The sequence below is a fragment of the Hydrogenophaga sp. PAMC20947 genome, assembly GCF_004795855.1.
Taxonomy (GTDB): Bacteria; Pseudomonadota; Gammaproteobacteria; order Burkholderiales; family Burkholderiaceae_C; genus Hydrogenophaga.
In genome coordinates, this window is sequence record NZ_CP039252.1 from 2,130,763 (window position 1) to 2,188,433 (window position 57,671).

The following is a 57,671-nucleotide window of genomic DNA, read 5'->3' on the forward strand; positions in this document are numbered from 1 at the left end:
TGTCTGGAAGCCCTGATGAAATTTGATGCTGTCGTTATTGGCGCAGGCGCTGCTGGCCTGTTTTGCGCCGGTATTGCGGGCCAGCGCGGGCTCAAGGTGCTCGTGCTGGACCACAGCGAGAAGGTGGCCGAAAAGGTGCGCATATCGGGCGGTGGCCGGGCCAACTTCACCAACCGCGACATCGATGTGCGCCAGCCCCACAAGCACTTCGTCAGCGAGAACCCCAACTTCTGCCGCTCGGCGCTCTCGCGCTACACGCCCCAAGATTTCATCGCATTGCTGCAAAAGCACAACATCCCCTTCCACGAAAAGCACAAAGGCCAGCTCTTTTGCGACCGCTCGGCCGAAGACCTGATCCAGATGCTCGTGGCCGAGTGCGATGCAGGCGGCGTTCAGCGGTGGCAACCTTGCGGCGTCAAGGCGGTTCGCGTGACAGGCGACGGCACGTATGAACTCGACACCGACCGCGGCACCGTGACCAGCCGCAGCGTGGTGATCGCCACCGGCGGCTTGTCCATCCCCAAAATCGGTGCCACCGATTTCGGCTACCGCATCGCCAAGCAGTTTGGGCTGCGCCTCGTTGAACAGCGCCCCGGCCTGGTGCCACTGACCTTCGACAGCGAGGCATGGGCGCCCTTCATCCCGCTGGCGGGACTCTCTTTGCCCGTCGTCATCGAAACCGGCACCAAGAAAACCCGCATGGCCTTCACCGAAGACCTGCTGTTCACCCACCGGGGGCTTTCGGGTCCGGCGGTGTTGCAGATCTCCAGCTACTGGACCGAGGGCACACCCATTCGCCTCAACCTGGCGCCCGATGTGAATTTGCCCGAGGCCCTGGCGCAAGCGAAGATGCGCTCGCGCAAGCTCATCGCCAACGAGCTCGCCACCCTGGTGCCCAGCCGCCTGGCCGACGCCTGGACCCAGCAAGACCCCGACTGGCAAAAGTCCATCAGCGATGCCAGCGACAAAGCACTGGCACGGCTCGCAGAACGGTTTTCCCGGTGGGAAGTCTCACCCAACGGCAGCGAGGGCTACCGCAAGGCCGAAGTCACCCTGGGCGGCGTGGACACCCGCGAACTGTCGTCCCAGACCCTGGAATCCAAACAGCCTGGCCTGTACTTCATCGGTGAAGTGGTGGACGTCACCGGCTGGCTGGGCGGCTACAACTTCCAGTGGGCCTGGGCCAGCGCCCACGCCTGCGCGGGTGCGCTACCCACCTGACCGGCCTGATCAGGTCGCGGTTACACCGCGCCAGCGCGCCGTGCCCACCCAGTCGCGCAAAGCGCGCGCGCCGGGCTCTGACAACCGCAGCGCCCGGGAGCCAGGGCAACGCAGCAGCCAGCCCTGCGCCATGCAATGGCCACAAATCAAGGCCCCCAGCTGCCCTGCCAAATGGGGCCGCCGCTCGCTCCAGTCCAGACAGGGCAAACAGACAGGCCGCGCCCCGCGGGCCTTCAAGCCGTCCACACCGGCCACCATCCCCAGGCGCTGCAAGGCGGTCTGAAGCCCCGCCCCTGGCAACACACAGGCGTTGCCCTGCAAGACCACCGCCGAGGCCTCTACCAGGTGGTCTGCGATGGCGATCCCCAGGCGCCCGGCCAGGTGGTCGTAACACAGGCGCGCGGTGCGCAGGGCCTGATCCCGGGGGCCCGTCTGAACCACCACCGTCGCGACGGCTAACGCGGGTGCAGACAGCTGCATCAGGCTTTCAATCAGCGCCGCCACTTCGGCAGAAGCCAGCCGGTGGTAGCGGTGGCGCCCTTGTTTTTCCATTTGCAGAAACCCCGCCTCGAGCAACATGGCCAGATGCCGGCTTGCCGTCGCGGGCGACACATGCGCGCTCACCGCCAGCTCCCTTGCTGTGAGCGCACGCCCATCCATCAAGGCCAGCAGCATGGCGGTGCGAGCGGGCTCACCCATGAGCGCAGCGGTGTGAGCGATCTGGTTGGTGTTCATTGCGCCAGTGTGCCCCAAGCCTCCCATCTCAAGCTTCGTTCCAGAGCAAAGTGTTCGCCACCCGAGCGACAGCAAGATCCAGGCACAACACCTTTCAAGGCCGTCCATGACCATCACCTGCTTCATCCGCTACGAGATCGACCCCTTTCAGCTCGATCATTTCCGCACCTACGCCGAGCAATGGGCCCGCATCATTCCCCGCTGCGGCGGCCATCTGGTCGGGTATTTTTTGCCCCACGAAGGCAGCAATTTCGAGGCGTGGGGACTGATTGCGTTCGACAATCTGGGCGCTTACGAAGCCTACCGGCAACGTTTGCGCGCCGACCCTGAAGGGCGCGCCAACTTTGATTTCGCTCAAGCCAATCGCTTCATCGTGCGAGAGGAGCGCCGTTTCACCGAGGTGGTGGCATCGACGTTTGAGCGCCCCGCGCTTCCCGTCTCAGCTCTACCAGCCGCCGGCTAGGAGACCGCCTGGCGGCAGTGCCACCATGCCCGCCTGTCCCCTGGAGTCGACCAACGGATCCCCTTGGACCATCAAAATCCGGTGAAAAAGAACCGTGATGCGCGCAAAATCGTGGGTCACCAACTTGCCATGGCCCACGGCAGGGCTATAATCCAAGGCTTTGCTGGCAAACCCCCGTCGGCCAATACTAGTTAATAGACGGGGAAACTTTGCAGAAACGACGGCTGGGCACGATCTCCCGGTCATCCTCTTTCCGCACAATCTGGAATTTCTTCTTTAATGACGACCATCCGTGTAAAAGACAACGAGCCCTTTGACGTCGCTCTTCGCCGCTTCAAGCGCACCATCGAAAAACTCGGCCTGCTGACCGACTTGCGTGCCCGCGAGTTCTACGAGAAGCCCACCGCCGAGCGCAAGCGCAAGAAGGCTGCCGCCGTCAAACGCAACTACAAGCGCATCCGCGCCATGCAGTTGCCCAAGAAGCTGTACTGATCCCGGTGCCCTTCTAAAAACCCGCCAGGGACGCCAGGCGGGTTTTTTTACGCCTGAAGCTTTTGGGGCAGCTGGGCCCGCAATGCATCGGCAGCTTCCGACAGCGCTTCCAGCAAGGCCGCACGCAGCGGGTGTTCCGAGCGCCAGGCGGGCAACACCACCGCCACGTGAAAAGGTATGCCCACTGAAAACGGCCGTACATCGAGGCCCTGCCCCTGCATTTCCAGCGCCGTCAGGGGATTCACGATGGCCACGCCCAGACCCTGGCGCACCAGCGCACACACCGAAACAGCACTCGGAGATTCAATGTGAAGGTGCCTGCGCACGCCAGCGCCCTCAAACACGGCATCGATCTGCTGCCGGTAGGGGTCGGTGGACGCCAGGCTCACAAAGGGCTGATCGGCAAAATCCTCTGGCCGCAGGACCGCACGGGCGCCCAACGCATGGCCCGCAGGCAACACACAGACCTCGTCCACCTCCAGCAAGGTGTGCAGCGCAGTGGCCGCAGGCGCCTCATGGCGCTCGATCAAGCCCAGGTCAAACCGCTGCTCGGTCAGTGCACCCTCCAACCCGGGCGACTCCAGCGGCGTGATGCTAACGCCCGCTTCAGGCTGTTTGTCCACAAAGCGGCGAATGGCGTCGGGCAACAGGGCGTGCGCCAAGGCAGGCAAACAGGCCACGTGCAAACGCCCTTGCGAGAAATCGCGCAACGAAACCGCCGTGGCCGCGATGCGGTCCAGGCCCACATACGAGAGCTCAACCTCTTCCAGCAAGGCCATTGCACGCACTGTGGGCCTCAGGCGCCCCTTCACGCGCTCGAACAGCACAATGCCCAGCACCTGCTCGAGCCGGGCCAGCTCGCGGCTCACTGTGGGTTGGGACGTGTGCAAAACCTCGGCCGCACGGGTCACATGACCGGCGTTCATGACGGCTCGAAACACCTCAATTTGGCGGTGGGTCAGTTTCATATCAAAAATGAATCAGCTATAGAAATAAAAGAACTTTTCAATATACCCTTGAATTGAGATGATGCCGCCTATGAATCCCTTTTCTCCCGCCCTCCTCCGCACACTCGCCGACCAGCACGGTACCCCCCTGTGGGTCTACGACGCCGACACCATCCGCCAGCGCATCGCCGACCTGAAGCGTTTCGATACCGTGCGTTTCGCTCAAAAAGCCAACTCCAACCTGCAGTTGCTGCGCCTGATGCGGGAACAAGGGGTGGTGGTGGATGCGGTCTCGCGCGGCGAAATTCAGCGGGCACTGGCCGCCGGGTTCACCGCTGCGCCCAATGCCCAAGGCGCCTCGGGTATCGTTTTCACCGCCGATCTGTTCGACCACGCCACCCTGGAAACTGTGGTCGAACACCAGATTCCGGTCAACGCAGGCTCCATCGACATGCTGGGTCAGCTGGGCCAGCGCTCGCCCGGCCACCGTGTCTGGCTGCGCATCAACCCCGGCTTTGGTCACGGCCACAGCAACAAGACCAACACCGGAGGTGAACACAGCAAACATGGCATCTGGCACACCGAGCTGCCCGCCGCTCTGGCGGCTGTGAAACAGCACGGCCTGCACCTGGTCGGCCTGCACATGCACATCGGCTCCGGTGTCGACTACGGCCATTTGCAAGCAGTCTGCGCGGCCATGGTGACGCTGGTGAAAAACAGCGGCACCGATCTGGAAGGCATCTCGGCCGGCGGTGGCCTGTCCATCCCGTACCAGGCCGACGAGCCCCGCATCGATACCGACCACTACTTCAGCCTCTGGGACACCGCACGCCAGGAAATCGCTGCCCACCTGGGGCACCAGGTGCATCTGGAGCTGGAGCCCGGTCGTTATCTGGTGGCCGAATCGGGCGTGTTGCTGGCCGAGGTGCGTGCCACCAAATACCAGGGGAGCCAACACTTCACCTTGGTCGATGCCGGCTTTTCAGACCTGATGCGCCCGTCCATGTATGGCGCCTTCCACAGCATGAGCGTGATCCCGGCAGGCGGCGTAGAACGCCCTCAGCGGGCCACCGTGGTGGCCGGCCCCCTGTGCGAATCGGGCGATGTGTTCACCCAAGGTGAAGGCGGTGTGGTGCTCACCCGCGAACTGCCGGAAGCCCAGGTGGGCGACCTGCTGGTGTTGCACGACGCAGGGGCCTATGGCGCCTCGATGTCGAGCAACTACAACAGCCGCCCGCTGATTGCTGAAGTGCTGGTTGACGGTGCTTCGCACCGCCTGATCCGCCGTCGACAGACCGTGGAAGAACTGCTGTCCCTGGAAAACGTCTAAGACCTGTCAACCGCCATGCGCCCAGAAATCATGGCCCTGCTGGCCGCCACTTGCTGGGCGACCGCAAGCACCTTCTCCGTTGGGCCCACGCAGCGCCTGGGCGCCATCGGATTCAGCCGCTTGCGCATGGCGTTTGCCTCTGTGTTGCTCTGGGTCCTGGCGCTGGCCAGCGGGGGCTGGCACACCCTGCAAGCCGCCTCCATGGGCCTGCTGGCCCTTTCTGGCGTGATCGGCATTTTTGTGGGTGATACCGCGCTGTTCGCCTGCATGAACCGCCTGGGGCCCCGGCGTTCGGGCGTCCTGTTCGCGTGCCATGCCCTGTTTTCCGCCCTGCTGGCCTGGGTCTGGCTGGGCGAAGTCTTGTGGGGCTGGGCCCTGCTGGGCAGCGCCATGCTGATGGGTGGCGTGATGATCGCCATTTTGTGGGGCAAACGCAGCAACGAGGCCCACCTGTGGGAACAGACAAGAGGGCCGCTGGCGGTAGCGGTGGGACTGGGGTTGCTCGCAGCCTTGTGCCAGTCGCTGGCCACCCTGATGCTCAAGCCACTGATGACCACCGATATCGACCCGATCGCGGCGTCGGCTGTGCGCACAACGCTGGCCTTTGTTGCCCATGGCGCACTGTGGGCGTCGGGCTGGAAACCCGCCCGCTCGGGTGGCCCCATCACACTGCGCGACGCGGGCCTTGTGTTCCTGGGTGCGGCGCTCGCCATGGCCCTGGGCATGACCTTGATTTTGCGTGCGCTGCACGACGGTCAGGCCGGCATTGTGGCGATCTTCTCGTCGGTATCACCCATCGTGATTTTGCCGCTGCTGTGGCTGATCTACCGCCGCCGGCCGGCGGTCGGCGCGTGGATCGGGGCTTCACTGGCCATCGCCGGCACAGCCCTGATCCTGGGCCATACCTGACCAAGGACCCCGGGGGTTAGCCCGCCAGCGCTGCCTTCACCGCGGCCGACACCTGACCCATCTCGGCCTTGCCCGCCAGGCGCGTTTTCACCGCGCCCATGACTTTACCCATGTCGCCCGGGCCCGATGCACCCAGCTCGGCCACGATGGCCTGGACAGCGACCGCGACCTCTTCGGCCGACATGCGCGCGGGCAAATAAGCCTGCAACACCAGCATCTCCGCCTGCTCTTTGTCGGCCAGGTCCATGCGATCGGCCTTGGTGAAGGCTTCGATGCTGTCCTTGCGCTGTTTGATCAGCTTGTCCACGATGGCGACCACCATGGCGTCGTCCAGCTCCACCCGGTCATCCACTTCCTTTTGCTTCATCGCGGCCGTCAGCAAGCGGATGGTGCCCAGGCGCTCGCTGTCTTTGGCGCGCATGGCGGCCTTCATGTCATCGGTGATCTGTTCTTTGAGGCTCATGGCGATTGCTCTGGTGGTGTTGTTCAGGAAAGGAGAGGGATTGTGACGCAGAGCCGGTCAGCTGCCCGCCACCTTCATGCGGTTGATCAAGATCGAACCCACGGTCTTGGCGCCGTAGTTGTAGGCATCTGCGCCCACCGCTTCAATGCCTTTGAACATGTCCTTGAGGTTGCCCGCGATGGTGATTTCCTGCACCGGGAACGCGATCTCGCCGTTTTCAACCCAGTATCCCGAAGCTCCGCGCGAATAATCGCCCGTCACGTAATTCACGCCCTGCCCCATGAGCTCGGTCACAAACAGACCACGGCCGAGCTTTTTGAGCATGGCCTTCAGGTCGTCGCCAGGCTCTGTCAGGCGGCTGGTGAGCGTGAGGTTGTGCGAGCCACCGGCATTGCCCGTGGTGCGCATGCCCAGCTTGCGGGCCGAGTAGGTGGACAGAAAATACCCCAGGACCTTGCCCGCGCTGAGCACCTTGCGGCGCTGGGTGCGCACACCCTCATCATCGAACGACGAGCTGCCCTTGCCGCCCACGATGAAGGGGTCGTCCAGAACATCCAGGTGTTTGGCCATGACGCGCTTGCCCAGGCTGTCGCCCAGAAAAGTGGTTTTGCGGTAGAGCGCACCACCGCTGGTGGCCTGCACATAGGCGCCCAGCAAGCCAGCCGCCAGAGGCGATTCAAACAGCACGGAGCACTCCGTCGTTGCGATTTTTCGCCCATTCAACCGGGCCAGCGTGCGTTCGGCCGCATAGCGGCCCACAGCCTGGGGGCTTGCCAGATCGGCCGGTGAACGTGTGGAGCTGTACCAGTAATCGCGCTGCATGTTGGCGCCCTTGCCCGCAATCGGCGCAACCGACAGACTGTGGCGCGAGCTGGCGTACCCGCCGCTGAAAATACCAGCGCGGTTGCGCTCGCCACCCCGCATGTGTTCGGCGAAGAAATGCGATTGCTGGGCCGAAACGCCCGCGCCTTCGCTGTTGTTGATTTTTTTACTGGTGGCAAAAGCCGCCGCTTCGCACGCCAATGCAATGTGCATGGCCTCTTCCGAGCTGATGTTCCAGGGGTGAAACAGGTCCAGATCGGTCCACTCGTCGGCCACATCCTGCTCGTCGGGCAGACCGGCCACCGGGTCTTCGGCGGTGAAGCGGGCAATGTCGTAGGCCGCCTGCACCGTCTGGCGCACCGCTGCGGCAGAAAAATCCGACGTGGAGGCATTGCCCCGCTTGTGGCCCAGGTACACCGTGACGCCCAGCGACTTGTCGCGGTTGCGTTCCACGTTTTCCAGCTCGCCTTTGCGCACCGAGACGCTCAGGCCTGCGCCCTCTGAGACCTCGGCCCCAGCATCCACCGCGCCCAGCTTGCGTGCATGGCTCAGCGCCAGATCGGTCAGCTCTTCAAATTGGCCTCGCGCATACTGAAAACCGGGCAAAGCCTGGGAAGTTGAGGGCTGATCGGGCGTCTTGGCAGAGCCGGAGCGGCGGGTCGAAGGGGTGTTTGAGGCTTTTTTCATGTCGGCAGCTATGATACTTGTCGCCCGAACACATCGCTTCAGCACCGGCAGTAGCCCTTGTGGCCTCAGGCCCAGTCCCTACCCAGCTCCTCCAGGTATCCATGTCCCGCAAATTCACCAAAGGCTATTTCGTCCGTGGCCAATTCGTTGCCGACGGCAGTGAACTCGATCTGGAGCTCAAGCGCGAGCTCAAAGGATCGGTGGACATGAGCAAGACCGACATGAAGCGTGAAAGCGACCGCCTGCAAGCGCTGGGCGAGCAGTTGCTCACGCTCAACAGCACGCTGTTCAAGAAGCTGGTCGACGCCGAGCACCTGTCTGAGAAGCTGGTCATCACGCTGGAAGACGCCAAGCGCATCACCAATTTCGAAGGCCGTCGCCGGCAAATGCAGTTTGTGGGCAAGCTCATGCGCAAGCTCGATGAAGAGAGCGTTACCGCCATTGAAGCCGCGATGGAAGAACAACGCAAACCTTCGGCCGAAGCCACGCTGGCGCTGCACCAGGCCGAACAATGGCGCGACCGGCTCATCGCCGACGACGATGCGCTCACAGGCTGGATGTCGCTGGCCCCTCAAACCGATGTGCAGCACCTGCGCACGCTCATCCGCCAGGCGCGCAAAGATGCGCAGGGCGTCAAGGAGCGCCCAGGTGAGGCGCTGCGCCATGGCAAAGCCTTTCGCGAGGTTTTCCTGCTGGTGCGTGCCACATTGACCCCCAACGCCCAGCCAGACCCAGACGAAGCAGAAGAACCTTCTGACGAATAAACCCATGACCGCAGCAACCGCCTTGACCCATGAGCCGGTGCGCATCGGCATTGTCTCCATCAGCGACCGCGCCAGTGCGGGCACCTACGAAGACAAAGGCCTTCCTGCGCTGCAAGACTGGCTCACCCGGGCGCTCAAAAACCCCATCACGTTCGATGCCCGCCTCATCCCCGACGAACAGGCGCGCATCAGCGAAACCCTGATCGAGCTCGTCGAGGCGGGCTGCTCGCTGGTGCTCACCACCGGCGGCACCGGCCCCGCCCTGCGCGACGTGACCCCCGAGGCCACGCTGGCCGTGGCCCACAAGGAAATGCCCGGGTTTGGTGAGCAAATGCGCCAGATCAGCCTGGCCTTTGTGCCCACCGCCATCCTTTCGCGCCAGGTGGCCGTGATCCGCGCCCAGAGCCTGATCATCAACCTGCCGGGCCAGCCCAAAGCCATCGCCGAAACGCTGGAAGGCCTGAAAAATGCTGACGGCACACCAAAAGTCAACGGCATCTTTGCCGCCGTGCCCTACTGCATCGACCTGATCGGTGGCCCTTATCTTGAAACCCGCGACGACGTGTGCAAAGGCTTCCGACCCAAGTCGGCCGTGCGCCCCGTCCGTTGAATCTTTTCCCAGAAAGCGTTTTATGAAAATCACCAAAGACACCGTCGTGACCCTCACTTTCCGCGCCACCGATGCCCAAGGCAAGGTGCTGGAAGACGGCAAAGAGCCGCGTGCCTACCTGCACGGCGGCTACGGCAACACCCTGGTCGGCATCGAAAAGGCGCTGGAAGGGCAGGAGAAGGGTTTCGAGACCACCTTGAACCTGGCCCCTGCGGATGCCTTTGGCGAGCGCGACGAGGATCTGGTCACCAGCATGCCAAAAAGCGAATTCCCGCCCGGCGTCAAGGTCGGTGGCCAATTGCAGGGTCACGATGAAAAGGGCAACCAGCAAGTCTTCACCGTCACCAAGATCAAAGGCCCGACTGTTTTGCTCGACGGCAACCACCCCATGGCCGGACAGACGCTGAAATTTACGCTGAAGGTGCTGGATGTTCAGGCTGCCAGCGCCGAAGAGGTGTCCCACGGTCACGCGCACGGGGCACACGGCGCGCATCATTGACCCTCTGCCCGGCTGCCGGCAACCCCCCTGGGGGCTGCACTGAAGGCCTGACAAAGCCCGTTCCAGGGCGCCCTGGAAGTAGGTGCGCGCGCCTGAGACGGCCCTGTGGGTCCGAGCGTTGGATGACCACAACGCAGCGAAGTCAAGGAGGCCGTCTGGGCACAGTCCAGGCCGGGGGGCATGAACGGAGGTGGTCGCCCAACGCTCGGGCGCCCTCCCTTGTGTCTGGCATCAGAAGCGAGCCAGTCTCAGGAGTGAGTGTCTTACCCAGGGCACCGCGGGACCGGCTTTGCCGGACCGCCAGTGCCGCCCCCTGGGGAGTGACGGCGAAGCCGGCGCAGGGGGGCCTATTTCCCTACGAGCTGGTTCAGTTTTTCGGCTTCGAAACACTCTTTGAGCGCCGCGTCGATCGGCAGACAATCGCCGTCCTTCACGCAGTTGCTGAGCTTTTCGATGGCCTGCCAGAGCAAGGCGATCTGGTGATCTTGCCCTGACGCGCTGTCGATCAGGCCACGCATGGCCTGCGACAGTGGGTCGTCGTCCTGCGTGATGCCGTAGGCCTCAAATTTGGGTTTGATTTCCTCGGCAACGTCCGGGCTCTCATCTTTTTTGCTCTGGATGATGCGCGCCGGAATGCCCACTGCGGTGGCGCCCGCCGGCACAGGCTTGATCACCACCGCGTTGCTGCCGATCTTGGCGCCGTCGCCCACCTCGAAGCCACCCAGCACCTTGGCGCCGGCACTCACCACCACGTCTTTGCCGAGCGTGGGGTGGCGTTTGGTGCCCTTGTAGAGCGAGGTTCCGCCCAGGGTGACGCCTTGGTAAATCGTGCAGCCGTCGCCGATCTCTGCGGTTTCACCGACAACAACGCCCATGGCATGGTCAAAGAACACGCGCTCGCCCACCTTGGCACCGGGATGGATTTCGATGCCTGTGAGCCAGCGGGCGATGTGCGAGATAAAACGGCCGAGCCACTTGAAGCCGTGGGTCCAGCACCAATGGGCCGGGCGGTGCAGCCAGACAGCATGCAACCCGGGATAGCAGGTGACCACCTCCCAGATACTGCGCGCGGCGGGATCGCGCTCAAGAACGCACTGGATATCGGATCGAATTCGGGCAAACATGAGCGTGAGTCTATCGTTTGGCGGCCGCCGCTTGCAGCATGGCTTTGGCAACACCGCGCAGGATGTGGATTTCTTCCTCGCTGGGTGCAGCCCGGTTAAAAAGCTGGTTCAAACGGGGCATCAGCTTCTTGGGCGCCGCAGGGTCGAGGAAATCCACAGCCACCAAGGCTTGCTCCAGGTGCGTCAACATGCCCGCCAAGGCCTGTGCATCGGCGGGCGGCTTGGCCTGGGTTGAAGGCGGCAGGGCAAACCCGCCCAGCGCCTCGCGCCAGTCGTAGGCGATCAACTGCACGGCTGCCGCCAGATTGAGCGAGCCAAACTGGGGATCGGTCGGGATCGAGAGGCAGGCGTGGCAGCGGTACACGTCTTCGTTGCGCATGCCAAAGCGCTCGGAGCCAAACAGGAAAGCCACACCACCCGGAAGCGGGGCTTCAGCGGTCGCAGAAGGCACCAGGGCGGAAAAATGTTCGCGGGGCGCAAGCGTTGGAGGACCAAAGTCGCGCGGCGTCATGGCTGTTGCGCACAAATGATCGACGCCGTCCAGCGCTTCTTCCAGCGTGTCCACAATGCGGGCCTTGGCCAACACATCGTTGGCGCCGCTGGCGCGCTGAATGGTCTCTTCACGGCGCAAAACGTTGGCCCAGCGAGGCGCTACCAGCACCAGGTCGTCAAACCCCATGGTTTTCATGGCGCGTGCTGTGCCGCCCACATTGCCGGCGTGGCTGGTCTGGATCAGTATGAATCGGGTCAACATAGAGCTACCCCCGCGCCGCTTCGTGTCAACCTTTGGGGGCACACCAGCCGCCCGTCCTGAGCTTGTCGAAGGGCGGTTCTTCGGTGTGTACTAAAAAGTCGACACCGCGTGCGGGCCAAGTCGTTAAAATATGGCCTATTGTCGCTGCCCCCATCGCTGGGGCTTTGCCGTTTGCTCTTCCACTGTCACGCGCTCTGCCCTGAGCGCGCAAAGGTTCACAATTCATGTCGTCCACCCTCCACCCCATGCTCAACGTGGCCATCAAGGCCGCCCGTACCGCCGGTACCATCATCAACCGCGCCGCACTGGACGTGGAGTCGGTTCGTGTATCGGTCAAGCAGACCAACGACTTCGTGACCGAAGTTGATCAGGCCGCTGAAGCGGCCATCATCGACACGTTGCTCACCGCCTACCCCGATCACGCGATCTGGGCCGAAGAATCAGGACGACGCGAAGGCAAACACGGTGGCGCTGATCACGTCTGGATCATCGATCCCCTGGACGGCACCACCAACTTCATTCACGGCTTCCCGGTTTACTGTGTGAGCATCGCGCTCATGGTGAACAACCGCCTGGAACAAGCCGTCGTTTACGACCCCAGCCGCAACGATCTTTTCTGCGCCACCCGTGGCCGTGGTGCGTACCTGAACGACCGCCGCATCCGCGTGGCTAAGCGCGACGCATTGCGCTCCACCCTGCTCTCCACGGGCTTCCCCTTCCGTCCGGGCGACGCCTTCCAGACCTACCTGAAAATGCTGGGCGAGATCATGCCCAAGTGCGCAGGCGTGCGCCGTCCAGGCTCGGCAGCCCTCGATTTGGCCTATGTTGCCGCCGGCTACTCCGATGGTTTCTTTGAAATGGGGCTTTCCCCCTGGGATGTCGCCGCCGGGGCCTTGCTGGTCACCGAGGCCGGTGGCCTGGTGGGCAATTTCACCGGTGAATCCAACTTCCTTGAGCAGAAGGAATGCCTGGCAGCCAATCCAAAAATCTACGGTCAGCTGGTGGGTGTGATCGGCAAATACAGCAAATTCGCCAGCGCAGGCGACAAAGCAGCCGTGCGACAAGGCTTGAACACCTTGTCGGCTACGCAGGCGGCCAATGAAACGGAGACCGCCGAGGCGGCTGCCAAAGACGGCAAAGCCCAAGAGGGCGACGATTTCCTGCCCACCGAGCACGCAGCGCCGTTTTAATCCAGGTTTGCAGACACCTCGACCTCGGGGTACTGCCCTACCGCCCCTGACGGGTCACGCCAGGGGCAACGTCCACCAAAACGTAGCGCCCTGGCCCGGAGCCGCTTCAGCCCAGATACGGCCCCCATGCCGCTCCACGATGCGGGCCACGATGGCCAGCCCGACGCCGGTTCCCGGCACATCGGAGCCAGCGTGCAATCGCTGAAACAAGCCAAACAGTTTGCCTGCCCGAGCCATGTCAAAGCCCATGCCGTTGTCACTCAAGTAGAAGGCTTGCTGCCGTGCATCAAAGCCCACGGTCAGCTGGGGCTGTGGCTGGTGCCTTGAGTACTTGAGCGCGTTGTCCATCAGGTTGACGAGCACCTGGCGCAGCAGCGTCGAGTCCCCCATGACCAGGGGCAACAGGCCAACGTCGATCTGAGCCTGAGGATAGCCCGGCGCAAGCGCCTCCTTCACCGACAAAGCCAGCTTGCCCACATCCACAGGCACGGCATCCAGGTCGACCCGGACCACACGCAACATTTCCAGCATGTCGGTGATCATCTGCCCCATGTTGCGCGATGAACGGCCGATGCGCTCGAACATGTCGCGCCCACTCGCACTCAGCCGCTCGCCCTCTTCTTCGGAAATCAGCGCAGCAAACCCGTTCACAGAACGCAGGGGTGCCCGCAGATCGTGGGCGATGGAATAGGAGATGGCCTCCATGTCGTTCATCGAGCGCTCCAGCTGTGCCGTGCGCTCGGCCACCCGCCGTTCCAGACTGGTGTTGAGCGAGTGCACCTCCTCCTGCGCAGTCACCCGATCGTGGATGTCCAGCAAGGTGCCCGACATGTACAGTGCTTTGCCGTCGGCGTCTCTGCGGTGCACGCGCCCCCGGTCGTTCACCCACAGCCACTGCCCATTTTTGTGGCGCATGCGCAAGTCACACTCATAAAAAAGCAGCTCGCCCTTGAGATGGCGCTCCACCCTGTTCCAGGCCCGGGGCAAATCGTCCGGATGAACCAGGTCTCGCCAAGTTTCAACTGTGGTGGGTTGCAACTCACTCAAGGTGTAGCCCAACATGCTCGCCCAGCGCTCGCTGAATTGAGTCACCTGGGTTTCTACATTGAATTCCCAGATACCCGGTCGGGTTGCTTCCAGCACCCACTGCAAACGCTGCCGCTCCTCGCGCAAAGCCTCCTGGGTATCAAAGTAAGAAGTCACATCGGTGTAGGTGCGCACAAAGCCACCGTCGGGCAGCTGGCGCGTGAGCACTTCCAGCACCGTTCCCTGCAGCGTCTTGCGGATATACCGGGAAGGGGGGGTCGGCTCTTCGCGCATCGCGTGGGGCTGAAGCTCTGGCGGGAGCAGGGACAGCTCAGGGCCAAAGTCCCCGCGATCCATCTGGAACTGGGATATATCGGCGTGCAGCGGTTGGCTCGCGTACAGAGACTCTGGCAAATCCAGCAGCTCCAGCACGCGCTGATTGAAGAAGCGGACGCGACCCGCAGCATCCACCATGATCAGCCCCTGGTTGATGCTGTCAAACGTGACTTGCAAGGCCGCGCTCTTCTCGCTCAACAATGCGCTGGTGGCCTGGAACTGCAAGCGGGCTCGGCGCCGCTCGCTGTGTGCCCTGGAGGCCATGACCAGCTCGCGCACCGTGCCCAGCAAGGGCTGGAGAAACTCCACCTCTGCGGTATCAAACCCGCCCGCGCGGTTGACCAGGCCGACCATCGCCACCAGGCGCCCGTTCAATGCCACGGGCACCGCCAGGAAATTGCCCAGCGGTGGATGCCCCGGCGGCAGGCCACCGCTCCGCTCATCGATCAACGGCTCGTTGCTGATGACGGGCTCACCGCTGCGCAACGCATGTCCAAACAGGGTCTCGAGGTTGTGAAATTCAATGGGCCGTTCACCGTTGCCATCGAATACCCGGCGTGAATCTTCGTCCCAGGCAATGTTGGAGATGGCCTGCATGCGCAGAAACGGTTGGTCTTGCGCGTCGTACAACACCTCTCCAATGAAACCAAACGCGCTTTCGGTGACATTCAACAGCGAAGCCAGCAAGGCCTCAAACGCTTTGCGCTTGTCATCAACCTCAATGAAGACCGCCTGCGATTGCCGCACCGCCTGCAACATGCGGTGCTGGCGTTCCATGGCCCTGGTGGCCAGCAGCCGATCGGTTGCATCGGTCAGAAAGCCAGACCAGACCACCGAACCGTCCGCCTCGATCGCGGTACTGGCCTCCACCTGTATCCACCGGAGTCCCCTCTTGGGCAAGTTGGCTCGAAACGAGACTTGCAAGGTGGACAGCGCGCGCGCTGAACGGTCCATGGCGGCCAGCACACCGGGCAGATCCTCCGGGTGAATATGGGCAAAAAACAGGCGCTGATTGGCGATCACTTCAGAGGGATTCAGCTCAAAGACCTCGTTGGCGAGCCCGCTCAAATAGGAAACTGAGGGTGTGCCATCGGGCGCACGGCGCGCCTGGTACAACACGCCCGGTATGCGGTCAGCAATGTTGCGGAGGAAATCGCGCTGGCGCGCCAGGGCGTCTTTGGCGATGCGCTCCTCCGTGATGTCCTGGACCACACCAAAGTCCACCTGCGCCTGCCCCGCCACCACTGTGCGCCCCATGCGGGAACGAAGCCAGCGCAGCTCGCCATCGGGGCGGTACCAGCGGTACTCCATCTCGCTCCCGTCCAGCGCCGCACGCCCCGCGAGCCACCGGGCCTTGTCGTCCGGATGAAGGCCAGAGCGCCCGTCCTGCCGTGAAATGACCGTGCGAGGCTCCATCCCGGCAACGGCGTACAGCCCCGGGGACCAGATCACCTCCTGATCGCTGTGCGCATTGGTCCAGTGGCCAACACGGGCCAGCTTCTCAATCTCCGCGTGCAACTCCACCTGTTGCCTCAACGCGAGAGTGGACTGCGGAGACACAGTCGCCTCTTCTGGGGCCACGTGAGGCGTCCCGCCCTCGGGTGTTCGCTGCCCTTGAATCACCAACAACCGCATGAGGCCCTGGGGCCCATCGATGGTGGCCACATCCACTTGCAACGGCTTCGCTGTTTGAATACCCGGCAATGCTGCAACCGCAGACGCCAGCTGGCGGCCAGTGTCCAGCCACATGGCATCCCAGGCGCTGTCTTTGGGGAACACATCGTGGGCTTTGGACCCCACCACCTGAGGCGTGAGCATGCCCGTTGCACGCTCCCAAGCCGCATTGACCGCCACAACCCGGGCATCGGCTACCCTGACCAGGCAACTGGGCACGGGGGAGTGGTGAAACACCGCTTCAAACGGCAATGCGTGGCGTGGCTCGGCCCCCGACGTTTGCTGGGTGTCGGAGACATTTCGGCCTTCGGATAGGGCAGGATGAACCATGGCCGGAACGATACAGGAGTCCACGCCAGCGAACCGAGGGAAGAACGCTGTTGAGGACGGCTTTTTTCACGCCATGATGGATTCTTGGGCCATTTTTGGCCTGCATGCCCGGGAAAACCCCAGTTTCACGGTCGGCATCCAAGGGGCCGCCGAGGCGAATTGAAGGCGTTTCCTTGAACCGAATCCCTCGACCATGCGCCTCACGGCCACGCTCCTTCAGCGAGACTGCACCGGCCTTGCCCCCCTGCCCTGGGTCGCCCCTTGGGGCAACGCCGAACAAGCCCCCTGTGGCGAGCCCCTTTGCAAGGCCGTTGCCGGCCCCGTCCACACGCCTTGCTGCCCAGGACTCAAAGAAGGCGCGCTGTTCAGGAACCGGGCAGAAAAATCGGTCTGCCGCCGTTAAAACTCCGTCGTCAGCTGCAGGCCAACCTTGTAGCGCTGAGACTCCTCGGCCAGCTCTTTCAGGGCATAGCCCAATGTCAGGTTCGCCGACACATGTTTGCCGAGGCTCATGTTGACCCCCCACCCCACCGAAGTCAGCGTCTGAGATCTTGGGAGAATCGACTCTGGTGGTTGCGTGATCTTCACATAACCCGCGTCAAGGAAAAAGAACCCGTCGGCAGCAAAAGCACTGCCCCCGGCGCCTGCGCCGCGACCCGTGATCGGATGCAACAGCTCGAGGGAGAGCGTGGACCCTTGGTCGCCTGACACAGCGCCAACCGAATAACCTCGGACACTGCCTTCACCGCCCAGGAACATTTGCTCACTGGCCGGCAGCGATTCGCTGCTGGTGTGCTGCAAAGACAGTGCGCCGCGCAAAGCCCATCCTTCAGTACCCAGGAAATGCGTGCGGCGCAAAGCAGCCCGCCCCACCGTGAAGCGGCTGTCCACCGCTGCCGTGGTCGCACGACCACTGGAGATCATGTAGTTGGCCAACCAGTAGCCGGCGTCATCTCCAGACTGGTATTCAACGCCAAGTTGCACGTCATCAACGTCTGTACCCGACAGAAACAGGCCACTGATCTGGTTCTCGATACTCCTGCGCCGCACACTCCCCATTACATCGAACTGCGAGCGTTCCCCAAAATACACCGGCTGGCGCATGGTCAGCGAAGTGGAAGACGACGCACCGGTGATGTCCAGCGAGGCGAACGGTCCGTTCTTGAGCTTGGTGTCGTCCTGGCTGTGGGCCAGACTGAGCCGCCCTCCCGAGGTGGTCACGGGCACGGCGTAGGTGAGTGAATAACTCTTCAGTCCCTCGGCCGACATAACCGCCAGGTTCAAAGTATCGCGCCACCCCAGCAAGCTCTGGTTGGCATAGGCCAGGCCCAGGCGCGTTTTGCCCGTGACATCGCTGCCCAGATTATCGAGACCGATGCGAAAAGCGTGTTGCTTGGGCTCTTGCACGTCAATGACCAGATCGGTGGTTCCAAACGATTGTCCGGGCTCAAGACCGGCACGCAATTGGGCCGAGTTCGTCCGGTTGAACCGGAGCAAACTGGATTGCAGCGACGGCAGATCCACCAGCGTCCCGTTCTCCGCCTGAACCCTGCTCAAGATGTAACTGTCACGGGTCGATTCGTTGCCCTTCAGATTGATGGCCCCGAGCTTTCCCTCGACCAGTTGCAGCGTGATGGTCCCGCTGGAAATGTCCTGGGGCGGAATGATGGCGCGCGCGGTCACCACGCCTCTTTCACGGTACGCGGCATTGATACGCTCGGCCATTTCTTGCAGTTCGCCGAACGTCGCCTCTTTGCCTTTGTAGTTCTGCACCAGCGCTCCCAGCTCTTCGGCTGAAAACACCTCGGAGGCCGGAGAAAAGCTGATATCCCGAACCATGAACTTCGGCCCGCCCTCAGGCGCCGCGGGCGCTGGGGCGGGGGTCACCTGGCGAACCTGTCCATCAGATGGCACCCGCTCCAGGCGCTCCTGCTCCAGGCGCCGCTGCTCTTCGTCCAGCCGGCGCTGCTGAATGGCCCCCGGGTCAGCGCTGGGAGGCAGCACCACCTGTGCATAAACGGCACCTGAAAAGAGAGCCGCAATGGCCACCGTTGTCATGTTGAATGTCATTGTTGCTTCTCTTCGCACTGTGCGTTGCTGGAAAGACTTGACCCTTGTCCCGAAGAAGCTTCACAGGCCTCTTCGGTGGCAACAGGCGTGCCTTCGAAAGACACCAAGGTGTCCTGCTGTGAACCAAAGCCGCGCAATCCCCAAACGGCATCACCCCAGAGGCCGTCTGTCAGGGAGTCCATCGACCAGAGCATGGAAAGCTCCCGATCGCCCAGTTCGGCCGCACTCAGGTTGTTGCCCAGCGGCGAAATGATTTCATGGGTCGGCTTGCGGGCCACCACAAAAGTATCCGTGAACACGCGGTAGCGCGTGAGACCGAAGGCAAACGGATCGCCCGCTGAGTACAGCTGCACGTCAACCGGCTGGATGCTCCTGTCGTTCTGATCGATCAGGGTGCTGGTGAACGGATTGTTGATGGTCATGCGGTTGCCCACCCACAGGCGGTCCACAAACAAATCACCCGCAGCGATGTCGATGTTGCCGGTAGACGCGGCCACAGTCGACAGGCGGAAGGCATAAGGCGTGTTCAAGGCCAGTTGCACATCCGAGGCCATGCCACCGCCAAACCCGGTCACCGAGCCGCCCACATCGCCCAGCCCGGTGCTGTTGACACTGGCTTTCACCGTGTTGCCCGCCAGGCTCACGCGGGAGCCCACGTTGATGGAGCGCGCTGTCACCGCACCCGGTGCGCTGAGCGACACCGCATCGGCTCGCAACACCCCCGCATCGACATTGCCACGGCTGGACTGTGCCGCGATGCTGCCGGCTTCGGCAGTCCCTGTATCGACCTGGATGTTGCCGGACGCCGTGAGATCGATCGATCCACCCGAAGCCGACAGGTTGCCTGCATCAATCGCCCCGCCTGCGCTGGCCAGCGTGATGTCATCGGCGGCTCTGACACCTTGAACAACAACACCCCGCTGTCCGTTCACCGCGACCGAACCGCTCCTTGACCTCGTGTTGTCGGCCTGCACGCTTCCCCGGGTGCTGGTGAGATCCACATCACCACCTGCATCGATGGTTCCGGTCTGGATATCGCCACGGGTGTTCATGGTCAACCCGCGTCGCGTGAAGAGGGTGTCCACGCTCAAGTCGCCCACCACGCTGTCGAGCAACACGTTCCCACCCGCAGACACCTGGCCAGCGTCGATATCGCCGTAGGCACTCAGGGTGACATCGCCACCACGCGCCGTGGTGCTCCTCGCAGTGATGGTGCCCGCACCCGCTGTCATCGTCACGTTCTGGCCCGCTGTGGTGGTACCGGCAACCACATTTCCAGCGCCCGAGTTCAGCAACACGCTGCCGTTTGCACTGGTCACGGTTGTCACATCAACGCCGGTCAGGCCGTCCACCGAGACATCCTTCTGACCAGAGACCGCAGCCAGCTCCACCGAGCCACCCGTGGAAGTCACGGTCACACTTTGGTCGGTACCCGTGCCTGCGCCGGTGCTGGTCACCACGTCGCCCGTGATGTCACCACTGGCGGTGAGCTGAACCGCATCACCCGCTGTCACCGTTTCCACATTCACGCCGCCGTCCACGTCCAGCGCCACGCTGCCATCGGCAGAAGCCGCCAGCAAGTTGCGCACACGCACATCCAGCGGATTGCCGTCGGAGCCTACCCCGAGCTTGCCGTCAACAGTGAACCTGGCGTCTGGCAGGGCATCGGCGATCACGTCCAGGCGTGTATCGCCGGCGTCCAGCACGCGGCCCGCCGTGCTCACCACGCGCACCGCGTCGGCCGTACCGTTGCCCGTTTCAATGCCTGTGATCGAGGCGTCGTTGGCCGTTTCGATGTCGATCGTGCCCACATCGCTGCGCAAGCGCGCAGCTTTGGTGCCGTCGTCATCCATGGCCAGAGAATTGGCTCGAACGGCCACACCAATGGCGGTTGAATGCACATCGGCATCGGTAGTCAGCGTGACGTCGCCTCCGGAGACCAAGCTGATGTTGCCCGGTCCGGTCACGGTGCCTTTGATCTTCACGCTTTCCGATGCGGACAGGCGCGTGGATCCACCCGAGGTCGAAGACGCCACATTGAAGTACTCACCCGTTGGGCCGTTCAGGTAAATACCTTTGCCGGCCGTTTCGGTGGTGGCATCAATCGCCCCGTCTTTGTTCACCCCCACATCCAGAGCATTGTCGTCTTCGCCAATGCTGCCCGTGCGTGAGGTCAAGCTCACGTTGTTGCTGCGGATGTTCACCGCAGGCTGATTGGGATCAACGTCAGGCATGCCAAGGATGGAGCCCACCGAATCCAGTTTCACGTTGCTGCGCGAGAAGATCGTGTCTACCGTGAGGTCACCCGGTGTCTCTACCCAGATGTCTCCAGCAGCCCGCGCAATCAGCGAAGAGCCGCTTCGTGGATCAATCCGCAGTGCGGAGCTGAGCGCGCCCGTCGTCGGATCGGGAATGGCACCAATGCCTCCATTCGCCGATTCGAGGATCATGTTGCCGCCGGTCACGTTCACAATGCCCGCCCCTGCGACCGTGGCGTTGATCAGCGAGCCAGCGGCCTTGATGCGGATGTCGCCTGTGGCCGATATCTGGTTGATGCGCAGGTCTTGCTCGGAACCAATGAAGGCATTTCCAGCAGCTGCGGTTGCATCCAGAGCGCCAGCACCGACCGCCACGTTCACAGCCCGAGGCTGAAGGATCGTGATGATATTCCCCGATACCGAAGCGTCACCGCGTTCGGCTGCTGCCAAGGCAGCTTTTTGGGTCGTGGTCAACGCATCCAACCCAGCTGAAAGGTCGATGGTGATCGCGTCATTCATCGAACCGATAGCCGTGCCCGCAACCAGCTCGACGTTGCGCCCTTTGGCATTGGGCTCCTTGATCGTTGTGACGGTATCGGTGATGTTCTTCAGCAATCCGGAACCCACCGACAACGCCAGCTGGGCATCTGACCAGGTTGCGCCAGCGCGAATCTTTGCCTCTTCGTCGGTGGTGGGCAATACAGAAATCGCGTAGTCGAACCCGCCATCGAACGTGGCGGTGAATCCACCGACTTCAGCATGCAACGTGTGGTACTGGTCGGTTCGGTCCGCCTCGAACTTGGCAATATCAGTTGCCGAGAGCCCAGAGTCCACGAGTGCCGCACGTTCACCTGCAGACACGGTGTAGGCATAAGCCGCGTTGTAAACGGCGCCTTGGTCTGCTTGGCCCTTGCGCAGCTGCCAGTACTGACGGTAGTTGTTGTCCTTGCCTCGGGTGAACGCATCAACCGCCTCATCTGCCTTTTCAACAGAGAGCGGTCCACGCAAACGCAGCTCGTCCCACAAGGCGACCAGTTGAGCTTGCCCGAAACTGTCTATCGTGGAGTACGGATTGTTGTCAATCACAGCACCCGTGGTTTCCACGCGCACATCACCCGCCTTGGATTCGGCCGAAATCAACAGCAGGTTGCCGTTGTAAGTGGCCATGTTCGAACCATCTGCCTGATTGCGGATATTGATGTTGTCGCGCGCCGTGGCCATCAAACCATTGTTCGGCCACTGCGCCTGGTTGGCCGTGTAGCCAGTGCGCACATTCAGCGGCGTGCCCGTTGCACCGATAGCACCATTGTTGGACAGCAGCTCTACCCGCTTGCCTTGAATGAAGGAAGCGCCCGTGGCTCCGACAATGTTCTTGTCGACTTCTATCACCACATTGCTCACACCCGCACCGCCAATGGTTCCTACCGTCAAGTTGCCAACCATCTCCTTGAGGTGAACCTCGCCAGAGTTGGACGTTGCATCGAGTTGGCCGCTGTCTGCGATATTGGTTTGCACCGCCTGGCTTGCCGAACCGATCCCCGTACCGGCTGCCAGATTCACATTGGTCCCACTGACGATGGTCAAGTCACCGTTTTGGGTGATACTGCCGCCGGAAACAATGCCGGTCTGACCGCTGGCATTTTGAATGCTGCCATTGAGCACCACACTGCCCACCGAGCTCACGTCAACCTTGCCCTGGTCAAACCCGATGTACTCGATGCCAATGCGGTGATCGGATTTGACGCTCTCCGTGATGGTCGTCTTGGAGCCCGCAGTCACTGTGAACTCTTGGTAGTGCGTGGCATTCGCGCACAGCGTCCACCAGTTGCAATCGCGCCAAGAACGGCCGGCTACCGGATCTCCGCTGCTTGTCTCCTTGGTTTGTCGATTGCCGCCAGTGATCGTACCTGCTGCTGCGTTGTACACAGCGCTGCTCGCTGGGTTGTAAAGCGCCGAGTTGTCGACGACCCCCGTTTGTAGATACGTCGCTTGAGACAGCGCACTGTTGGTGCGTTCGATCGAATTGATCTTGTACTGATCAAGCACCTTGCCCGAAAGAATGGCACCACCGAACCAGCCATTCTGCGAATAGCGGTAATAGTCCTCGCGCACCGTGTCGTAGCCCACCGTCATGTTGAAACGGGTGCCAGCTGTCGGGTCGTAGTAGTCACCGGTGCGGGCAGCATTGGCAGCACGTGTGTAGGTGCTCGTGACGATATTCGGCGTGCCGTCGGCTTTCAGGCCACGGATATCGGTGATATTGATCTGACCTTTGACACCTTTTCCAGTGTCGAGCAGGTTGACCCACATGGGCAAGCTGCTCTCGTTGTCAATCTTCACCTGCCCATATCCGTCCAGCACGCGCAGGTTGCCGCCTCCGGCCGCATTGGTGTTGATGATTTGGCCAAAGATCTCGATGTAGCCGCCCTGCACGCGAACACCACCCAGCTCCAGGCGGTCTTCCTTGGCGTTGTAGCGCACCGTGACCTTCTCCCAGTTGCCTTGCTCGTTGCCTGCGAGGCCACTCACGGTGGAGCCGTCCACCTCAAAGAACTCGGCCCCGAGCACGCCCTTCTGGACATCACTCAACCCTTGGTAATGGGTCTTGGCTTGGGCAAAACTCACACTGCCCAACCCCGACACAGCGACCGTGGCCGTGGCCGGAATGCGCACGCCCCATTCAGGAATACCACTTTGAATGGTTCCGTTGATGTTCAGATAGCGTGCAGCGATCAGTACGCTGCCGTTGGCGACGATGCCCGAACCTGCAGTTTCTGGGGTGCGGGTGATTTTCGCAATGTTGGTAGGGAAGTCCAACACGGTTCCGGCTGGTGGATCGGCCGGTTCCACGGTTGTGAGCGGGGCGCCGGCCACATGCGAGAACGTGTCCGTGTAGCTTTGTACAAAGTCACCGTTCCGGGTTTTCACTTCCACGTCGTCGGCCTGAATGCTCGCCGTCTCCTCGAGTCGGATGCTTCCAGCCGCACTGTCGATCTTCACCAGACCCCGGAGGTTGCTGATGTTGCCTTTGACAATGATGTCCGGAGCCAACGGGGCTTCACCCGGTGGAGACTGTGCAATGTAGAGCGGATCAAGTGGGTCGTACTTGCTTTCGACCAGAATCCGTGGCTTGCCTTGCGTGACCGTGCTTCCACTGAAATCGGTGGTGCTGTCGGCTGTAAAGACATCGAAGCCCGCACCCGCCGCTGCACCATTGATGCCGTTGATCTGGTTGTTGTCCTTGACATCTATGCTGTTGAAGTAAATCCGGCCGCCTTCGTCCGGCGGAATGCTCAGGTTGTTCAAGATCAAGAAGCTGGGGCCATTGTTGGTGATCTTGATTTCTGCATCGCCTGGCGCATCAAGCACCCCGTTGCCGTGCAGACGATCGCCCCGCAAATAGATGTTGCCCAGCTTGGCCTCTGCGTCACTGATGGTCAGGAACTTGGCAGACGGCCCAGCCGCAAGTTCGGTGCTGTATTTATTGGCGTTGATGTCGCCCTCAATATTGACAATCTGGCCCGTCAACGCATTGATCTGGCCAGTCAACACGCCGATCGTGGTGTTGTTGTTGCCGATCGTGGTGTTGTTGTTGCCGATCGTGGTGTTGTTGTTGCCGATCGTGGTGGTGTTGCTGTTGATCTGTCCGTTCTTGGCGTTGATGTCCCTTTGGTATGCGTTTGTTTCAGCCTGCGTGTTGTCGGGATCGTCGCGCAGAACAATCAAAGCATCAACTTCCGCCGTCAGCGTGGTGTTCTGGGTCCCCAGCGTGGTGTTCTGGTTCCCCAGCGTGGTGTTCTGGTTCCCCAGCGTGGTATTGGTATCGGTCAACACCGTGCGCTCTCCGGTGTAGCCTGTCTTCGTGGTCTTCATTCCGTTCACTGCATCTTGCGCCGCCTGAAGCGGGCTGATGCTTGCGGATCCTGTGAATCCAACCTCACCGTTTGCATCGGGATCAACCTTGAATCCCATGTCCAGCAGCTTGCGCTCCAGGAAGGTGATTTCCGAGTTGTAGGCTGCCACGGCAATCGAGGCGTCTGCGGTTGGGTCATCAACCGTGTACTCTTTGATCAGATCTTTCAGCGCCTGAATGCGGTTCACGATATCTTGCGCCGGGCTGAGCACTTCGGTATTGGCAATGCTGATGCCATCGGTGCTCGAAAGCTCTGTACCGTCGAAGCCGATGTCGAGACTCTGCTTGCGGTGCGTGCCCACGTGCAATTGACCGTTCACCGCCACATCGGCGGATTGGGTCTTGACCGATTTGCCGGTCCGCGTCTCGAACGACACATCGCCGCCGCCAAACGCATTGCTGACGGCACTGGCCACGGCGGCAAGCGCCTCGCGGTAGATGTCTTTGCCCACGCCCACACCAGAAGCCGTGGCCGATCCCTTCTCGGCGGCGAGCGAAATATGGCGAACAGCGCTCAAGACAGCGCCGTCGTCAATGGTGACTTGGCTGCTGGATTCAATGATGGCATCGGCCACCGGATCGCGGTTGACCGGGATCGCCGTGTTGTTGAACACGTCGGTACGCGCATTCACCTTCGCTACATTGATCCCGGCGTTCATGCCCGCGGCCGGATCGTATGCGGTACTCGCGCCAGCGTAGAGGCGGATATCGTTCTCCGCTTCCAGCGCAGCGTCGCCCACCTCGATGCTGTTGACAGACTTGAAGCGCGAAACGGAATCGCCGGCAGGTGCAACGCCCACAAGACCCCACACGTCCACAGAAGTCTGGGTTGAGATGTCTGCAAGGGAGTGCGTACCCATGGCCAGGTCGCCGGTGGCACTCAGCGCCGCGCCATCACCCACGCGCACCGTGGCGTTGTTGGTGTCCGCATAGATCAGCGACTTGCCGCTGGCCGCCGAGATGGCACCACCTGATGCCATCTTCACCCGATCCTTGGCGGTCACATCGTTCCATGCGTCGATTTTGTAGGCGCCTGGCGCGGCAATGCTGCCCGTTTGTTCCAGGTGAGCGCCTGCAGCCACCTGCGCCAACGCAGCGTTGCTGATCGTGGTGGTGCTGCTCGCGGCAGGCACATCGGCCAAGCCGCCAGAGCTGGAGTCCACGTTCCAGGTTGGCACCGAGATGGCGGCGTCGGTCACCGAGGTGACGCCGGGAATCGTGCCCGGAGAGAAGCCTTTCCGGACGACGTTGTTCGCCTGAACAGTGATGCTGTCGGATTCAACATAGCCGTTGGCTCCAACCGTTGCCTCTGTGGTTGCGCTGCTGTAGTTGACGGCCTTCGCGCCGCTGACGCCGATCAGCGAGGCGTTGGTGCTTTTCATCCAGGCATCAAATTGACCGTTGTGTGTGGACCGAACCACCAGCGAGCCCACATCAATCTTGCGGCTGTCGCCGGCTGTGTTGTTCCCGCTGCCGGTGCGCGCCACCGTGGTGCTGGTAGACGTTGTCTTGGCCTCGGAGAAGGGCGCCGAGACCAAGCCACCACTGCCCGCGATACCGTGGGCGTAGTTGGTGTCAGCGCTGTCGGCGCTCACCTCAAGCGACCCCCCCGTGACCTTGGCCAGATTGCCCAGAGCGGCCTCGGTCACCGTGCTGGAGGAGGCCTGTGAATAGTCCGCACCCACCGCGAGCAACCCGCCGATGGAAATGCCAACACCCGAAGAGGATTGAAGCGTGTTGCTGTCTGCATGGACCTTCGTTGCGCCACCGATCGTCAGCGTGCTGTTGTCGCCCACCAGGGCACGCGTTGCACCGCCGCTTTCAGCCTTGGCCAAGGTGGCATTGATACCGAACAGCACACCACCCGAAGCGCCAAACGCCTGAGCCGAAGTGGTGGGCTTGGCGCCCACCAGGCGCTGCGCAACCACATCGAGTGTGTTGCCCGAAATGTTGGCGCCAGCATCAATGCGTGCATCAACATTCGAGGTCGTGCTGGCGGTCGCCAATGATGCGCCCACAGAGCCTGCGCCGATGGAGACACCCTTGGCTTCGGCATGTGTCTCGGGCGTGGCTTCAGCGATCACCTTCACATCGTCTTGTGCGGTCACCTCTGCGCCATTGCTCATGTAAGCGGAAACACCTGACGTAACTTTTGCCGTCGCATCGGCGCCCGAGCCGGCAAGAATACCTGCCGCACCGGCGATGGCACTGGCCTCGGCCACCGAACCATCGGTTGCCATGATGGTCACATCGTTGACCGACTTGCCAGCGGTCTGGCCCACATCCACACTGGATCCAAAGTAAGCCGCCGTGGTGCCACCGAAGGTGGCGCTCGCCACCGATGCACCAATGGCCAGGCCACCTGCAGCCACGCCGATGGTGGTCGCGGTCGCTTTGCGATCCGTATCGGCACTCACCAGCAATTCATCGGCCCGTTCGACCGAAGCGTTGCTGCCGAGGTAAGCCCGCGTCGTGCTGGTGTCTTTGAGCACAGACACCGCTGCGCTCACGCCAATCACGCCGCCGGCACCCGCCGTAGCGCCCACCTTGGAGCCATTGGCATTCAGGTTGGCGGCGGTGGCTTTCACGCTCACATCACCCACCGCATCCACCGCGGTCGATGACCCGACAAATGCCTCTGTCGTGCTGTTGCTGATGCCCACACCCACGGCAGCGCCAACGCCCACTGCACCACCCGCGGCACCGGTGACCGTCAAGTTGAGTTGGGTTTTGTCGGACGCCGTCACGTCCACTTTGCCACCCGCAGTCACCCGGCTGTTGTTGCCAACAAAGGCCTGCGTCTTGTCTTGTGAAGCAACCGATGTTTCGTTGATATCGCCTTTGACGCCAAGCCCGGCAGCTTTGGCGTTGACCGTGGACTTCGCCCCCGTCAGGTGCGACGAACCACTCACATCGTCGAGCTGAGAGCTGGCATTGGTCTGCTTGGCCTGCGCATCGGCGCGGTCACCGGTTGCACCATCGCCCAGACTTTCTTTCGAATCAGCGTCCAGGCTGGCACCAATCACCGCAACCGAAGCCGATCCAGCGCCGCCAAACAAGGCACCCGCAGCGATAGCGATCGCGGTGGACTCAACATTCTTGCTTGAACCACCTGACACCCGCACATCGTGATCGGCATCAATCAACGCGTTGTTGCCGATCGAAGCTGTGGTCGTGTTGCGCACAATGTTGGTATCGGACATGGCGCCAACGCCAAATCCTCCGACGGCACCTGCGGCGCCGCCACCTTTGAGACTCACTGTATCGCTCGCGCTCACGATGACGTCTTGTGCAGCCCCGCCATTGCGCGTCTGATTGACCCTGGCGTTGTCACCGATCGAGGCCGTCGTCTTGGATGTCACCACCTTGACGCCGACCGAACCGGCCACGCCCACGCCGCCGGCCGCCGCACTGGCGGTCACGCTGCTCATGGTCTCTTTGGAAGTGGCCGCCACCTCGGTGGCGCCCCCCGCGTTGAGGGTTGCCGCCTGGGCCGGTGAGGTTGCGCCGCCGACATAGGCCTTGGTGGTGTTGTCCACCACGCCCACCGACACCGCGCCAGACACCGCCACCACACCGCCCGATCCGGCCAGCGTGTACATATCCATCGCAGTGTCCTGGTCCGCTTTCACACGCAGATCACCTGTGGCATCCACGTTGGCGCCGGCATCGATGCCGGCTGTGGTGGTGTTGCTCACCGAAGCCACACTCACCGCTGCACCAATGCCCGCCGCGCCCACCGACACGTTGGCCGTGGCCAGGAACAGGTCTTCGCTGGCTTCGGCGCGCACATCGACATTCTTCGCCTTGACATCGGCATCGCCAATGATGGCGCTGGTTTGCTTGCCCACCACCGCAGTATTGAGCGATCCGCTCACGCCCGCAATGCCACCCGACATCGTGCCCGAGGCCATCACCACCAGGCTGTCGTCCGTGGCAAGAACCCGCACCGATGGATCACTGCCCACGGCATTGGACGCCGCGGAGACCACCGCGCCTGCGGCGTCGGTCTTGTTGACTTGTGCGCCATCGCCAATGCTCGCTTCGGTCTTCGAGGAAATGATGTTGGCCGTGACCGTACCCGTCACACCAGCCGCCCCGCCTGCCGCCACGCCGAGAGACGCGGTAACCACCTTTTCACTGCCCACTGCGGTGACCGAGAAGCCCTTCACTGTTTCGGTACCACGCGTTCCCAGGCCTCCAGTGATCCCCGAGATGGCGTTGCCATCCGAGTCTTTGGTGGTCTCAGGATTGCTGGTGTCGCTGGCGTCATCACCACCGCTGCCTTTGGCACCCAATTCAAAGGATGCGCCATTGTTGACATTGCCATCCGACACACCGTCGCCATCGATGTCGACGCCGCCCTTGCCTGCAGGGGCCATTGGCAAGGCTCGCGCAACCGACTGGTTGATGCTGCCGTCATAAACGGTGGCGCCAGTCGCCGCATTGCCCCTTGCATTCACGACCGACGCGTTGCCCAGGTAGGCCAGCGTTTCGCTGCTGATCACGTTCACCCCGACCGCACCGCCCACAGCTGCCGCGCCAGAACCCGTGGCGCTGGCAGACACACCCATCAACAGGGTGTCGTCGGCGGCCGAAATGGCCACGTTGCCATCCGAGTCCACACGGGCAGCCGTCTTGGTGCTGTCGTCTTTCGCCGAGCCGATGTAGGCCTGGGTGTTGTTGTCAATCACATTGACCGCTGCAGCACCGCCCACGCTGACCGTGCCGGAGCCTTGTACCGATATTCCGGCGCCAATGATTTTTTGCTCAGAATCGGCCGCAACGCGCACATCTTTGTCTGCGTCAACGTTTGCGCCTTCGGCAATGTGTGCATCGGTTGTCTTGGAGAGCGTGTTCACGTTGAGCACACCGCCCACCGCTGCCGCACCGCCGCCGCCGCCGGAACCGGCGACCGTGATCAGCTCGCTGTCGCTCTTGGCCTGCACCGACACCGATTGGGTGTTGGTGGTGGAAGCCTGTTGGTTGATCTGAGATGCCCCAATCGCGGCCACGGTTTCCGAAGAAATCACATTGATGGCCACAGAGCCGCTCACGCCAACCGCACCGCCGCCTGCTGCCGACACCCCGATGTTGAGCAAGGACTCCTTGGTTTCAGCATTCACATCCAGGTTGCGCCCCGCATCCACCGTGGCGCCGTTGCCAACCGTTGCAGCAGCAGAGTCGCGCAGCAACACCACGCCGAGCGTGCCGGCAATGCCCGCTGCGCCGCCACCTGCTGCGCCCCCGGCAACCATCAAGACCTCGGTCTTGTCGCTGGCCGCAACGGTCACATCGCGCCCGGCCTGCACCTGAGCGCCAGCGCCAATGGAGGCGGTGGTGTTCTGCAGCGGCACGGGAGCCGTGGCCGACAACGAATTGCCGATGGCCATCTTGCCCGCCTGGCTGTCCAGGTCGGCCTTTGTCTGTTGAGATTGAGCGGAGCTACCGAGCAAATTGCCCACTTTGCTCTGGCCCGTTTCGTCATCGGTGTCGGCCGCGGTACTGCCCAAACCGTCATTGGAGTCGCCATCCAGCAACGAGCCCACCGCCACGATGGAAATCGCACCGGCCACGCCAGCCGAACCACCACCCGAACCCGCCACCGTCACCGAGTCGATCAGCTTGTCGGACGAGGCGTCCACGCTGATGTCCTGGGTGGCCGATACCCGTGCGTTGTTGGCGATGTAAGCCTGTGTCGTGTTCTGAGCCACGGTGACCGCCACCCCGGCGCCGACACCCGCTGCACCGCCGCCAGCGGCCGCACCGGCCACCGACAAACTTTCAATGCGATCGGTTGCCTCAACATCCACACGCTGTCCCGCCGCCACCAGCGTCTGATTGACCTTGGCGTTGCTACCGATGCCCGCCTCGGTATTGGACAACACCACGTTGACCGCGATGCTGCCCGCAATACCAGCCGAACCACCGCCTGCGCCCGCCACGGTAACCGTGTTGACGCTTTCGGTGGAGTTGGCCTTGACCGAAGTGATGCCCGTGGCATTCGTCTCGGCGAAGTTGCCAATACGGGCTTTGGTGGTGCTGGAATTCACCGCCACGCTCAGGGAAGCCCCCACGCCGGCTGAACCGCCGCCGCCTGCGCCGCCTGAAATCATCCAGCTGTTGGCGAACTCGTCCGCCTTCACGGTCAGATCACCGCCCGTGACGTTGATCTTGGCGGCATCTGCCGCCGAAGTACCGTCTTCAACGTAAGCCTCGGTGGTGTTGGCAATGCCCACACCCGCCACTGCACCACCAACGCCGACGCTGCCACCACCGGCCAAGCCAACCGTGGTCGACAAGCTGGAATCCAGCGAAGCCGCTTCGATTTCAACCGCCTTCTTGGCGTTGATCAAAGTGCCTTTTCCGATCTTCGCGGTGGTCGTTTTGGCGATCACGCCCACATTCGCCGCAGCGCCCACACCGGCGCTGCCGCCGCCGCCCGCGCCACCGGCCGAATTGATCAGGCTGGTTTCATCGATCGCCTTGACTCGCACTTCTTGATCGGCGCCAGCCACGGCGTTCGTTTCGTTGATGCGCGCATTCTGGCCAATGGATGCCTCGGTCGTGCTGGCGATCACATCGGCCGACACCGTTGCCGCCACACCCGTGGTGCCACCGCCGCCTGCGCTGACCACCGTTGTATTCAGTTCTTCCCGGTTGTACGCGGTGACCGACAAGCCTTTGGCGAGTTCGGTCTTTTTGGCGCCCAGGTTGGCGGGTTCAATGGACGTATTGGCAAGGGCGGTTTCGCCGCTGTAGACGCTGCGCGCATCGCCCAGACCGCGGGCGTTGACCACTGCGTCGTTGCCAATCGTGGCTTTGGTGGTGCCCAACAATGTGGCCACCGCAATCGATCCACCAACACCGGTCGTTCCACCGCCACCCAATCCACCAGCGGCCATCAGCACGTCGATGTCGTCTTGTGCGTTCACGCCCACGTTGCCGTCGGCATCCACCGTGGCCGTGCTGCCGATCATGGCTTGAATGTCGTTCTTCACCACACCCACGGAAACCGCACCACCCACGCCCGTCGTGCCACCGCCGGCAAATCCCACCGTGATCGAGGTCAGGTCTTCGGAAGAAGACGCGTCGATCAACACATCTTTTTTGGCATTGACCACCGTGCCGGTGCCGTTGGCAATGCCGGCCTTCACGGTTTTGGCAATGACTGTCGTGTCCAGCGCAGCGCCCACGCCCGTGGTCCCGCCACCGGCGCCACCGCCTGTGATGGCCAGGATGTCTGTGCTATCGCCTGCGGTGATCGCAACACCTTGATCCGCGCTCGAGTACAAAGCATCGGTGTTGATCTGCGCGCCCTGCTCCACCATGGCTTTCGTGTCGCCCACGATCACGTTGACCGACAACGCGCCGGCGATGCCAGTCGTTCCGCCGCCTGCACCTGCGACCACGGCCGAGGTGGAGTCTTGCTTGGCCTGCGCGTCCACCGTCAGTTGTTTCTTGGCCGACACCTCTGAGCCAACCCCAATGATGGCTTCGGTGGTGTTGGCCACCACGTTGGCTGCGATGGCCGCACCAACGCCCGTTTTCCCACCCGCACCCACACCACCCGACACCAGCACGCCGGTGTAATCGTTGAGCGCTTTGACCGACACGTCGCCATTCGCCTTGACCATGGCGCCGTCTGCAATGCTGGCTTTGGTGTCGGCCAGCGCCACGATCACGCCCAATACGCCTGCCACGCCAGTGCCGCTGGTGGACGCACCCGCGCTCACCGACACATTGGCGATGTCTTGCAACGATTCAGCGCTGACGGTGACGCCCGCATCCAAACCATCGGCCTTCACATCCGAACCCGAACCGATCGATGCCGTTGTTTTGTCCAGGCTCACGATGTTCGAATTGGAGATGCCCACCCCGGTTTGCTTCGCTCCTGCGGCCGCACCAGAGATGGACAACGCCTGGGTGTCGGACTTGCTCGACACTTCCACACCGGTGCCGGGCACCGACGCTGGACGACTCGACACAGTGGTCAAGTCCACGTTGTCGCCGATCGCCGCGTTGTTCTTGTTGTTGAACACATTGACCGCGAAGGCACCTGCTACCGCGGTATTGCCTTGCGACGCTGCGCCGGCAATAGCCTCTGTGTAGTAGTTATTGGACCCCAGGTAGTTGGCGGGATCGAAGGTGTCAAAGTCGAAATTCTTGATGCCATCGGGCGTGAAATTCTTGCTGCCAGGCAAGACCGGCGCGCCAAACGACACGCGATTCTTGGTGGCATTCGCCTTCAGGGAGGCCGCGTGAATTTCGGTCGGCGTGAAGATGCTGTTCTTGTCGGCATCACGACCCACGATCGCTTCATTGGTGTTGTTCGACACCAGGACCGCGAACGACGCACCCACGCCAGCCTTGCTGCCGCTGCCCGTGGACAGGGCGCCTGCGCGGGCTTGAGCAGAGATTTTGCTCGTGTCTTCGGCCGTCACCGACACATGGCCCACTTCGGTGCCTGCTGCACCAAGCGTGGCGCCTTCTTCGATCGAGGCGCGGGTCGTGTTGTCGTTGACCACCAGCGCCAGCGCGCCGGCCACGGCCACTTTGCCACCGCTGGCGCCCGAGATCGCCTCGGCGCTCATGGTTTTCTCGAAGCCTGCGCCCCGGTTCTGGCGAGAAGCGGCACTGATGTTCACATCGCCTGCCTGGCTCACGTTGGTGCCTGCGCCCAGCGTGGCTTCGGTCACATTGGTGGTGGTGGTGATCGCCACACCCACGCCGATGCCGATATCGTCCGAGACGGCTTCTCCACTGGCTGACGTGGTGTAGTTGGTGTCCGACTGGGCGTCCAGCTTGAGCTCACCCGCACCCGCGTTGATGTTCAGGTTGTTGCCAATCGTGGCATGTGCCTCGTTGCGGGCCACACCCACACCGATGGCGGCAGCCACGCTGACCTTTTTGCCCTTTTGTTCTTTGTCGGGCGCACTGGCCGGTTTGTCGGTGCCAGGGGTTTCGTTGCTGGTGTCAGGCGTTTTGGCTTCCTGGGTGTCGGTGTTCACGCCCGACACGCCGGTATTCTTGCTCTTGGCCGAGTCGAGCTGGGTTTTCTTCTGCTCGTCGACCGTTGTGCCGGCTTCGGGCTCGTCTTCACCGGTTGTCGCGTTTTTCTTGGACTCTTTGGCGCCTTTGGCACCGGCGATCGAATTCGACGTGATCGAGGTGTCGGTTTTTGCGATCAACTCCACGCCAGTCGAGGAAGCGATGTCACGCTGGAGTTCGGCCGTGACTTTGTCTTCTGAAATCGCTGCGGCCAACGATGCGCCCACGGCCACGTCGCCTTGAGCGCGCGCTTCGGCCTTGGTAAGCATCGTGCTCTTTTGATCGGCAGTGCTGCTGTACTTGCCGCTCAGGGTCAAGTCGGTGGCAGATTCGCCCATGCGGGCCGTGGTCGTGTTGGCCGCAATCGCCACCGCCACCACGGGCGTGATCGACACCTTCGCGCCAGCCGCGCCACCCTTGACTTCGGTGGTGATGGCGTGATCCGCCTTGGCGTTCAATCCCAGGTTCGCCCCACCCGTCAGCACCGCCTTGTCGGCCACTTCCGCGATGGTCTTGTTGGCCACCACGTTCACCGCCACAGAGGCACCCACGCCCACTTTGGCCGCAGCGCCCGTGCCTTTGACATCGGCGGTTGCCTTGGCCAGGCTTGTTGACGCATTGTTCGCTTCAATCAGCACATCGCCCGCGCCCGCGTTCACCGAGGCCCCTACCGTGCTGCTGTCGGTATCGCCTTCAAGCGTTGCCGATGTGGTGTTCTTGACGATGTTCAGACCCAACGAACCGGCCACGCCCACGTCCCCCGCGCCTGCGCCGCTGGTGGCCTCGGCTGCGAAATCGTTCTTGGCCGCGCCGTCCATGCCGGCCTTGATCGTCAAGCCTTTGGTGCTCACCTGAGCGTTGTCGCTCACGATGGCCGTGTTGGTCGCGGTTGCCGCGTTCACGGCCACGGCCGCACCAATACCCACGTCGGTTCCACCGGCATCGGTCTGGCTGCCGTCGGCTTTGGCTTTGGCATCGGTCTCGGCCGTGCTGGTCACGCTCAAGGCGCCACCCGTGCTGCTGATGTTCAAGCCTTTGCCGATCGACGCCGTGGTGTCCGAGCTGGCCGAGTTGATGCCCACCGCTGCCGCTACGCTCACACCGCCTTCGCTGGTCTCGCCCTTGGGGGCATTGGTCGGGTTGGTGGTCTTGTCAAGCTTTGAACTGGCCGTTCCACCCGTGGTCGAAGGCGCAGTTGGCGCTTTGTCGGCTGTCTTCTTGCCCGTGTCTTTGGCCGAGTCGCCTTGGGCGGTCACTTGTTCGTCCACGCTCTTGCCTGGCGTTCCGTCTTCTTTGACCGCCTTGCCATCGGCATCGGCCTTCTTGCCACCTTTGACGCTGGCCGTGGCCGAGGTATCGCTCTTGGACACCGACTTGGCGTTCACGCCCACGCCCGTGGTCGCCGTGATGTCGCGCTCCACCGAGGCCAGCACCGTGTCGTCTGCGATGCCCAACGCCAGCGAGGCGCCCACGGACACGTCGCTGCCCTGGGTCTGACCGGTGGCCACGGTGGTCTGGCTGCTGCTCTGATCGGCCGCACTGCTGTACGCACCACTGATGTCCACGCCCGTGATCGATGCGCCCAAACGCGCAATCGTGGTGTTGTCTCCAATCGAGACCGCCACCACCGGTGTCACGGCAATCTTGGCGCCCGAAGCGCCTCCCGTCACGTTGGTGCTCATGGTGTGATCGGCCGTGGCGTTCAGGCCCAGATCGGCTCCGCCGGTCAACAAGGCTTTGTCGGCCACTTCGGCCACCGTTTTGTTCGCCACCACGTTCACACCGACCGACGCACCCACGCCCACTTTGGCGGTACCCCCCGTGCCTTTGACATCGGCACCCGAGGTCACCGTGCTCGTCGAGGCATTCTCCGCCTCGATCAGGATGTTGCCCCCGTTGGCATTCACGCTCGCACCGGTGCCGCCGAGGTCGGTGTCGCCTTGCAAGTTGGCCACGGTGGTGTTAACCACGGTGTTGATGGCCAAGGAGCCGGCTACGCCGACGTTGCCCGCGCCTGCGCCGCTCTTGGCGTCGGCCACAAAATCGTTCTTCGCGGTGCCGTCCATGCCCGCTTTCACGGTCAGGCCTGCAGTGTCCACGGTGGCGTTGTCGCTCAGGGTGGCCACATTGCTCGCCGTGACCGCATTCACAGCCACAGCTGCGCCCACGCCCACATTGGTGCCGCCCGCGTCGGTCTGGCTGCCATCGGCTTTGGCCGAGGCATCGGTCTCGGCGGTACTGGTCACGCTCAAGGCACCACCGGTGCTGTTGATAGCGCGGCCTGTGCCAATGGAGGCTGTCGTGGTCGAGCTCGCCGAGTTCACACCCACAGCTGCCGCCACGCTCACGCCGCCTTCGCTGGTCTCGCCCTTGGGTGCATCGGTTGGGGTGTCAAGCTTGTCGTTGGCCGAAGCGCCCCCGGCTGTCGTGGTCGCAGGGCCCGCTTTGCCGGCGGTTTTCTTGCCCGTGGTCTTGGCCGAGTCGCCTTGAGCGCCCACCTGCTCGTCCACACTCTTGCCCGGCGTTCCGTCTTCTTTGACCGCCTTGCCGTCGGCATCGGCCTTCTTGCCACCTTTGACGCTGGCCGTGGCCGAGGTATCGCTCTTGGACACCGACTTGGCGTTCACGCCCACGCCCGTGGTCGCCGTGATGTCGCGCTCCACCGAGGCCAGCACCGTATCGTCTGCGATGCCCAGTGCAAGCGACGCGCCCACCGAGACTTTGTTGCCTTGGGTCTGGCCTGTGGCCACAGTGGTTTGGCTGCTGGATTGATCTGCGGTGCTGCTGTAGGCGCCACTGAGGTTCAACGCTGTGGTCGATTCGCCCAAGCGCGCCACCGTGGTGTTGTCCCCAACGGAAACCGCCACCACGGGCGTGACGGCGATCTTGGCGCCGGCAGCGCCACCGGTCACGGTCGTGCTCATGGTGTGAGTGCTCTTGGCATTCAGGCCCAAGTTGGCCCCGCCCGCCAATATGGCCTTGTCAGCCACTTCGGCCACGGTGGCATTCACCGCCACGTTCACGCCCACCGACGCACCCACACCCACTTTGGCTGCGTCGCCCGTGCCTTTGACGTCCGCGCCCACGGTCACCGTGCTCGCCGTGCCGCCTGCGGCCTCAATCAAGACATCGCCCGTGCCCGCATTCACCTGGGCACCCGTGCCCGCTGCATCACCTTGCAAGGCAGCGACCGTGGAGCTCACCACCGTGTTGACACCCAGCGCGCCGGCCACACCGACGTTGCTGGCACCCGCGCCACTCTTGGCCGTGGTTGAAAAATGGTTCTCTTTCCCAACGGGCATGTCTGCCTTGACCGTCAGGCCATTGGCGGTGACCTGTGCCGTGTCGGCTATCAACGCGTTGTTGCTCAACACGCCGATGTTGACCCCCACAGCGGCGCCAACGCCCACGCTGGCGCCATCGCCGACCGTGCTGCCGTCGGCTTCCACCGTCGATGAGTTGCTGGCCTGGCTGTGCACGGTTGCGAGCCCCGTGGTGTTCTGGAGTGCGCTGGAATTGATCGACGCCTGGGTCTGGCTGTTCAGGCTGACCACCGCCACAGCGGCGGCCACATCCACGCTGCCTTCGCTGGTGGCCGCTTCATCTTTGTACTTGTCGAGCTTGGCTTCGGTTTCGCTGGCGTTGGCGGCCTTTTCTGCGGCGGTTTGCTTCTTCGCGCCCTGTGCGGCGGCCTTGGCTGTGTTGACGATGGTGTTCTTGGACTCGGCCGACAACTTGAGCGAGGCCGACTGCGTGCTCGCAGCGTCTTCAATCGATGCTTTTGTGACAGTGGTGGCCTCGGTCACAGCGACCGTGCCGCCCACCGCAGCCGGATCCCCTGCGGACACATCGGCCACTGTCTCGGCGTCCACTTCGTTTTTGGCTTCCAGCGCCAGCTCGCCATCGCTGTGTATGTGCGAGGTGCCACCGACTTTCACGGTGGCTGTGCTTGAAATGACGCTGACCGCCACACCGGCATCAGCAGGCAACACATCGGTGGTCGACCCGGCGGGTTTGGTTTTGGACGCCACTTTGGATTCAGCGCTCAACTTGGCATCACCAACGGAGGACACGCTCGAGTTGCCACGCACGTCGACCGTGGCAGTGGAGCTCGCCACGCTGGTGCCCAGCGGGGAATTGCCCGCGGTGGCCGTGTCGATGGAAGACTTGGCACTGACCGTCAAGGTACCAGTGGATGTCACTGTGGTGTCGTTCAAGTCCACCTTGGACGTGACACTCGGAACAGCGAGCGGCAAGGGCACTGTCGCGCCGGTATCGTCGTAGCTGGATTGCGCAGTGAGACTGACGTTGTTGCCTCTGATGATCGAACCATTGGCTTTGATCTCGGCGGTGCCGCCCAAAGTGCTTGAGGTGCGGGCAGCTTCCAACGTGATGTTGCCTGCGGAATAAGCGACGTCATCAGAAAACGCAACCAGCGCGCTGCCCGTGCCCAGATTGATGGCACCAGCCTGAAGCTTCAAGTCGCCAGAATTACCGATCGAAGCGCTGCTCACTTGATCCGAAGTCTGGCCACCTGCGACCCGGCGGGTCGAAAGGACGATGTTGTCGTTGACGGTGATGCTGTCGTCCGCAATGATGGTGTGATCAGCGCCGTCGGATGAGTAGTTGGCACTCACCGTCACCGTGGTCGGATCAATCAGCACGCTGCCGCGCGCGCCGTCCGTCGCAGATGCCCGGAATTCACCACCCGCCAGCTCCACGTTATTTTTCGCGCTGAACTCGATCGCGCCGCCGCTGCCACTGGTCCCCGCTGAAGAGTCGACCAACGCGCCCGTATGGGCTATCGCGCTGTTGGCCGCAAAAATGTTGACCACGCCCCCGGACGAATTGGCGCCTTGCCCGCCGGTCAAGATGCGCGCGCCGTCCTGCAACGCGATGTCATTGCCCGCCTGGATGTTCACCGTACCACCGGTCACCCCCGCATTGCCCATGGCCGACAGCGTGCCGGACACGTCCACATCGGTGTCTGCCGAAATGTCGATTCGGTTGTCTGCATCAACCCGTTGTGTGGCCACTGGCACGACAGATGGCGTGGCGCCACCTGCAACTGTGGACGGATCTGTGGCTTCGGAAGGCGCGGGCGACGTTGAAGTCCCCTCGCTGCTGCCGGATGCATCTGCCGTCCCGGTTGAACCGCCCGATGAGGCGGATGCCGTGCCATCCGCACCGCCATCGGGTTGGGTCGAATCGGGGGTACCCGTATCGGCCACGATCATCATGCGGCCATCGATTTCAACGACCTTGGTGCCTTGTTCAAGCCCATTCGCATTCACCACGTCGGTGAAGTCCGAGGTGGCGTACACAAAGCGCGCGCCGCGCTTGATGGCCCCGCTCACGCTGACGCTGCCGCCATTGAGGCGCACGCTGCCGCTGGCGTTGATCACACCCTTGATGGAAATATTCCCCGACGGGTTGCCTGGAGCGGTTCCGCTCAACAAGGCACCCAGAGATGCTTCGACAGGGGTGCCTGGCGACGAAAAGAAATCCGTGACGAACGCATTCGTGGGTGTAGAGACCGTCAGGCTCCCCACGTTGACCACCCCGTGGGTGCCCACCACAAAACCCTGTGGGGTGGCGAAGAAGACGTTGCCGCCCACCTGGTTGTTCTTGATCGAGTTCAGTACCCCGTCAACCGTGACCGCCGATCCGGTCACGAAATTGATCAGGTTGGCGCTTTGGGAAGGCACATGCAGGTTCACCACATCACCACTGCCGACACCAAAGGCAGAAAAGGAATTGAAGGCGTTCGATCCACTGGTTGTGGAGGTGCTCACATTGGTGGCACCGCCACTGGAGGACACCGAGGTCTGCGTCCGGCCGTCGGGCTGAATGTTGGGCCCCGCCATCGCCGGCGGCATCACAAACATGCTGGCACTCATCGCCAACAAGGCCGCAGTACGGCGTTTGCCTGTACCCGATTTGCCTCGTCCCCTGGCGGTTTCTGCCACGGCCACCCAAATCATCAGCGCCTCATTCCAAACCAGACGATAGAGGCGGTTGACTGAGGCGTGGCTGTACATTTCGTGCTCCAAAAGGGTGTATGTGGTGGCCGGATTGCTCGGCTTGTTGAGCAAAAAGTCACTACGTTGCTGACATCAGGTTACAGGTCCCGTTTGAATGTCACAAGCGAAGAGCGCACCGAAAAGTAGACTTTTTGGGTAGACCGTTTGGGCTACGACCTCCGGTTGCTCCTTTTTTTATAGCATTGATATCCCCGCATGGGGTTCATGCGGGAACTCAAATGCCTAATGGAAGGCGGCACAATTGGTGGGCAAAAAAATGCAAAAAAAACAGGTCAATTCCCCGCTTAAAGGGTGAATTCCCCCTATGAGCCCGCCCGGCGCAGGGGCGCAAGCGGGCTCAGTGCGCTTTCACCGGCGAAACCGGCGGCACTTGAGCACCCCCATTGGCACCACAATGGCGCCTCAGACACAGCACACCCAAGCCACCGCGCTCGCACTGCACCTCTTGAGGTTGGGTGCCAGCCAAACTGACCAGGAAGACCGGCGTTGAATCGCGATACCAGCACCCGCACGACAGACAGCGAATCGCTGGCCCGTCACACCCCCATGATGCAGCAGTACCTCGCCCTCAAGGCGGGGTATCCCAACACCCTGGTGTTCTACCGCATGGGGGATTTTTACGAGCTCTTCTTCGGTGATGCCGAAAAGGCGGCGCGCCTGCTCGACATCACGCTGACCCAGCGCGGCCAGTCGGCCGGGTCGCCCGTGGTCATGGCGGGCATCCCGTTTCACGCGCTCGACAACTACCTGGCCCGGCTGATCAAGCTGGGCGAGTCCGCGGCCATCTGTGAGCAAGTGGGCGATGTGGCCACATCCAAGGGCCCGGTCGAGCGCAAGGTCATGCGGGTCGTCACCCCGGGCACGCTGACCGACTCCGAGCTCCTGTCAGACAAATCCGAAGCCCTGCTGATGGCGGTGCACCCTGGTGCACGCACGGGTTGCGGCCTGGCCTGGATGTCGGTCACACAGGGCATCGTCTTCCTGGCCCAGTGCGCCAGCGACGAATTGGCCGACTGGATGGCCCGCATCGCCCCTGGAGAAGTGCTTTACAGCGCCGAGGTCAGCCCCGCATTTGAAAAATCCGTCCAGTCCCTGGCCTCGCAGCAAGGCGTCGGTGGCACCCGCATGGTGGCCGTGCTGCGCCCGGCCTGGGCCTTTGACAGCGGGCTGGGCGAGCGCAAACTGCTGGAGCAGTTGCAAACCGCCAGCCTCGCCGCCTGGGATGCCCAGGCCCTCACCGACGCCCACGCGGCGGCGGCTGCGTTGCTGGAATACGCCGAGCACACCCAGGGGCGCGCGCTCACACACGTCAAGAGCCTGCAAGTGGCGCACAACGACGAGCTGATCGACTTGCCTTCGACCACACGCCGCAACCTTGAACTCACGCAAACCCTGCGAGGCGAGAGCAGCCCCACCCTGCTGTCGCTGCTCGATGTCTGCCACACCGGCATGGGCAGCCGGCAGCTGCGCACCTGGCTGCTCGAGCCGGCGCGTGACCGGGGCCCGGCGCGTGCCCGCCTTGCGGCGCTCGGTGTGTTGCGTCAGGGGCTGGGTCAGCGCCTGCGCCAGTCACTCAAAGGCGCCAGCGATGTCGAACGCATCACGGCCCGCACCGCCCTGCGCCAGGTGCGCCCCCGCGAACTGGTGGGCCTGGGCCTGACCCTCGCGCGGGCCGCCGAGCTGGCCCAGGGCCTCGCCCAAGAGCTGTCCGCCGACACAGCACCCGTACTGCTCAGCAAGCTGGGCAACGACCTGATTCCTCCCGAGCGGTGTGCATCCCTGCTGCGCAGCGCCTTGCATGCCGAGCCAGCCGCCCTGGTGCGCGACGGTGGCGTGATCGCCGATGGTTTCGACGCCGAACTCGATGAGCTGCGCGCCATCCAGAACAACTGCGACGGTTTTCTGATCGACCTCGAAACCCGCGAGCGCGAGCGCACCGGCATCACCAACCTGCGGGTGCAGTTCAACAAGGTCCATGGTTTCTACATCGAAGTCTCACAAGGCCAGGTCAGCAAGGTGCCCGACGACTACCGCCGCCGGCAAACCCTCAAAAACGCCGAGCGCTTCATCACGCCCGAACTCAAAGCCTTCGAAGACAAAGCCCTGTCGGCCCAGGAACGCGCTTTGGCGCGGGAGAAATGGCTGTTTGAAAACCTGCTCGACGAACTGCAGGCCTTCATCCCCGACCTCACCCGTCTGGCGCGCGCCATCGCGGCGCTCGATGCCCTGTGTGCGCTGGCCGAGCGTTCGCTCACGCTGCAGTGGCACGAGCCCCAGTTCGTCAACGAACCCTGCATCGAAATTCGGGGCGGGCGCCACCCCGTGGTGGAAGCGCGGCTCAACGAAACCACCGGCGGCAGCTTCATCGCCAACGACACCCTCATGGGCGCCAAGCAACGCATGCAGGTCATCACCGGCCCCAACATGGGCGGCAAGAGCACCTACATGCGCCAGGTCGCGGTGATCGTCTTGCTCGCCAGCATGGGCAGCTACGTCCCAGCCGAGAGCTGCCGACTCGGCCCCATCGACGCCATCCACACGCGCATTGGCGCCGCCGACGATCTGGCCAACGCCCAGTCGACCTTCATGGTGGAAATGACCGAAGCCGCGCAAATCCTCAACGCGGTCACGTCCAAGGAAGCGCCGGGCCGCCCCAAGCTTCCTGTCCTCCCTCGGGGGGAGGACCGGGCTCAGCCCGGTCCAGGGGGCGCCTATTCACTGGTGCTGATGGACGAAATTGGCCGCGGCACATCCACCTTTGACGGCCTGGCGCTGGCCGGCGGCATTGCGGCCCACCTGCACGACAAAGCCAAGGCCTTCACCCTGTTTGCCACCCACTATTTCGAGCTCACCGAATTCCCCGCGCAACACCACGCCGCCATCAATGTGCACGTGAGCGCGGTGGAGGGCAGCGGCAAGGCCAACATCGTCTTCCTGCACCAGATCGAGCCCGGGCCCGCCAGCCGCAGCTACGGCATTCAGGTTGCCCGGCTGGCCGGCGTGCCCACATCGGTGGTGCAACACGCCCGCCACGCACTGGCCGCGCTGGAAAACCAGAGCAGCCAGAACCGCGATCAGGTCGACCTCTTTGCCCCGCCGCCGGTGAGCGAAGCGCCCGAAGCACATCCCCTGCAGACCGCCCTGTCAGGCATCGATCCCGACGCCCTGTCACCGCGCGAAGCGCTGGAACAGCTCTACACCCTCAAAAAACTCGCCCAATCCACCACATGACTTATTGCGTCGCCGTCAAACTCAACGCCGGCATGGTGTTCCTCTCCGACTCGCGCACCAATGCCGGGCTCGACCAGATCAGCACGTTCCGGAAAATGATCGTCTACGAAAAGACAGGCGATCGTTTCATGTGCCTGCTCTCGGCCGGCAACCTGTCGATCTCCCAGTCGGTGCGGGAAATCCTGCAGACCGAAGAACTCGCTGACCACAACGGTGGCGAACCCATCACCATCTGGAATGCCAAAAGCATGTTCGACGCTGTGCGGGTGCTCGGCGCCGCCGTTCGCCATGTGCACGAACGCGACGGCGACGCGCTGCGAAGCGCCGGGCTGGACTTCAATGTGTCCATGGTTTTTGGTGGCCAGATCAAAGGCGAAGGCATGCGCCTGTTTCAGGTGTATTCAGCGGGCAACTTCATCGAAGCCACCGCCGAAACCCCTTTCTTCCAGCTGGGCGAATCCAAATACGGCAAGCCCGTGCTCGACCGCGTGATCACCCCCCAGACACCGCTGGACGAGGCCGCCAAGTGTGTGCTGGTTTCCATGGACTCCACACTCAAATCCAACCTCTCGGTGGGCCTGCCGCTGGACATGGTGGTGTACGAAGCCAACCAGCTGCAAAGCGACAAAGTCACCTGCATCGACGAAAACAACCCCTACTTTCGCATGCTGCACAGCAGCTGGGGCCAAAAGCTGCGGGAAGTCTTTGACAGCATCGAAGACCCCACCTGGGACGCCAGCCCCACCGAAGTCCCCCTGATGGGCGGCGCCTCACGCCACCAGCCCCTGCGCAAAATCACCAACGCGACAGAAAAACTGGTCTGAGACCCTCATGCTCGGCGGCGACTGGTGCGAGCGTGCCCGTCAACGCGTGTTCGCTTCACCTTCTGCCTCCATGTCCCTCGTTATTTTTTCCCACGCCAACAGCTTTCCGGCCAGCACCTACGGGGTGCTGTTCAAGTCGTTGCGTGCCCGCGGCTTTGCCGTGCGCGCGCCCGACATGCTGGGCCACGACCCCAACTACCCGGTCACCAGCAACTGGCCCCATGTCGTGCAGCAGGTGGCCGATTTCGCCAGTGCTGAAATCCAGCGCCAGGGCGAGCCCGCCTGGCTGGTGGGGCATTCGCTGGGCGGTTTCCTGAGCCTCATGTGCGCCGCGCGCCACCCCGAGCTGGGCGGGCGTGCGGTGCGCGGTGTGGTCTTGCTGGATTCGCCTGTGATTGGTGGCTGGCGCGCCCGCACGCTCGAACTCGCCAAACGCACCCAGCTCGTGGGCTCCATCTCACCGGGCAAGGTGAGCCGCCGGCGCCGCAACAGCTGGGCCGATACCGAAGCGGTTTTCCAGCATTTCTCCAGCAAGCCCGCCTTCGCGCGCTGGGACCCTCAGGTTTTGCGCGATTACATCGACCACGGCACCCACGATGTCGAAGGCAAACGCGTGCTTTGCTTTGACCGCGACGTGGAAACGCTGATCTACAACACCCTGCCCCACAACCTCGACCGGCTGCTGCGCCGCAAGCCCTTGCAATGCCCGGTGGGCTTCATTGGGGGCACGGCTTCGCTGGAGATGAAGCAGGTGGGCATGTCCATGACCCACAAAGTGGTCGGTCGCCAACACCCCGAGCGCATGCTCATGGTTGAAGGCAGCCACCTGTTCCCCATGGAAAAACCCCAGGAAACAGCGGCGGCCATTGAAACGCTGCTGAAAACCCTGGCCGGTTGAGTCGCCTGCCTCGCGCAGGCGACAAGGCCCGAATTTCCCCTGTTTCCCGACGCCAACAGCCCGCTTAAACGCGAATAAGCAGGAAAAATCCCGCCAATGGGCTTCAGGGACACCGGAGCAACCCACCAAAGGCCCCGTCCTAGGTAACATGTGCCCAACACATGAGTTCCTCTAACCGTCAGGCTCCTTCACGCTGGCAGTCCGCTTGGCGCCGGCTGCTGGACAACGAACCCCGCACGCACCCCCTCTGGCTGCGCTGGAGCGCGGCGGTGGCGTTGACCTTGCTTGCCGTCTGGTTGCGATTGCAGATCAGCTCACCCGAATCGGGCGCCCGTTTTGCGACCCTGTCATTGGCCGTGACCGTGTCTACCTTGTTTGGTGGCGTGTCGTCGGGCCTGATCAGCACCGCCCTCGCCATGCTGCTGGCGAATTTCGCCATGATCGCGCCGCTGGGCCAGATGGCGGTCAGCAACCCGGTGGAGGCGTTCTGGCTCAACCTCACCTTCCTGATCACGCAGCTGGTGGTGATCGGTGCCATCTGGGTCATGCAACAGCGCAACCGCCGCATGCACGACCTCAAGCGTGAACTCACGAGCAGCCAGAAAAAATTTCTGGACACCTTCGAACATGCGGCCGCCGGCATCACCCACGTGGGCCTGGGCGGCGAGCTGCTGGCCGTCAACCAGACCTTCTGCCAGCTGGTGGGCTACAGCGAAGCGGAGCTGCGCCAACTGACCTTCCAGGACATCACCCACCCAGACGATATCGCCGATGACGTCGGGCTGCTGCACCAGGCCGTCCAGGGCTTGCGCACCCAATACACGCTCGAAAAACGCTACATCCACCGCCAGGGTCATCAGATCTGGGCGCAGGTCACCGTGGCCTTGATGCTCAAAGCCCAAGGCCAACCCGACTACTTCATCTCGGTGGTGCAAGACATCTCGGCCGTCAAAGCCACAGAAGAAGCGCTGCGCACCAGTGAACGGCTGATGCAGCGAGCACAAGCGGTGGGCGCGCTGCTCACCTGGGAATGCGACATCGCGGAGCAGCGCTTTCGCACCTTTGGCAAGATCTATCCTTGGCTGGACCCGTCCGCCAACCAGTTCGAGGCCGAAGGCATTCTGGCAAAAGTCCATCCCGACGACCATGTCCGCCTGAAGGCCGAATGGGCGCAGGCGATCAAGGGTCGCGGCAACTACCAGGGCCTGTACCGGGGGCGTCCGGGCAGCAGAATTCAGTGGTTCACGGTGACCGCCGACTTCGAGCGCGATGAACGCGGCCGCGCCTTGCGCGCGCTGGGTGTGACGCAAGACGTGAGCAAGCAAAAACTCGCCGAGCTCGAGATTAAGCACCTCAACGCATCGCTGGAGCAGCGCATCCAGGATCGCACGCACGAGCTGAAAGACGCCTACAACGAACTCGAAAGCTATTCCTATGCGGTGGCCCATGACCTGCGCTCACCGCTGCGCATCATCAATGGCTTTGCACAAGCGCTGCAAGAAGACAACCCCGCCTTGAACGAATCCAGCGTCACCCACCTTCAGCGCATCCGCAATGCCAGCCAGAAAATGGGGCAGCTGATCGACGGGCTGCTGACGCTGTCCCAATACGCGCGGGGCCAGGTGACCCGCCACCCGGTCAACTTGAGCGTGGTGGCCACGCGCTTGCTGGAAGAAATGGCCAGTGACGAACCTCACCGCAACGTTGACTGGCAGGTCGAACCCGGACTGCTGATCCAGGCCGACCCGCCTTTGATTGAAGCGCTGATGCAAAACCTGCTGGGCAACGCCTGGAAATACACCATGCGCACAACCGAAGCCCGCATCCGTGTCTACAGCGAAGTGGATGCGCAGGGACAGCCCCGCTACTGCGTCAGCGACAACGGCGCCGGATTCGACATGGCGCATGCAGGCAAGCTGTTCCAGCCCTTTCAGCGTTTGCACATGCCCCACGAATTTGCCGGGCTGGGCGTGGGCCTGGCCACCGCCCGGCGCATCGTGGTGCGACACAGCGGTGAGCTGAGCGCCGTGGGTGAGCCCGGTCGAGGGGCCCAGTTCGGTTTCACCCTGCCCTCAGCGCCTTCAGCGGCCGACCATCCCGCCCCCTGAAGTCTGAAGTGGTCGGGCCTGTGCAGAAAAGGCTCAGGCTCCGTGCCCGGTTGGCGCTTCCGCCGGCGACGGCCCGTCTCCGCTGACCGGATCGGGCGACACCGTATCGGTCCGCGGATCCATGTGCAACACCGCTTGCGAACCACCGCCCATCAGCACGAAGTCTGCCTTCTCTTCGTTCGGCACCGCCGCTGGCGCCGCCCTGAAGCGCTTGATGGCATACAAGGCCAGCGAGGCCATCACCGCTGAATAAAACAGCATCAGGCTGGAAGGCCCGGCGATGTCCATCGCCACACCGGCCACCACCGGTCCGATGGCGGCACCGATGCCATGAATCAACAGCAAACCGCCGGTGAACTCCACCAGCCGTGCCGAGTCGATCTGGTCGTTCACGTGGGCCACGCACAAACCGTAAATGGCAAAAATCAACCCGCCCAAGACGACCGCCAAGGGAATCAGGGCGGCCGTCGAAATGCCGGTCAGCACGTAACCCAGGCCTGTGACCGCCGCGCCGAGAATGCAGACCCACATCAACACAATGCGCCGATCGTGGGTGTCCGAGTAGTGGCCCACTGGCCACTGAAACACCGCCCCACCCAAGATCGCCGCCGCGATGAACGAGGCGACCTCGGCGTCGGAGAAACCCACCGACTTGCCGAACACCGAACTCATGCCGTAAAAAGCCCCGGTGATCAGGCCTGAGGCCAGGGCCGCAGCCATGCCAATCGGCGAAGCCTCGTAGAGGTTGCGCAAACTGAGCGTGGGCGCGTCCACGGGCGGTGGCTCGTCCACCTCGGTCATGGTGATGGGCAGCAAGGCAAACGAAAACATCACCGACACCATGGCAAACGGGACAAAGCCCAGGCGGTCACCCACCAGGATCAACCACTGACCCAAAGCCAGCGCAACGAAATTGACCGCCATGTACACGGCGAACAAACGGCCACGCAAAGCGTTGGGCGCCAGGGCATTGAGCCAGCTCTCGAGCACGATGTAGAGACCCACCATGCACACGCCGGTGACAAAACGCAGCAGCCCCCAGAACCAGGGATCGATCCAGAGCGCATGCAAGATGGGCATGGTCGAAGCCAGTGAGGCCATGGCGGCAAACGCCCGGATATGCCCCACCCGCCGGATCACCACCGGGCATGCGTAGGTGCCCGCCACAAAGCCCACAAAGTAGGCCGAGGTGACCAGGCCCAGTGTGATGGTGGAGAAATCGGCCAGGCCAGCGCGCAAGCCCAGCACCGAAAACAGCAGGCCCACCCCGACCACCAGCAAGCCCACACCCGACAACAAAGCCGACAGGCGCCACAGCAGCGGTCCCACCGAAGGGATGGCTTCGAGTTGTGCTCCCAATTTCATGCGGACCACTCTACCCAGCCCATGGAGGCTGTCAACAGAATCAGGCAGCCAAAGGCGATGCGGTACCAGGCGAAGGGCACAAAGCTGTGGTTGGCGATATAGCGCAGCAACCAGCGGATGCACAGCCAGGCGCTCAGAAAGGCAAACAGCAAGCCCACGGCAAACACCGGAATATCGGCCGCCGAGAGCAGCGCCCGGTCTTTGTACAGGCTGTAAAAGCCCGCCCCGATCAGGGTGGGAATGGCGAGGTAAAAGCTGAAATCAATGGCGGCTTTGCGCGACAGGCCCAGCAGCATGCCGCCAATGATGGTCGAGCCGCTGCGGCTGGTGCCCGGCACCAGCGCCAGGCACTGCACCAGGCCCAGCTTGAGCGCATCCCAGGGCGTCATTTCATCCACCGACTGGATGCGGGCGTCTACGGAATTGCGCCGCTCGGCCCACAAAATGATGAAGCCACCCACGATAAAAGTGGTGGCCACCACCATCGGTGTGAACAAATGCATTTTGATGGCCTTGCCCAGCAAGAGCCCGAGCACCACGGCAGGCACAAAGGCTATCGCCACATTGAGCGCAAAGCGCTGCGCCTGCCGCTCGGAAGGCAGGCCCGCGATCGTGTCGCGGATACGCTGCCAATAAACAATGATCACCGCCAGAATCGCCCCCGTCTGGATCGCGATCTCAAACACCTTGGCGCGGTCGCCGGTGAAATCCAGCAGGCTGCCCGCCAGAATCAGGTGTCCGGTGGACGAAATCGGCAAGAACTCGGTCAAGCCCTCCACCACACCCATGACGGCGGCCTTGATCAACAACACTGTATCCATACCTGACCGCACCAGGGCGGCTCACAAAAACGAACAGGCCACCACTGGCCTGATTCATACGCCTATGGTATCCGCAGCCTGAGCAGGCGCAGCCCCTTAAGCCCGCCGCTCAGCGTTTGACCGGATCCAGCTGCAGCCGCAGTCCGCCCGGCACCACCTTCAACACACCCGGCTGGTAACCCAAACCATCAACCCGGCGCAGTTCTTCGGGTTTGAACTGGTGCACCACCAGATCTTGCAGCATCGTCTCCGCGATCTGGGTACCCGCCCCCCGAAGCTGCTGGGCATAGGAAACCGGCGCACCCGAGAGCTGGAAGCCCTCCATGCGAACCTGGTCCAGCCGCACCGTCTGGTCGCTCGCCTGGTAGCGCAAGCCGTAGCTCAGCTCCAGCTGCCCGCTCCAGGGGGCCCTGCTGCTCAGCACCGTGCTCGCCGCATAGTTCAGGCGGGTGCCGATCCGGTTTTCATCCGGCATCAGGCGCAGCTGGGGCTCTGACAGCGATACCTCGAACAGCTCCAGGTATTTTTTCTGCACCGGAAACTGCCTGGCCACCAGGGCCAGCAAACGGGCTTCTGAAACATCCACCTCGCGCGGGCCCGAGCCCATGCCCGAGCAGGCCGACAACACCGACGACGCCGCCAATGCCCCAACCAGCGCCAGCGTCAACCCCAGCTTTCGACGATGCCATTGCTTCATGAAAAAACCCGTTCTCTCTGAAATGCTTGAAACCCGGCGCGCGCAGCAGCGCCGGAACTGTGCCCATTGTAGAAACCGGCGCAACGCTTGAGTCCCCATTTTCTTCGGTCTGCGCACCTGTTCCTTGATCGCCGCTGCCGCCATTCGCGCCCACCGGCTGCCATTTCGCGCCACAGACCCGGCGATTCATCGCAAACCGCTGGCCCGCGCCAGCCGCTGCGGCCACAGTGACACCAACAAACGAAAGCCCAACCCCCTCTCAACACACCCCACGGAGCCCACCCCCATGCAAATGTCCCCCGTCATCGCCATCCACCTCAGCGCCGCGCTGGGCGCTCTGGTGCTTGGCCCCGTGGCCCTGTGGGCCCGCCGGGGCAACCAGGCCAAAGTCGCCGCCACCCAGCGCCCCCGCCTGCACCGCGCCGCCGGCTACGCCTGGGTCACCCTCATGCTCATGACCGCCGTCTCGGCCATCTTCATCCGCGATTTCAAGTTGCCCAATATTGCCGGCTACACGCCCATCCACATCCTGGTTCCGGTGGTGTTTGGCAGCCTGTTCATGGCGTTTCGCGCGCTGCTGCGCGGCCAGATCGACCAGCACCGCGGTTGGATGGTGCGCCTGTATGTCAGCGCCGGCATAGGCGCTGGGGTGTTCACCCTGTTGCCCACCCGCTTTCTCGGTCAACTGGTCTGGGGCCAGTGGCTGGGCTTGCTTTGAAAGACCTGTTCCTGAGGAGCCCATCATGTTGATTTCACTGCTCGTCCAACACCCCGAAGCCCTGCCGTCCATCCTGGGGCGCACCCCCGCCTGGGTGTGGGGCCTGCTGATCGGCCTGATCGCGCTGGGCGTGAGCCAGTGCTTCGAACGCCGGGCCAGCATCGCCCGGGTCGCACTGCTGCCGATTTCCATGGCCTGCCTGTCGGTCTTCAGTCTGGGCGCTGCACTCATGGCCTCGACCAGCGGCCTTGCCGCGCTGGTGGTCTGGTCGCTCGCCGCCGCCGTCAGCGCCGGTGTCGCCATGGCATGGCGCACCGCGCCGCCAGCAGGTACCCGCTACAACGCCAGCAGCCGCCAGTTCAACCTGCCCGGCAGCCCCGTGCCCCTGTTGCTCATTCTGGCGATTTTCTTCACCAAATACACCGTCGCCATCGAGCTGGCCATGCAACCCGGCCTGATTCAAAACGCCAGCTTCGCGCTCTCATTGGCCGCCGTCTACGGCGTTTTCAACGGCATCTTCGCCGCTCGGGCCCTGCGGCTGTGGCGAATGGCGCGCCCCACCATGCAGGCCATCCCAGCCTGATCCTCCCAACCCCCTTCGACCCAGGAGCTTGACCATGAACACCCAGCCCTCATTCGCCCAATCGGCCCCGCTCTCAGCCCCTCTCTCGGCCCACCACATCGAAGCCCTCGCCACCCGGCGCGTGAAAGCCAAGCTCGGCTGGTACCACCATGCCACCGTCTACGCCTGTGTGATCGGCGGCCTGGCTTTGATCGGCCTGTGGCAAGGCCGCGCCTGGCCGCTGGCCCCCGCCTTGGGCTGGGGTCTGGGCCTGGCGGTACATGCTTTCGTCGCTTTCGGCCCGCGCTTCGGCGAGTCCATGAAAGCGAAGATGCTGCAAACCGAGCGCGAGCGCCTGATGAACCGGCATTGAACCGCCGCCGCAAACCCGGGGACCCTCCGCAACACCTCCGCATCACCTCCGCCAGGCGCGCCACGGGTTGTGCAATGGGTGCCTAGAATCAACTGAAACGCGCTCCAGCCCCCATGCACACCCCCAACTTCATCAACCGCTGGCTCCCGCCCGAAACCCACCGTGGTCTGCTGCGGCGCGGCCTGATCGTGTGGGCGGTGGCCCTGGGCATCGCGGTGATGAACTGGTTCAACAAACCCAGCTTCGGGTCCATGTCCGAAGCGCTGGTGTACAGCTACGCCATCAGCACCGCCATCTGGTTCTTCACCGATCCCCTGCGCATCGCCGCGCACGGTTGGCTGCGGCTGCCAGCCCCGAATTACTGGGCCCTGAACGCGCGCAGCACGACCTGGTTCTTTTGCAGTGCTGTGCTCGGCTATGCGTTGGGCACCTGGATCGGTGACCTCTACGCCCATGTCTCAACCTTTTCCTTGCTCACCCAATCGCCCAGGCGTTTCTGGGGCTTCCTCGCCAGCTCCCTGGCCATCAGCGTGGGCTTCCTGTTCTTTTTCTACCAGCGTGAAAAAGCGCAATCGCTGCAGCGCCAGGCCACCGAAGCCCGCCTGCGGCTGCTGGAAACCCAGCTTGAACCCCACATGCTGTTCAACACGCTGGCCAACCTGCGGGCGCTGATCACGGTCGATCAAGAAAAAGCCGTGGACATGCTGGACCGCCTCAACGGCTACCTGCGCGCCACCTTGCGCGCATCCCGCAGCGATCAAGCCCCGCAACGCCCCCACACCCTGCAAGACGAGTTCGAGCGACTGGACGACTACCTCGCGCTCATGTCGGTGCGCATGGGCGAGCGCCTGCGCCACACCCTCACACTCCCGCCCGAGCTCGCCCGCCACCCCCTGCCGCCGCTGCTGCTGCAACCCCTGGTCGAAAACGCCATTCGCCACGGACTGGAGCCCCACGTGAACGGCGGCGAGATCCAGGTCTCCGCACAGGCCATCGGCAAAGAACTGGTGCTCACGGTGAATGACACCGGCGCCGGCTGCCTCGCCGTGCCCGGCGGCAATGGCAACGGTAGCGCCAACGGCCACAGCAACGGATCGGGATTCGGCCTTGCCCAGGTGCGCGAGCGGCTGCTCACCGCCTTTGGCCCGGCGCCCCAGCAGGCCGATCGCCTGGAATGGCACAGCGTGCCCCAGCAAGGCACCCGCATCACGCTCCACCTGCCCCTCGACACGTCGGCCCTGCTGCCCGTTTGAAGGCTTTGAACACCTTGAACACCTCAAGCACGTTGAACACCCCCTCCCACCCCACCGCCCTGATCGCCGAAGACGAGCCCCTGCTCGCCGCCGCGCTGCAAGCCGAGCTGAAAAAGGCATGGCCGACGCTCGATGTGATCGCCGTGGTGGGCAACGGCCAGGCCGCCGTGGACCAGGCGCTGGCCTTGAAGCCCGACGTGGTGTTTCTCGACATCCGCATGCCCGGCCTCACCGGCCTGGAAGCCGCCGCCGAGCTGGCCGACGAATGGCCGTCCGGCGAGGCGGGCGCCCCGCCCTTTCCTGCGCTGGTGTTTGTCACCGCCTACGACGAATACGCCTTGCAGGCGTTTGAAGCGCAGGCCATGGACTATGTGTTGAAGCCAGTGCAAGCCGAGCGCCTGGCGCGCACCGCGCAGCGGCTTCAGGCCGCGCTGGCCCAACGGCGGTCTGGCCCTTCGCCGGGGCGGCCCGAAGCCGCTGGCATGGACGCCACTCTGGCCCAGCTCCGCGCCCTGCTGGCCGGGCCCGAAACGCAGGCGGCGAGTGAACGCCTCCAAGTGATCCAGGCCAGCGTGGGCAACAGCATCCGCATGGTGCCGCTGGGCGAAGTCCTGGTGTTCGAGGCGGCCGACAAATACGTGCGTGTGCTCACCGAATCCAGCGAATACCTGATCCGCACCGCGCTCAAAGAGCTGTTGCCCCAGCTCGATCCGGCGGTGTTCTGGCAAGTGCACCGGGGCACCGTGGTGCGGGCCGACGCCATTGACAGCGTGCAGCGCGACGAAGCCGGCCGCACACGCCTGCGTTTGCGTGCCCGGGGCGGCGAGCAGTACGCCGTCAGCCGGGTCTACGCACAGCGCTTTCGCGCCATGTAGCCGTATTCAACTGCGATCGACCACCATCGGTCTCAAGTCGGTCTGAAGTCGGCCATCAATCAATCGTTGTCGCGGTGGCCCCGGTGGTTGCCCCGGTTGCCGTGGCGGCGATCCTCGCGGTCGTGCCTGCGCTCATGGCGCGCGCGGCGGCGCTCTTCCCAGCGGTTGTGTCGGTCGTGGCGGTAGTAGCGGTCGTCCCGGTACCCGTAGTCACCCACATAAACCACCGGCGCCTGCTCCACATACACCGGGCGCGGACGGCGATGGCCCGGGTACACCACCACCGGCGCTTGCTCGATATACACCGGGCGCGGATGCACCACCACGCGTGGTGGCGGGGCATTGGACACCCCCACCGATACGCCAGGGGAATCGACCCCCACCGACCAGTACACATCGCGGGCCTGTGCCGTGCTGGCGCCCGCCGACAGCGCCCAGCCGCCGGCGGCCAGAGCCGCCACCGCAAGGCCGCGCGCCAGGGCAGACGAGCGGCGCCAGGCAGAGAAAAAGGACATGGAATGTTGTGTCGTCATGTAAGGTCTCCTGTGATCGGCTTCCAAATCGGTCACCATGGGGCTATTACAGCCAAATTGTGTAAAGACCGTGTGTTTCCCCGGTAAGGATCTCGTTGCCAAACGTAACGCCTCAAGGAGGGCCCCCCGCCATGACCCATCCCGCATCCCACCTGCCACCCGTTGCCGCCGAAGTGCTCCACTACTGGCTGGCAGACGGCCTTGAAGGCGACTGGCCCAGTACCCCGCTGGACAAACGCTGGTTCGGCGGCGGTGTCGAACAAGACGTTGAAATCGACGCGCAGTTCGGCTCGCTGGTGGCCGCAGCCCTGGATGGCGATCTGGTCGACTGGGAGCACAGCCCGCTCACCCGGCTGGCCCTGGTGATCGTGCTCGACCAGTTCACGCGCAACGTCTACCGCGGCAAGGCCCAGGCTTTCAAAGGCGATGTGCGGGCGCAAAAGCTGGTGTTGCAGGCCCTGGCGTTGGAACAGGACCAGGAACTGCCCCGCGCGGGCCGTGTGTTTTTGTACATGCCGCTGATGCACGCCGAAAACCGGGCCTTGCAAGACGAATGCGTGAGCCGGTTTGAAGCCCTGGTCAACGGCAGTCCACCCGCGCTGAGCGAAACCCTGCAAGGCAATTTGCGCTTCGCCCGGGAACACCGCGAGATCATCCAGCGCTTTGGCCGCTTCCCTTACCGCAACGGGGTGCTGGGCCGCAAGAGCACCCCTGAGGAAATCGAGTTTTTGAAAAGCGGGCCGCGCTTCGGTCAGTGACGCTTTGAAGCAATGGGCCAGTGAACAAGCCCTGCGCCGGGCGGGTGGTCAGCCCAGCAGCGAAATGCCTCTGAGCAACGCAAAACCCCAGACCAGCGCCACACCCAGCACCAGCCCGGCGGCAAACCACCGGCCCACCGGCTGGCGCGTTTGCGCCCGCACAGCGCGGGTGGGTGGCATGGGCCGGTTGGCCGCCCAGCTGCTCTCCAGCAACTGAGAGGGTGCCGGCGGCACAGGGGCCTCGCCTTCTGTGCCCAGGCGGGTGGGGCTGCCCGGCATGGCCCAGGTGGCCCACAGCGAGTGGGCCTGGGCGGCCACAATGCCGCCGTTTTCTACCGCCGACTCCACGTCGCGCCAATTGATCTGCACGCGCACCGAAGGCAAGAACACGTCTTCGGCGTGGGTCTCAAGCCAACGCGTGTGTTCCGTCTCGGGAAAGGTATCGGGATTGTCTTTTTTCATGAAGAGCGTGCTTTCGGGCAAGAGTTTCCCACAGGCGATACCTTAATCGAAAGTGGACACCGCTGAAACACTTTCCAACACGGCCCAACAACAGGCCCATCAACAGCCAGGCAGTCCCCCGGGTCGCCAACACCGAACGCGCCCGCAATCCGCCGGTGGCCACCATCAAGCCGCCGCAACGGGGCACCGCCTTTGCCGAGCGCAACGGCAAGGGCAACCCGGTCTTGGGCGCCTTTGGCCTTGTCTTTGTCCTTTTCCTTTGTGCTTGCGCGCCTGGTGCACCCCACCCTCTGGGGCCACAACACCTTCCGGGCCCAACCCGACTGAATCCATTCACAAACCAGTCGATCGAATCCGGCGGCATCTGAAAATACGCCGATGGATCGCCACACTGATAGGGGTTTTGAATAAAATATCTATTCACAAAACCATTCAAACCAGCCTCACTCCATGACGGAAACCCTGCTCACCGCCTTGCGCCAACTCGGGGGCCAGGCCAGCAGCCCACAGCTCCAGCAGCGCCTGGCCATCAGCCAGCCCACGCTCTCGCGCTGGCTCGCGCCCTTGCTGGCCAGCGGCGAGGTGGTCGCCGTGGGCGCGGCGCGGGCACGGCGGTATGTGTGGCCGCGCGAGGTCGAAGGCGTGGGCCGCCAGGTGAGCATTCATGAAATCACGCCCGACGGCCAGCTGCGCCCCTTTGGCCAGCTCTACCCGCTCCCGGGCGGCGGCTTCTGGATGGACGAAGCCGACAAAGCCCACGGCAGCAGCGCCTTTCACGACAGCCTGCCCTGGTTTCTGTACGACATGCGGCCCCAGGGCTTTCTGGGCCGGGGCTTCGCCGCCGCCCATCCCATGCTCAGGCTCCCCCCCAACCTGCAGCACTGGAGCGACGACCACATCCTGAAAGCGCTGGTCAACGCGGGCGAAGATTTGCCGGGCAACCTCATCGTGGGCGCCGCCGCCTTCGACCGCTACCTCAACCTGCCCGCGCCGCAGCGCTGCCAGGCCCCGGTGGTACACGACCCCGCCGCCACTTACCCCGCCCTCGCCGCCCAGGCGCTCGGCCAAATTTTTGCGGGCTCGGGCGCGGGCGGAGAGCAGCCCAAGTTCAGCGCCGTGCGCGAGGGGCACCCCGTGTTGGTGAAGTTTTCGGCTGCGGGCGACAGCCCGGCCGACCAGCGCTGGCGCGACCTGTTGATGTGCGAAGCCCTGGCGCTGCGCACGCTGGCCGAAGCCGGCATCGCCTCGGCCCCCACCGCGCTGCACCAGGCCCAGGGCCGCGTGTTTCTGGAAAGCCGCCGCTTCGACCGCACGCCCCAAGGGCGCGTGGGCATGGTGTCGCTCGATGTGTATGACCGCCAGTACATCGGCCAGGGCACCAACTGGGTCGACACCGCCCAGCGCGTCGACCGCGCCGGCGCCGAACGCCTGAGCCCGGCCGATGTCGAAACCCTGTGCCTGCTCGATGCCTACGGCGCACTGATCGCCAACACCGACCGCCACCACGGCAACATCTCGCTGTTGCTGCGCAACGACCGCTGGCAGCTCGCCCCCGCCTACGACATGCTGCCCATGTTTTACGCCCCCGTGGCCGGCGAAATCGTGCCCCGCGATTTCAGCGCCCAGCCACCGCGCCCCAACGTGCACACCCTGGCCGTGTGGCCCCGCGCCCGCACGATGGCGCAAGCCTTCTGGCAAGCCGCCGCCGCCCATGAAGGCATCAGCAGCGGCTTTCGCGCCACAGCCCTCGCCAACGCCCAAGCATTGCCCTCGCTCTGAACACCCCCCCGCCCCCTAGAATGCTTCACATGAGCTCCAACACCCCCAGCCACACCGCCAACAACGGCCACAAAAATAACGCTGCCGACGCCTCTGGCGACGGCGAGCACAAGGTCAGCAACTTCCTGCGCCAGATCATTGAAAAAGACCTCGCGCAAGGCACCTACGCCGAGCGCCGCTGGGCGGGCGTTCCCGGTGGGGCCGACATTCAAGGCAAGGGCCAGCCAGACCCCGCCAAGATCCGCACCCGCTTCCCCCCCGAGCCCAACGGCTACCTGCACATTGGCCACGCCAAAAGCATCTGCATCAACTTCGGCCTGGCCGAGGAATACGGCGGCGTGTGCCACCTGCGCTTTGACGACACCAACCCCGAAAAAGAAGACACCGAATACGTCAACAGCATCATCGATGCCGTGAAGTGGCTGGGCTTCAGCTGGAACGGCGAGCCGGGCAAAGCGAACACCGAAGCCCTGCCCTACCAGGCCAGCGACTATTTCGATTTCATGTTTGAGTGCGCGCTGTATTTGATCGGCGCCGGCCTGGCCTATGTGGACGAGCAAACCAGCGAAGAAATGCGCCTCAACCGCGGCGACTTCAACACCCCCGGCAAAGACAGCCCCTTCCGCGCCCGCACCCCCGCCGAAAACCTCACCCGTTTTCAGGAAATGCGCGATGGCAAGCACGAAGACGGCTCCATGGTCT

36 protein-coding genes (2 of these 36 only partly in view) are annotated in these 57,671 nt (G+C 63.2%); 22 read left to right on the forward strand and 14 right to left on the reverse strand.

The features are described 5' to 3' along the window. Together E5678_RS09530 and E5678_RS09535 are read left to right on the forward strand one after the other, a co-directional pair. Positions 1 to 16: the 3' portion of a sterol desaturase family protein gene (locus E5678_RS09530; RefSeq protein ID WP_247596968.1), read on the forward strand. It extends 1,109 nt beyond the left edge of the window; the window shows 16 of its 1,125 coding nt (coding positions 1,110–1,125); its start codon lies beyond the left edge, outside the window; it ends in the stop codon at positions 14 to 16. Beyond that, complete coding sequence (locus tag E5678_RS09535) at positions 16 to 1,221, forward strand: NAD(P)/FAD-dependent oxidoreductase (protein WP_136178304.1); 1,206 nt, start codon at positions 16 to 18, stop codon at positions 1,219 to 1,221. The genes E5678_RS09530 and E5678_RS09535 overlap by 1 nt, the downstream gene beginning before the upstream one ends. 9 nt (positions 1,222 to 1,230) lie before the next feature. Here the strand turns inward: E5678_RS09535 and E5678_RS09540 are convergent, their stop codons facing one another. Next, entirely contained in the window at positions 1,231 to 1,956 is a 726-nt protein-coding gene (locus E5678_RS09540) for a helix-turn-helix transcriptional regulator (RefSeq protein WP_136178305.1), read from the reverse strand. 106 nt (positions 1,957 to 2,062) lie between these two features. On the opposite strand from E5678_RS09540, the gene E5678_RS09545 reads away from it, so the two are divergent. Together E5678_RS09545 and rpsU are read left to right on the forward strand one after the other, a co-directional pair. Further along, a complete protein-coding gene (locus E5678_RS09545; protein ID WP_136178306.1) occupies positions 2,063 to 2,419 on the forward strand; it encodes an NIPSNAP family protein in 357 nt (118 codons plus the stop codon). Positions 2,420 to 2,698: 279 nt separating this feature from the next. Beyond that, complete coding sequence (gene rpsU, locus E5678_RS09550) at positions 2,699 to 2,911, forward strand: 30S ribosomal protein S21 (RefSeq protein WP_011484193.1); 213 nt, start codon at positions 2,699 to 2,701, stop codon at positions 2,909 to 2,911. Positions 2,912 to 2,958: 47 nt separating this feature from the next. Here rpsU and E5678_RS09555 read toward each other — a convergent pair whose 3' ends face one another. Then, positions 2,959 to 3,879, reverse strand: a complete 921-nt coding sequence (locus E5678_RS09555) for a LysR family transcriptional regulator (protein ID WP_136178307.1) — start codon at positions 3,877 to 3,879, stop codon at positions 2,959 to 2,961. 61 nt (positions 3,880 to 3,940) lie between these two features. On the opposite strand from E5678_RS09555, the gene lysA reads away from it, so the two are divergent. Together lysA and E5678_RS09565 are read left to right on the forward strand one after the other, a co-directional pair. Further along, positions 3,941 to 5,188 (forward strand): diaminopimelate decarboxylase, encoded by a 1,248-nt coding sequence (gene lysA, locus E5678_RS09560; RefSeq protein ID WP_210732052.1) that lies wholly within the window; start codon positions 3,941 to 3,943, stop codon positions 5,186 to 5,188. A 15-nt stretch (positions 5,189 to 5,203) separates the two neighbouring features. Continuing rightward, positions 5,204 to 6,097: a DMT family transporter gene (locus E5678_RS09565; protein WP_136178309.1), complete on the forward strand. Its 894-nt coding sequence runs from the start codon at positions 5,204 to 5,206 to the stop codon at positions 6,095 to 6,097. Positions 6,098 to 6,113: 16 nt separating this feature from the next. Here E5678_RS09565 and E5678_RS09570 read toward each other — a convergent pair whose 3' ends face one another. Together E5678_RS09570 and pmbA are read right to left on the reverse strand one after the other, a co-directional pair. Beyond that, positions 6,114 to 6,560, reverse strand: a complete 447-nt coding sequence (locus E5678_RS09570; RefSeq protein WP_136178310.1) for a GatB/YqeY domain-containing protein — start codon at positions 6,558 to 6,560, stop codon at positions 6,114 to 6,116. Between the two features lie 57 nt (positions 6,561 to 6,617). Beyond that, the gene (gene pmbA, locus E5678_RS09575; RefSeq protein WP_136178311.1) at positions 6,618 to 8,069 is read right to left on the reverse strand and encodes a metalloprotease PmbA; all 1,452 of its coding nucleotides are present in this window, start codon (positions 8,067 to 8,069) and stop codon (positions 6,618 to 6,620) included. A gap of 101 nt (positions 8,070 to 8,170) precedes the next feature. Between pmbA and yjgA the strand changes: the two genes are divergently transcribed. From yjgA to E5678_RS09590, 3 genes are read left to right on the forward strand one after another with little or no spacing between them, the layout of a single operon-like run. Then, complete coding sequence (gene yjgA / locus E5678_RS09580; RefSeq protein WP_136178312.1) at positions 8,171 to 8,833, forward strand: ribosome biogenesis factor YjgA; 663 nt, start codon at positions 8,171 to 8,173, stop codon at positions 8,831 to 8,833. 4 nt (positions 8,834 to 8,837) lie between these two features. Beyond that, positions 8,838 to 9,443, forward strand: coding sequence for a molybdopterin adenylyltransferase (gene mog / locus E5678_RS09585; protein ID WP_136178313.1), 606 nt, complete (start codon positions 8,838 to 8,840; stop codon positions 9,441 to 9,443). Positions 9,444 to 9,465: 22 nt separating this feature from the next. Continuing rightward, positions 9,466 to 9,942, forward strand: coding sequence for a peptidylprolyl isomerase (locus E5678_RS09590; RefSeq protein ID WP_136178314.1), 477 nt, complete (start codon positions 9,466 to 9,468; stop codon positions 9,940 to 9,942). 347 nt (positions 9,943 to 10,289) lie between these two features. Here E5678_RS09590 and cysE read toward each other — a convergent pair whose 3' ends face one another. Then, complete coding sequence (gene cysE / locus E5678_RS09595) at positions 10,290 to 11,066, reverse strand: serine O-acetyltransferase (RefSeq protein WP_136178315.1); 777 nt, start codon at positions 11,064 to 11,066, stop codon at positions 10,290 to 10,292. Between the two features lie 10 nt (positions 11,067 to 11,076). Further along, positions 11,077 to 11,820: an RNA methyltransferase gene (locus E5678_RS09600; RefSeq protein ID WP_136178316.1), complete on the reverse strand. Its 744-nt coding sequence runs from the start codon at positions 11,818 to 11,820 to the stop codon at positions 11,077 to 11,079. A gap of 224 nt (positions 11,821 to 12,044) precedes the next feature. On the opposite strand from E5678_RS09600, the gene E5678_RS09605 reads away from it, so the two are divergent. Then, on the forward strand, positions 12,045 to 13,010 hold the full coding sequence (locus E5678_RS09605; RefSeq protein WP_136178317.1) for an inositol monophosphatase family protein: 966 nt from the start codon (positions 12,045 to 12,047) through the stop codon (positions 13,008 to 13,010). 54 nt (positions 13,011 to 13,064) lie between these two features. Here the strand turns inward: E5678_RS09605 and E5678_RS09610 are convergent, their stop codons facing one another. From E5678_RS09610 to E5678_RS09620, 3 genes are all read right to left on the reverse strand, one after another. Next, entirely contained in the window at positions 13,065 to 16,376 is a 3,312-nt protein-coding gene (locus tag E5678_RS09610; protein WP_136178318.1) for a PAS domain-containing protein, read from the reverse strand. Positions 16,377 to 16,775: 399 nt separating this feature from the next. Continuing rightward, positions 16,776 to 18,446, reverse strand: coding sequence for a ShlB/FhaC/HecB family hemolysin secretion/activation protein (locus E5678_RS09615; protein ID WP_136178319.1), 1,671 nt, complete (start codon positions 18,444 to 18,446; stop codon positions 16,776 to 16,778). Further along, positions 18,443 to 39,709, reverse strand: a complete 21,267-nt coding sequence (locus E5678_RS09620; protein ID WP_136178320.1) for a leukotoxin LktA family filamentous adhesin — start codon at positions 39,707 to 39,709, stop codon at positions 18,443 to 18,445. Before E5678_RS09620 ends, E5678_RS09615 begins: the two co-directional genes overlap by 4 nt. A gap of 549 nt (positions 39,710 to 40,258) precedes the next feature. On the opposite strand from E5678_RS09620, the gene mutS reads away from it, so the two are divergent. From mutS to E5678_RS09640, 4 genes are all read left to right on the forward strand, one after another. Continuing rightward, positions 40,259 to 42,943, forward strand: a complete 2,685-nt coding sequence (gene mutS, locus E5678_RS09625) for a DNA mismatch repair protein MutS (RefSeq protein WP_136180717.1) — start codon at positions 40,259 to 40,261, stop codon at positions 42,941 to 42,943. After that, a complete protein-coding gene (locus E5678_RS09630; protein WP_136178321.1) occupies positions 42,940 to 43,767 on the forward strand; it encodes a proteasome-type protease in 828 nt (275 codons plus the stop codon). The genes mutS and E5678_RS09630 overlap by 4 nt, the downstream gene beginning before the upstream one ends. A gap of 70 nt (positions 43,768 to 43,837) precedes the next feature. Next, the gene (locus E5678_RS09635) at positions 43,838 to 44,665 is read left to right on the forward strand and encodes an alpha/beta hydrolase (RefSeq protein ID WP_136178322.1); all 828 of its coding nucleotides are present in this window, start codon (positions 43,838 to 43,840) and stop codon (positions 44,663 to 44,665) included. Between the two features lie 161 nt (positions 44,666 to 44,826). After that, on the forward strand, positions 44,827 to 46,773 hold the full coding sequence (locus tag E5678_RS09640) for a PAS domain S-box protein (protein WP_136178323.1): 1,947 nt from the start codon (positions 44,827 to 44,829) through the stop codon (positions 46,771 to 46,773). 33 nt (positions 46,774 to 46,806) lie between these two features. Here the strand turns inward: E5678_RS09640 and E5678_RS09645 are convergent, their stop codons facing one another. The 3 genes from E5678_RS09645 to E5678_RS09655 form a co-directional block, all read right to left on the reverse strand. Beyond that, entirely contained in the window at positions 46,807 to 48,138 is a 1,332-nt protein-coding gene (locus E5678_RS09645; protein WP_136178324.1) for an MFS transporter, read from the reverse strand. Next, positions 48,135 to 48,959, reverse strand: coding sequence for an undecaprenyl-diphosphate phosphatase (locus E5678_RS09650; protein ID WP_136178325.1), 825 nt, complete (start codon positions 48,957 to 48,959; stop codon positions 48,135 to 48,137). Before E5678_RS09650 ends, E5678_RS09645 begins: the two co-directional genes overlap by 4 nt. Before the next feature lie 109 nt (positions 48,960 to 49,068). Beyond that, positions 49,069 to 49,656: a DUF1439 domain-containing protein gene (locus E5678_RS09655; protein WP_168708526.1), complete on the reverse strand. Its 588-nt coding sequence runs from the start codon at positions 49,654 to 49,656 to the stop codon at positions 49,069 to 49,071. 286 nt (positions 49,657 to 49,942) lie between these two features. On the opposite strand from E5678_RS09655, the gene E5678_RS09660 reads away from it, so the two are divergent. The 5 genes from E5678_RS09660 (at position 49,943) to E5678_RS09680 (ending at position 53,437) form a co-directional block, all read left to right on the forward strand. Beyond that, the gene (locus tag E5678_RS09660) at positions 49,943 to 50,374 is read left to right on the forward strand and encodes a DUF2306 domain-containing protein (protein ID WP_136178327.1); all 432 of its coding nucleotides are present in this window, start codon (positions 49,943 to 49,945) and stop codon (positions 50,372 to 50,374) included. Between the two features lie 25 nt (positions 50,375 to 50,399). Beyond that, complete coding sequence (locus E5678_RS09665; protein WP_136178328.1) at positions 50,400 to 50,957, forward strand: DUF6622 family protein; 558 nt, start codon at positions 50,400 to 50,402, stop codon at positions 50,955 to 50,957. Between the two features lie 34 nt (positions 50,958 to 50,991). Next, positions 50,992 to 51,309 carry a 2TM domain-containing protein gene (locus E5678_RS09670; protein WP_136178329.1) on the forward strand — a complete coding sequence of 106 codons (318 nt, stop codon included), beginning with the start codon at positions 50,992 to 50,994 and terminating at the stop codon, positions 51,307 to 51,309. Positions 51,310 to 51,422: 113 nt separating this feature from the next. Then, complete coding sequence (locus E5678_RS09675; RefSeq protein ID WP_247596969.1) at positions 51,423 to 52,562, forward strand: histidine kinase; 1,140 nt, start codon at positions 51,423 to 51,425, stop codon at positions 52,560 to 52,562. 14 nt (positions 52,563 to 52,576) lie between these two features. Next, on the forward strand, positions 52,577 to 53,437 hold the full coding sequence (locus tag E5678_RS09680) for a LytTR family DNA-binding domain-containing protein (RefSeq protein WP_247596970.1): 861 nt from the start codon (positions 52,577 to 52,579) through the stop codon (positions 53,435 to 53,437). Positions 53,438 to 53,496: 59 nt separating this feature from the next. Here E5678_RS09680 and E5678_RS22625 read toward each other — a convergent pair whose 3' ends face one another. Beyond that, on the reverse strand, positions 53,497 to 53,970 hold the full coding sequence (locus E5678_RS22625) for a hypothetical protein (protein ID WP_348770377.1): 474 nt from the start codon (positions 53,968 to 53,970) through the stop codon (positions 53,497 to 53,499). A 131-nt stretch (positions 53,971 to 54,101) separates the two neighbouring features. On the opposite strand from E5678_RS22625, the gene E5678_RS09690 reads away from it, so the two are divergent. Next, positions 54,102 to 54,728, forward strand: coding sequence for a DUF924 family protein (locus E5678_RS09690; RefSeq protein WP_136178331.1), 627 nt, complete (start codon positions 54,102 to 54,104; stop codon positions 54,726 to 54,728). 48 nt (positions 54,729 to 54,776) lie between these two features. Here the strand turns inward: E5678_RS09690 and E5678_RS09695 are convergent, their stop codons facing one another. After that, the gene (locus E5678_RS09695) at positions 54,777 to 55,190 is read right to left on the reverse strand and encodes a hypothetical protein (protein ID WP_136178332.1); all 414 of its coding nucleotides are present in this window, start codon (positions 55,188 to 55,190) and stop codon (positions 54,777 to 54,779) included. 450 nt (positions 55,191 to 55,640) lie between these two features. On the opposite strand from E5678_RS09695, the gene yjjJ reads away from it, so the two are divergent. Continuing rightward, entirely contained in the window at positions 55,641 to 56,969 is a 1,329-nt protein-coding gene (gene yjjJ / locus E5678_RS09700) for a type II toxin-antitoxin system HipA family toxin YjjJ (protein WP_136178333.1), read from the forward strand. Positions 56,970 to 56,998: 29 nt separating this feature from the next. Further along, positions 56,999 to 57,671: the start of a glutamine--tRNA ligase/YqeY domain fusion protein gene (locus tag E5678_RS09705; RefSeq protein ID WP_136178334.1), read on the forward strand. The gene runs 1,202 nt beyond the window's last position; the window shows 673 of its 1,875 coding nt (coding positions 1–673); it begins with the start codon at positions 56,999 to 57,001; the stop codon falls past the right edge of the window.

Excerpts from the sequence above, each read along its gene's own strand:
- E5678_RS09535 (WP_136178304.1), top strand. The coding sequence starts at position 16 with ATGAAATTTGATGCTGTCGTTATTGGCGCAGGCGCTGCTGGCCTGTTT.
- E5678_RS09540 (WP_136178305.1), bottom strand. The coding sequence starts at position 1,956 with ATGAACACCAACCAGATCGCTCACACCGCTGCGCTCATGGGTGAGCCC.
- E5678_RS09545 (WP_136178306.1), top strand. The coding sequence starts at position 2,063 with ATGACCATCACCTGCTTCATCCGCTACGAGATCGACCCCTTTCAGCTC.
- rpsU (WP_011484193.1), top strand. The coding sequence starts at position 2,699 with ATGACGACCATCCGTGTAAAAGACAACGAGCCCTTTGACGTCGCTCTT.
- E5678_RS09555 (WP_136178307.1), bottom strand. The coding sequence starts at position 3,879 with ATGAAACTGACCCACCGCCAAATTGAGGTGTTTCGAGCCGTCATGAAC.
- lysA (WP_210732052.1), top strand. The coding sequence starts at position 3,941 with ATGCCGCCTATGAATCCCTTTTCTCCCGCCCTCCTCCGCACACTCGCC.
- E5678_RS09565 (WP_136178309.1), top strand. The coding sequence starts at position 5,204 with ATGCGCCCAGAAATCATGGCCCTGCTGGCCGCCACTTGCTGGGCGACC.
- E5678_RS09570 (WP_136178310.1), bottom strand. The coding sequence starts at position 6,560 with ATGAGCCTCAAAGAACAGATCACCGATGACATGAAGGCCGCCATGCGC.
- pmbA (WP_136178311.1), bottom strand. The coding sequence starts at position 8,069 with ATGAAAAAAGCCTCAAACACCCCTTCGACCCGCCGCTCCGGCTCTGCC.
- yjgA (WP_136178312.1), top strand. The coding sequence starts at position 8,171 with ATGTCCCGCAAATTCACCAAAGGCTATTTCGTCCGTGGCCAATTCGTT.
- mog (WP_136178313.1), top strand. The coding sequence starts at position 8,838 with ATGACCGCAGCAACCGCCTTGACCCATGAGCCGGTGCGCATCGGCATT.
- E5678_RS09590 (WP_136178314.1), top strand. The coding sequence starts at position 9,466 with ATGAAAATCACCAAAGACACCGTCGTGACCCTCACTTTCCGCGCCACC.
- cysE (WP_136178315.1), bottom strand. The coding sequence starts at position 11,066 with ATGTTTGCCCGAATTCGATCCGATATCCAGTGCGTTCTTGAGCGCGAT.
- E5678_RS09600 (WP_136178316.1), bottom strand. The coding sequence starts at position 11,820 with ATGTTGACCCGATTCATACTGATCCAGACCAGCCACGCCGGCAATGTG.
- E5678_RS09605 (WP_136178317.1), top strand. The coding sequence starts at position 12,045 with ATGTCGTCCACCCTCCACCCCATGCTCAACGTGGCCATCAAGGCCGCC.
- E5678_RS09610 (WP_136178318.1), bottom strand. The coding sequence starts at position 16,376 with ATGGTTCATCCTGCCCTATCCGAAGGCCGAAATGTCTCCGACACCCAG.
- E5678_RS09615 (WP_136178319.1), bottom strand. The coding sequence starts at position 18,446 with ATGACATTCAACATGACAACGGTGGCCATTGCGGCTCTCTTTTCAGGT.
- E5678_RS09620 (WP_136178320.1), bottom strand. The coding sequence starts at position 39,709 with ATGTACAGCCACGCCTCAGTCAACCGCCTCTATCGTCTGGTTTGGAAT.
- mutS (WP_136180717.1), top strand. The coding sequence starts at position 40,259 with ATGATGCAGCAGTACCTCGCCCTCAAGGCGGGGTATCCCAACACCCTG.
- E5678_RS09630 (WP_136178321.1), top strand. The coding sequence starts at position 42,940 with ATGACTTATTGCGTCGCCGTCAAACTCAACGCCGGCATGGTGTTCCTC.
- E5678_RS09635 (WP_136178322.1), top strand. The coding sequence starts at position 43,838 with ATGTCCCTCGTTATTTTTTCCCACGCCAACAGCTTTCCGGCCAGCACC.
- E5678_RS09640 (WP_136178323.1), top strand. The coding sequence starts at position 44,827 with ATGAGTTCCTCTAACCGTCAGGCTCCTTCACGCTGGCAGTCCGCTTGG.
- E5678_RS09645 (WP_136178324.1), bottom strand. The coding sequence starts at position 48,138 with ATGAAATTGGGAGCACAACTCGAAGCCATCCCTTCGGTGGGACCGCTG.
- E5678_RS09650 (WP_136178325.1), bottom strand. The coding sequence starts at position 48,959 with ATGGATACAGTGTTGTTGATCAAGGCCGCCGTCATGGGTGTGGTGGAG.
- E5678_RS09655 (WP_168708526.1), bottom strand. The coding sequence starts at position 49,656 with ATGAAGCAATGGCATCGTCGAAAGCTGGGGTTGACGCTGGCGCTGGTT.
- E5678_RS09660 (WP_136178327.1), top strand. The coding sequence starts at position 49,943 with ATGCAAATGTCCCCCGTCATCGCCATCCACCTCAGCGCCGCGCTGGGC.
- E5678_RS09665 (WP_136178328.1), top strand. The coding sequence starts at position 50,400 with ATGTTGATTTCACTGCTCGTCCAACACCCCGAAGCCCTGCCGTCCATC.
- E5678_RS09670 (WP_136178329.1), top strand. The coding sequence starts at position 50,992 with ATGAACACCCAGCCCTCATTCGCCCAATCGGCCCCGCTCTCAGCCCCT.
- E5678_RS09675 (WP_247596969.1), top strand. The coding sequence starts at position 51,423 with ATGCACACCCCCAACTTCATCAACCGCTGGCTCCCGCCCGAAACCCAC.
- E5678_RS22625 (WP_348770377.1), bottom strand. The coding sequence starts at position 53,970 with ATGACGACACAACATTCCATGTCCTTTTTCTCTGCCTGGCGCCGCTCG.
- E5678_RS09690 (WP_136178331.1), top strand. The coding sequence starts at position 54,102 with ATGACCCATCCCGCATCCCACCTGCCACCCGTTGCCGCCGAAGTGCTC.
- E5678_RS09695 (WP_136178332.1), bottom strand. The coding sequence starts at position 55,190 with ATGAAAAAAGACAATCCCGATACCTTTCCCGAGACGGAACACACGCGT.
- yjjJ (WP_136178333.1), top strand. The coding sequence starts at position 55,641 with ATGACGGAAACCCTGCTCACCGCCTTGCGCCAACTCGGGGGCCAGGCC.